The sequence below is a fragment of the uncultured Psychrosphaera sp. genome, from assembly GCF_947500655.1.
Classification (GTDB): domain Bacteria; phylum Pseudomonadota; class Gammaproteobacteria; order Enterobacterales; family Alteromonadaceae; genus Psychrosphaera.
In genome coordinates this window covers 1-57671 of record NZ_CANMSK010000007.1, presented here as the reverse complement: position 1 = coordinate 57671, position 57671 = coordinate 1, and the positions used below count along the sequence as shown (strand labels likewise).

General features: G+C 36.3%; 49 protein-coding genes and 1 tRNA gene (1 of these 50 running past the window's edge). 32 read left to right on the top strand and 18 right to left on the bottom strand.

Features of this window, described 5'->3' with window-relative positions:
• Window positions 1–62 (bottom strand) — tRNA-Ser (locus Q0940_RS07935) (it extends 30 nt beyond the left edge of the window).
• 317 nt (window positions 63–379) lie between these two features.
• Between Q0940_RS07935 and Q0940_RS07930 the strand changes: the two genes are divergently transcribed.
• The 8 genes from Q0940_RS07930 (at window position 380) to Q0940_RS07895 (ending at window position 4801) form a co-directional block, all read left to right on the top strand.
• The gene (locus Q0940_RS07930) at window positions 380–1045 is read left to right on the top strand and encodes a Bax inhibitor-1/YccA family protein (protein WP_299266712.1); all 666 of its coding nucleotides are present in this window, start codon (window positions 380–382) and stop codon (window positions 1043–1045) included.
• A 181-nt stretch (window positions 1046–1226) separates the two neighbouring features.
• Window positions 1227–1586, top strand: coding sequence for a sulfurtransferase complex subunit TusD (gene tusD, locus Q0940_RS07925; RefSeq protein WP_299266710.1), 360 nt, complete (start codon window positions 1227–1229; stop codon window positions 1584–1586).
• Between the two features lie 14 nt (window positions 1587–1600).
• On the top strand, window positions 1601–1957 hold the full coding sequence (gene tusC, locus Q0940_RS07920; RefSeq protein WP_299266707.1) for a sulfurtransferase complex subunit TusC: 357 nt from the start codon (window positions 1601–1603) through the stop codon (window positions 1955–1957).
• Window positions 1958–1967: 10 nt separating this feature from the next.
• On the top strand, window positions 1968–2234 hold the full coding sequence (locus Q0940_RS07915) for a DsrH/TusB family sulfur metabolism protein (protein WP_299266703.1): 267 nt from the start codon (window positions 1968–1970) through the stop codon (window positions 2232–2234).
• Window positions 2235–2275: 41 nt separating this feature from the next.
• Entirely contained in the window at window positions 2276–2605 is a 330-nt protein-coding gene (locus Q0940_RS07910; protein WP_299266699.1) for a TusE/DsrC/DsvC family sulfur relay protein, read from the top strand.
• A gap of 58 nt (window positions 2606–2663) precedes the next feature.
• Window positions 2664–3098 (top strand): thioredoxin TrxC, encoded by a 435-nt coding sequence (gene trxC, locus Q0940_RS07905; RefSeq protein ID WP_299266696.1) that lies wholly within the window; start codon window positions 2664–2666, stop codon window positions 3096–3098.
• Between the two features lie 99 nt (window positions 3099–3197).
• Window positions 3198–4196 carry an adenosine deaminase gene (gene add, locus Q0940_RS07900; protein ID WP_299266693.1) on the top strand — a complete coding sequence of 333 codons (999 nt, stop codon included), beginning with the start codon at window positions 3198–3200 and terminating at the stop codon, window positions 4194–4196.
• A gap of 116 nt (window positions 4197–4312) precedes the next feature.
• On the top strand, window positions 4313–4801 hold the full coding sequence (locus Q0940_RS07895) for a MarR family transcriptional regulator (protein WP_299266690.1): 489 nt from the start codon (window positions 4313–4315) through the stop codon (window positions 4799–4801).
• A 12-nt stretch (window positions 4802–4813) separates the two neighbouring features.
• Here Q0940_RS07895 and betT read toward each other — a convergent pair whose 3' ends face one another.
• Window positions 4814–6763, bottom strand: a complete 1950-nt coding sequence (betT, locus tag Q0940_RS07890) for a choline BCCT transporter BetT (RefSeq protein ID WP_299266687.1) — start codon at window positions 6761–6763, stop codon at window positions 4814–4816.
• Between the two features lie 215 nt (window positions 6764–6978).
• Between betT and Q0940_RS07885 the strand changes: the two genes are divergently transcribed.
• Both Q0940_RS07885 and Q0940_RS07880 read left to right on the top strand, forming a co-directional pair.
• Window positions 6979–9636 (top strand): TonB-dependent receptor, encoded by a 2658-nt coding sequence (locus Q0940_RS07885; RefSeq protein ID WP_299266684.1) that lies wholly within the window; start codon window positions 6979–6981, stop codon window positions 9634–9636.
• Between the two features lie 159 nt (window positions 9637–9795).
• Window positions 9796–11826 carry a tetratricopeptide repeat-containing sulfotransferase family protein gene (locus Q0940_RS07880; RefSeq protein WP_299266681.1) on the top strand — a complete coding sequence of 677 codons (2031 nt, stop codon included), beginning with the start codon at window positions 9796–9798 and terminating at the stop codon, window positions 11824–11826.
• 78 nt (window positions 11827–11904) lie between these two features.
• Here Q0940_RS07880 and Q0940_RS07875 read toward each other — a convergent pair whose 3' ends face one another.
• The 5 genes from Q0940_RS07875 to prmB all read right to left on the bottom strand — a co-directional run bounded on the left by Q0940_RS07875 (window position 11905) and on the right by prmB (window position 16382).
• A complete protein-coding gene (locus Q0940_RS07875) occupies window positions 11905–12189 on the bottom strand; it encodes a YfcL family protein (RefSeq protein WP_299266678.1) in 285 nt (94 codons plus the stop codon).
• 62 nt (window positions 12190–12251) lie between these two features.
• Window positions 12252–13445 (bottom strand): ATP-NAD kinase family protein, encoded by a 1194-nt coding sequence (locus tag Q0940_RS07870; RefSeq protein ID WP_299266675.1) that lies wholly within the window; start codon window positions 13443–13445, stop codon window positions 12252–12254.
• Window positions 13436–14047, bottom strand: coding sequence for an elongation factor P hydroxylase (locus Q0940_RS07865; protein ID WP_299266671.1), 612 nt, complete (start codon window positions 14045–14047; stop codon window positions 13436–13438). The genes Q0940_RS07870 and Q0940_RS07865 overlap by 10 nt, the downstream gene beginning before the upstream one ends.
• Before the next feature lie 225 nt (window positions 14048–14272).
• On the bottom strand, window positions 14273–15370 hold the full coding sequence (aroC, locus tag Q0940_RS07860) for a chorismate synthase (RefSeq protein ID WP_299266668.1): 1098 nt from the start codon (window positions 15368–15370) through the stop codon (window positions 14273–14275).
• A gap of 73 nt (window positions 15371–15443) precedes the next feature.
• Window positions 15444–16382, bottom strand: a complete 939-nt coding sequence (prmB, locus tag Q0940_RS07855) for a 50S ribosomal protein L3 N(5)-glutamine methyltransferase (protein WP_299266665.1) — start codon at window positions 16380–16382, stop codon at window positions 15444–15446.
• A gap of 192 nt (window positions 16383–16574) precedes the next feature.
• Between prmB and smrB the strand changes: the two genes are divergently transcribed.
• Entirely contained in the window at window positions 16575–17165 is a 591-nt protein-coding gene (gene smrB / locus Q0940_RS07850) for an endonuclease SmrB (RefSeq protein ID WP_299266663.1), read from the top strand.
• Between the two features lie 24 nt (window positions 17166–17189).
• Here the strand turns inward: smrB and sixA are convergent, their stop codons facing one another.
• On the bottom strand, window positions 17190–17672 hold the full coding sequence (gene sixA, locus Q0940_RS07845; RefSeq protein ID WP_299266660.1) for a phosphohistidine phosphatase SixA: 483 nt from the start codon (window positions 17670–17672) through the stop codon (window positions 17190–17192).
• Between the two features lie 253 nt (window positions 17673–17925).
• Between sixA and Q0940_RS07840 the strand changes: the two genes are divergently transcribed.
• Both Q0940_RS07840 and Q0940_RS07835 read left to right on the top strand, forming a co-directional pair.
• Complete coding sequence (locus tag Q0940_RS07840) at window positions 17926–20643, top strand: insulinase family protein (RefSeq protein WP_299266657.1); 2718 nt, start codon at window positions 17926–17928, stop codon at window positions 20641–20643.
• Window positions 20644–20841: 198 nt separating this feature from the next.
• Entirely contained in the window at window positions 20842–23064 is a 2223-nt protein-coding gene (locus Q0940_RS07835) for an EAL domain-containing protein (protein WP_299266654.1), read from the top strand.
• 16 nt (window positions 23065–23080) lie between these two features.
• Here Q0940_RS07835 and Q0940_RS07830 read toward each other — a convergent pair whose 3' ends face one another.
• Window positions 23081–23284 carry a hypothetical protein gene (locus Q0940_RS07830; RefSeq protein ID WP_299266651.1) on the bottom strand — a complete coding sequence of 68 codons (204 nt, stop codon included), beginning with the start codon at window positions 23282–23284 and terminating at the stop codon, window positions 23081–23083.
• A 199-nt stretch (window positions 23285–23483) separates the two neighbouring features.
• Window positions 23484–23813: a hypothetical protein gene (locus Q0940_RS07825; RefSeq protein ID WP_105053316.1), complete on the bottom strand. Its 330-nt coding sequence runs from the start codon at window positions 23811–23813 to the stop codon at window positions 23484–23486.
• 304 nt (window positions 23814–24117) lie between these two features.
• On the opposite strand from Q0940_RS07825, the gene msrA reads away from it, so the two are divergent.
• From msrA to Q0940_RS07810, 3 genes are all read left to right on the top strand, one after another.
• Window positions 24118–24660, top strand: coding sequence for a peptide-methionine (S)-S-oxide reductase MsrA (gene msrA / locus Q0940_RS07820; protein ID WP_299266642.1), 543 nt, complete (start codon window positions 24118–24120; stop codon window positions 24658–24660).
• A 61-nt stretch (window positions 24661–24721) separates the two neighbouring features.
• Window positions 24722–25102: a VanZ family protein gene (locus Q0940_RS07815; protein WP_299266639.1), complete on the top strand. Its 381-nt coding sequence runs from the start codon at window positions 24722–24724 to the stop codon at window positions 25100–25102.
• On the top strand, window positions 25099–26001 hold the full coding sequence (locus Q0940_RS07810; RefSeq protein WP_299266636.1) for a 2-dehydropantoate 2-reductase: 903 nt from the start codon (window positions 25099–25101) through the stop codon (window positions 25999–26001). The genes Q0940_RS07815 and Q0940_RS07810 overlap by 4 nt, the downstream gene beginning before the upstream one ends.
• Before the next feature lie 29 nt (window positions 26002–26030).
• Here the strand turns inward: Q0940_RS07810 and Q0940_RS07805 are convergent, their stop codons facing one another.
• Complete coding sequence (locus Q0940_RS07805; RefSeq protein ID WP_299266941.1) at window positions 26031–31016, bottom strand: PAS domain S-box protein; 4986 nt, start codon at window positions 31014–31016, stop codon at window positions 26031–26033.
• Window positions 31017–31201: 185 nt separating this feature from the next.
• On the opposite strand from Q0940_RS07805, the gene Q0940_RS07800 reads away from it, so the two are divergent.
• Entirely contained in the window at window positions 31202–31663 is a 462-nt protein-coding gene (locus Q0940_RS07800) for a Fur family transcriptional regulator (RefSeq protein WP_299266633.1), read from the top strand.
• A 94-nt stretch (window positions 31664–31757) separates the two neighbouring features.
• Here the strand turns inward: Q0940_RS07800 and fadJ are convergent, their stop codons facing one another.
• Both fadJ and fadI read right to left on the bottom strand, forming a co-directional pair.
• On the bottom strand, window positions 31758–33929 hold the full coding sequence (gene fadJ / locus Q0940_RS07795) for a fatty acid oxidation complex subunit alpha FadJ (protein ID WP_299266629.1): 2172 nt from the start codon (window positions 33927–33929) through the stop codon (window positions 31758–31760).
• Window positions 33930–33994: 65 nt separating this feature from the next.
• Window positions 33995–35305, bottom strand: coding sequence for an acetyl-CoA C-acyltransferase FadI (gene fadI, locus Q0940_RS07790; protein WP_299266626.1), 1311 nt, complete (start codon window positions 35303–35305; stop codon window positions 33995–33997).
• A 431-nt stretch (window positions 35306–35736) separates the two neighbouring features.
• Here fadI and Q0940_RS07785 point away from each other — a divergent pair, with 431 nt between their 5' ends.
• The 7 genes from Q0940_RS07785 to Q0940_RS07755 all read left to right on the top strand — a co-directional run bounded on the left by Q0940_RS07785 (window position 35737) and on the right by Q0940_RS07755 (window position 44603).
• On the top strand, window positions 35737–36693 hold the full coding sequence (locus Q0940_RS07785) for a MoxR family ATPase (RefSeq protein ID WP_299266623.1): 957 nt from the start codon (window positions 35737–35739) through the stop codon (window positions 36691–36693).
• Between the two features lie 30 nt (window positions 36694–36723).
• The gene (locus tag Q0940_RS07780; protein WP_299266620.1) at window positions 36724–37719 is read left to right on the top strand and encodes a DUF58 domain-containing protein; all 996 of its coding nucleotides are present in this window, start codon (window positions 36724–36726) and stop codon (window positions 37717–37719) included.
• A 2-nt stretch (window positions 37720–37721) separates the two neighbouring features.
• Window positions 37722–38234, top strand: coding sequence for a DUF4381 domain-containing protein (locus Q0940_RS07775; RefSeq protein WP_299266617.1), 513 nt, complete (start codon window positions 37722–37724; stop codon window positions 38232–38234).
• Window positions 38227–39249: a VWA domain-containing protein gene (locus Q0940_RS07770; protein WP_299266614.1), complete on the top strand. Its 1023-nt coding sequence runs from the start codon at window positions 38227–38229 to the stop codon at window positions 39247–39249. Before Q0940_RS07775 ends, Q0940_RS07770 begins: the two co-directional genes overlap by 8 nt.
• 6 nt (window positions 39250–39255) lie before the next feature.
• Window positions 39256–41241 carry a VWA domain-containing protein gene (locus Q0940_RS07765; RefSeq protein WP_299266611.1) on the top strand — a complete coding sequence of 662 codons (1986 nt, stop codon included), beginning with the start codon at window positions 39256–39258 and terminating at the stop codon, window positions 41239–41241.
• 92 nt (window positions 41242–41333) lie between these two features.
• Window positions 41334–43058, top strand: coding sequence for a BatD family protein (locus tag Q0940_RS07760; RefSeq protein WP_299266608.1), 1725 nt, complete (start codon window positions 41334–41336; stop codon window positions 43056–43058).
• 384 nt (window positions 43059–43442) lie between these two features.
• The gene (locus Q0940_RS07755; RefSeq protein ID WP_299266938.1) at window positions 43443–44603 is read left to right on the top strand and encodes a chorismate mutase; all 1161 of its coding nucleotides are present in this window, start codon (window positions 43443–43445) and stop codon (window positions 44601–44603) included.
• A gap of 115 nt (window positions 44604–44718) precedes the next feature.
• Here Q0940_RS07755 and Q0940_RS07750 read toward each other — a convergent pair whose 3' ends face one another.
• The gene (locus Q0940_RS07750) at window positions 44719–45444 is read right to left on the bottom strand and encodes a 1-acyl-sn-glycerol-3-phosphate acyltransferase (protein ID WP_299266605.1); all 726 of its coding nucleotides are present in this window, start codon (window positions 45442–45444) and stop codon (window positions 44719–44721) included.
• Between the two features lie 312 nt (window positions 45445–45756).
• Window positions 45757–47556, bottom strand: a complete 1800-nt coding sequence (locus Q0940_RS07745; protein ID WP_299266602.1) for a GNAT family N-acyltransferase — start codon at window positions 47554–47556, stop codon at window positions 45757–45759.
• A gap of 97 nt (window positions 47557–47653) precedes the next feature.
• Between Q0940_RS07745 and Q0940_RS07740 the strand changes: the two genes are divergently transcribed.
• From Q0940_RS07740 to Q0940_RS07725, 4 genes are all read left to right on the top strand, one after another.
• On the top strand, window positions 47654–48169 hold the full coding sequence (locus Q0940_RS07740) for a sigma-70 family RNA polymerase sigma factor (protein WP_299266600.1): 516 nt from the start codon (window positions 47654–47656) through the stop codon (window positions 48167–48169).
• The gene (locus tag Q0940_RS07735; protein WP_299266597.1) at window positions 48162–48872 is read left to right on the top strand and encodes a DUF3379 family protein; all 711 of its coding nucleotides are present in this window, start codon (window positions 48162–48164) and stop codon (window positions 48870–48872) included. Before Q0940_RS07740 ends, Q0940_RS07735 begins: the two co-directional genes overlap by 8 nt.
• 150 nt (window positions 48873–49022) lie before the next feature.
• Entirely contained in the window at window positions 49023–49481 is a 459-nt protein-coding gene (locus Q0940_RS07730; RefSeq protein ID WP_299266592.1) for an Lrp/AsnC family transcriptional regulator, read from the top strand.
• Between the two features lie 153 nt (window positions 49482–49634).
• Window positions 49635–51176, top strand: coding sequence for an aminotransferase class V-fold PLP-dependent enzyme (locus Q0940_RS07725; protein ID WP_299266589.1), 1542 nt, complete (start codon window positions 49635–49637; stop codon window positions 51174–51176).
• 110 nt (window positions 51177–51286) lie between these two features.
• On the opposite strand, the gene Q0940_RS07720 is transcribed toward Q0940_RS07725, so the two are convergent.
• From Q0940_RS07720 to Q0940_RS07710, 3 genes are all read right to left on the bottom strand, one after another.
• Window positions 51287–51901, bottom strand: coding sequence for an FKBP-type peptidyl-prolyl cis-trans isomerase (locus tag Q0940_RS07720; protein WP_299266586.1), 615 nt, complete (start codon window positions 51899–51901; stop codon window positions 51287–51289).
• 170 nt (window positions 51902–52071) lie between these two features.
• Window positions 52072–52875, bottom strand: a complete 804-nt coding sequence (locus tag Q0940_RS07715) for a response regulator (RefSeq protein ID WP_299266583.1) — start codon at window positions 52873–52875, stop codon at window positions 52072–52074.
• Window positions 52876–52902: 27 nt separating this feature from the next.
• Window positions 52903–53247, bottom strand: a complete 345-nt coding sequence (locus Q0940_RS07710; protein ID WP_299266580.1) for a stress response translation initiation inhibitor YciH — start codon at window positions 53245–53247, stop codon at window positions 52903–52905.
• Window positions 53248–53444: 197 nt separating this feature from the next.
• On the opposite strand from Q0940_RS07710, the gene Q0940_RS07705 reads away from it, so the two are divergent.
• From Q0940_RS07705 to Q0940_RS07690, 4 genes are all read left to right on the top strand, one after another.
• Window positions 53445–53750: an STAS domain-containing protein gene (locus Q0940_RS07705; RefSeq protein WP_299266577.1), complete on the top strand. Its 306-nt coding sequence runs from the start codon at window positions 53445–53447 to the stop codon at window positions 53748–53750.
• Window positions 53751–53752: 2 nt separating this feature from the next.
• The gene (locus Q0940_RS07700; RefSeq protein ID WP_299266574.1) at window positions 53753–55423 is read left to right on the top strand and encodes a fused response regulator/phosphatase; all 1671 of its coding nucleotides are present in this window, start codon (window positions 53753–53755) and stop codon (window positions 55421–55423) included.
• Between the two features lie 270 nt (window positions 55424–55693).
• Window positions 55694–56332 (top strand): GAF domain-containing protein, encoded by a 639-nt coding sequence (locus tag Q0940_RS07695; RefSeq protein ID WP_299266571.1) that lies wholly within the window; start codon window positions 55694–55696, stop codon window positions 56330–56332.
• Between the two features lie 17 nt (window positions 56333–56349).
• A complete protein-coding gene (locus Q0940_RS07690; protein ID WP_299266568.1) occupies window positions 56350–57543 on the top strand; it encodes an amino acid aminotransferase in 1194 nt (397 codons plus the stop codon).
• The last annotated feature ends 128 nt before the right edge of the window (window positions 57544–57671 follow it).

Below are 57671 nucleotides of genomic sequence, written 5' to 3'. Positions count from 1 at the left end.
AAGGTTTAACCCTTCGTCTGATTTCAAATCAGGTGCATTCGACCGAACTCTGCCAGCTCTCCACGTGGGGCGCATAATAATGACCTATTGCCCTCCTGTAAAGTCTAAATTGCATATTTTATGTTTTTTATTGTTTAAGCGACTATTTTTAAAACAATATGCTTTTTAGATAAACAAATAACCGTATAAGTATGAAACTAATTAAACCATTAGTTGTCTACACACCCAGTTCAAGATAGTTTAGATTAGTTGTTGCTTACATTTAAATAAAAAAATACACCTTGAAACAATTAAATTTGACTATATCTATTGACCAAGGGCAATGTTTAATGAAAACTAGCCTTAGATTAAAAAATGTTAAATTAACAGGAGTTCTTAAATGAACAACAGAACAGCATACCAAAGTGAATCTACTTCAGTACTGCAAACAAATAAAGTGCTTAGAAGTACTTATACTCTATTAGCAATGACATTAGCATTTGCAGCGGTAGTTGCTGGTGCAGCAATGGCATTAAACTTACCTCACCCAGGTTTAATCATAACCTTAGTTGTTTTTTACGCTTTACTTTTTCTAGTTCATAAAACAGCAAACAGCTCAGCTGGTCTACTTTCAGTTTTTGCTTTCACAGGTTTCCTTGGCTATACACTAGGACCTATATTAAATATGGTCATAGGTAATGGCGGTGGTGACATCGTTATGCTTGCACTTGGTGGCACCGCATTAACATTCTTTGGTGTTTCTGCTTATGCATTAACGACTAAGCGTGATTTATCATTCTTAAATGGCATGATGATGGCTGGCTTCGTTGTATTGGTTGTTGCAATGATTGCTAACATCTTTTTGCAACTTCCTGCTTTATCACTAGCAATTAGTTCAATATTCATTTTGTTCTCATCTGGCGCTATTTTGTTACAAACAAAATCAATAGTTGATGGTGGTGAAAGAAACTATATTTTAGCAACGGTTACTTTATTCGTTTCTATCTATAATATTTTCTTAAGCTTAATCCATATACTTACAGCTCTAGGTGGTAATGACGATTAATCGTCATTCGCTTAGAATAGAAAGAGGCTTAGTATTTACTAAGCCTTTTTTATTACCTCAAAATTCAATTCCCAAATTGCTCTCTCTCCACATATAAACCCAGTACAAATAAATAGATTCGCCAAAGCGTTAAAATCACATACAATAGTCACAATTTAATTGATTGAATAAACATCTCGTTATGGCAAATTATTTACTAATGCTGCATGGAACACCTTGGTCTAACCAATCAGTCTTGAGTGCCTGCCAGTTTGCTCGTGCTGCAATTAAATCTGGCAATACAGTATCCACTATATTTCTGTACCAAGATGCGGTGTTAAATGCCATCAATACCCTTGATATTCCGTCTGACGAACTTAACGGTCAATCGCATTTATTACAGCTCAAGAATGAACACGATATTAAACTTATGTTGTGCGTAACTGCAGCTGAAAAACGTGGGTTAACAGAGGCGAATATTCATTCTAACTTTACCATTTCAGGCCTTGCCGAATTTGCTGAGTTAACCACTCAAGCAGACAAAGTCATTCAATTTAAGTGAGGTTTGTTTTGCCAGTGAAAAACATTCTTATTATACATACACAGTCTAGTTTAAATGCCTTGCAGGGCAAAGAAGCACTTGATTTAAGTTTGATATTTGGATCTTATGAACAAGCCGTTTCTGTATTGTTTTATCAAGATGGCGTAACTCAGACCTTAGCTAAACAAACACCAGAATTAATTGCACAGAAAGACTACTTATCAACCATCAAAGCACTTGGTATTTACGACATTGATCACGTCTTTGCCTGTGATAACAGCTTAAATGCTCTCGGTTTGTCTAAAAATGAACTGATAGCTGGAATCGAAAAAGTATCACTGCCAGACATTAAGCAGTTAAAGTCTAACGCCGATCATATTTTTGTGATTTAAGGGCTATACAATGACAAAAAACACATTACATTTAATATTCTCCCTTGATGGTTGGCACAAAGCTAAGCCTTTGCTCGACAGTGACGATAAGGTGTTATTTTTACAAGATGCGGTTTATCAGTTACAAGCCAACTTAGCGATTGAGACAACGAGCCTATACGCACGCGAAATTGATGTTACTGCAAGAAATATTAAACCAACCGATAACATCACCATAATTGATGATGCAACATGGGTTGAATTAACAAACTCAACACACAATGTTATAAGCTGGTAATTAACAAAAACAGCCATCCTGTAAATAAACAGAGTAAGTAAATGATTGAATTTAACGGCCAACAATTTGAGACAGACAAACATGAATATTTAGTTAACTTGTCTGACTGGAATGAAGAACTGGCTTTGCATATTGCTGAATTAGAAAATATAACCATGACTGACAATCACTGGGAAGTTGTAAATTTTGTTCGTGATTTTTATAAAGAATTTAAAACCAGTCCAGCAATAAGAATGTTGGTAAAAGCCATGGCAAAACAACTTGGTGCAGATAAAGGTAATAGTATTTACTTATATAAATTATTTCCTAAAGGCCCAGCTAAACAGGCTACTCGAATTGCAGGTCTGCCAAAGCCGGCCAAATGTATTTAATCGAATTTAATTAAGCGGTTTATATTAAAATAAACAACATAAATAGAGAGCGAATAAAATGAGTGAACCTATCTATATTACCTGCAGTCATTGCATGGCAAAAAATCGTCTTCCAGCAGATAAAGTAAATCAAGATGCAAAATGTGGGAAATGTAAAAAATCTATTTTAGTTGACGATCCAATTGCATTGACGGATCAAAATTTTCAACGTTTTATTCAAAACAACGACCTACCAGTTATTGTTGATTTTTGGGCAACTTGGTGTGGACCTTGTCAAATGATGGCACCCGTGTATGCTCAAGTATCTAGCAATATGAAAAGCCAAGCACGTTTTGCTAAAGTCGATACTGAACAAGCACAACAAGTAGCTGCAAGCTTTAATATAAGAAGTATTCCTACTCTTATCGTTTATAAAGCAGGAAAAGAAGTTGCTCGACAAGCTGGCGCTATGGATAAAAGCTCATTAACTAATTGGATAAAGTCGCAGCTATAAACATTTTATTATGACCGTTAGTTTTAACGATCATATTTCACCACTTTTGATCATTACTCAAGTGCTCACATAAACAATAACAACACGGCTTAGAACTAAATGATAGATAACTCTTTACCTCTTGTAGATATACATCGCCACTTAGATGGCAATATCAACCCTGCGACTATTTGGGATTTAGCTCAACAGCATAATATTGAGTTACCAGGTAACAATGTTGACGAGTTTACCCCTCATGCTCAAATCCAAGATCAAACTTCCGATCTTCTGGCTTTTTTACAAAAGCTGGATTATGGGGTTTCTGTATTGGCTGATCTTGATGCCGTTTACCGTGTGGCTTATGAAAATGTAAAAGACGCTAAACAACAAGGCTTGGATTACACTGAGTTACGATTTTCCCCCTATTATATGGCTGAGGCGTTTAAACTAAACATAGCTGAAGTGGTTAATGTCGTTGCAGATGCAGTAGCAACTGCCAGTAAAGAGTTTAACGTTAAGACTAACTTAATTGGTATTTTAAGCCGTACTTATGGCGCTGAGATTTGTAAACAAGAACTAGAAGGGATCTTAGCTCACAAAGACAAAATTACTGCGCTTGATTTAGCAGGTGACGAATTACATTATCCTGCTGATATGTTTATTGAACATTTTAAACAAGCTCGTGATGCGGGTTTTAAAATTACGGTACATGCTGGTGAAGCAGCAGGTCCTGAAAGTATTTGGAATGCAATTAACTTGTTAGGCGCTACCCGAATTGGCCATGGCGTTGCAGCAACGCAAGATATAAAACTAATGGATTATTTACGTGATAATAAAATCGCGATTGAGTCCTGCCCTACTTCCAATTATCAAACCGCCACAGTGCAAGACTTAACAAAACATCCACTGAAAACCTTTTTAGATCATGGCGTAATAGCGTGTTTAAATACCGACGATCCTGCGGTATCAAACATCACACTTGAGCATGAATATAAAGTTGCGGCAAACACATTGGGGTTAACTAAGTCTGAATTAATACAAGTACAAAAAAATGGAGTAAAAGCTGCATTTTTAACTGAGCAAGAAAAGCAGGCTTTGATGGACATTAAGAAACGGTAAATTAAACAAACCAAATAACCACCACGATAAAAATAATGCTTGTTGCTTTAATATATCTAGGCAGTTCTTTTTATTTTGATTAGAATGCAAAAAATCAGAGATAAAAGAAATTGGATATGGAAAAGCATCAAGAATTATTAATTGCATTAAGAAAAGTCATAAGAGCAATTGATTTACACTCAAAACACCTGAGTAAGACTTCCGGCTTAACCAGTCCACAATTATTAATTATGTTAGAAATCGATAAGGTATCTGGCATCAATTCAAGTCAAGTTGCCAAAAATATTAACTTAAGTCCGGCGACCATCACCAATATTCTTGACCGATTAGAAAATAAAGAACTTGTTTTACGAATTCGCAATACTGAAGATAAACGTAAGGTCGGATTGTACTTAACTGAAAATGGTAAAGCTCTTCTGCTCAAAGCCCCACAAGCACTGCAAGAGCATTTTATTGATAACTATTCTAACCTTGCTCCATGGGAGCAGTCACAGATGTTGTCATCAATGGAGCGACTTGCAGAGATGATGAATGCGAATGAAATTGATGCTGCACCATTATTAGAATTAAGTGCAATGAGCGCCAGTACAGTCAATAAAGTCTGACGCTCTTAACCATTAACGTAATAAGTGTAAAAAATGTAAATGTTTGTGGTATTGGTCAATAATATTATTGATCACAGCCGTTTTTGACCACCCCATAATATCGTAATCTTGCCCGCCTTCACCTAAATGAACTTCAGCACGATAATAACTTTGTTCATCGTCATCGACTTCTGTCACAAAATCAGGTTGTGAATACTTTCTGGCAAGTACTTTATAAACAAAATCTTGTTGTTCGCCATGTTCAACAATTAAATGTAATCCATCATCTTCAGAGACTACAACATTAATTTGATTAGACTCTAGCTCTTTGGCAACAGAATCAAATGCAGGTTTAACGGTTTGACTGATGAATTTATTAACATTGCTTTTATTTGGAAAATCTACAATGTTTTTTAATCGTAACTGCCAGCTATCGTTACTCTCACTACTTGGATAAGGAACGGCGTCTATCAATTGACTCTCTTGTTTAAAGCCTTCTACTCTTAGCGCTTTAATTAAGCCAACAATTGCCAATAGCAATACAATAGCAAAAGGCAATGCACTGGCGATTGTCATGGTTTGTAAAGCACTTAAGCCACCAACCAGTAATAATATTGCAGCTACTAGACCAATAGCGACAGCCCAATAAACACGTTGCCACAACGGTGTTTGATTACTACCATGAGAGCAAAGCATATCAACAACCATAGCACCAGAGTCACATGATGTGACAAAAAATATCACTATCATTAATACACTAAATGATGAAAGAACCGCAGTAAAAGGAAAGTTTTCAAGGAAAACAAATAATGCGACTGAAGAGTCTTTACTGATCATATCTCCCAATGCGACGACGCCTTGGTTATAAACCAAATCTATTGCACTGTTACCAAAAATAGTCATCCATAATAAAGTGAACGCAGTTGGTATTAACATAACCCCAATTATAAATTCTCTAATAGTGCGACCGCGGGAAATTCTGGCAATGAACAAACCAACAAAAGGTGCCCACGCTAGCCACCATCCCCAATAAAATATTGTCCAACCACCAATCCAACTAGTCTTTTTATAAGCAAATAAATTAAATGTGTTATGTATGATATCCGCTAAGTAATCACCTATATTTTGTAAATAAGCCGTTAACAAAAATATTGTTGGACCAAGTATAAAAATAAGCACTAACAGTCCAATAGCTAAAATCATGTTAACTTCTGATAAGCGTTTCACACCTTTGTCTAAACCAGTTGCCACAGATGCAGCGGCTAGAGCTGTAATACAGCACATTATGATTATTTGATTAGTAGTGGATACATCAATACCGAACAAGTAGCCAAAACCAGAATTTACTTGCGAAGCACCTAAACCTAAAGACGTAGCAACACCGAATACGGTACTCACCACAGCAAATATATCGACTAGGTGCCCAGGCCATTTATAAATTTTCTCACCAATTAATGGATATAACGCAGAACGTAATGTCAGAGGTAAATTGTGACGATAACTAAAATAAGCTAATACTAGAGCAACAATTGCATAAATAGCCCAAGCGTGTAACCCCCAATGGAAGAAGGTCATTTTCATCGCTTCTTTAACAGCTTCTATCGTACCCGTCTCTGCGGTAGGTGGAGATAAATAGTGCATTAAAGGTTCTGCGACCCCAAAGAACATCAAACCAATTCCCATTCCAGCAGCAAACAGCATAGATAACCAAGATAGTAATGAATAATCAGGTGTCGCATGATCAGGGCCTAAACGTATTTCTCCGTATTTAGACAAACCCAAAAAAGTCACAAAAAAGAAGATGAAGGCAACAGTTAGTACATAAAACCAACTCCCATTTTCAATAATGCTTCCCTGAATAACGGTAAACAAATTTTTCGCCTGATTTGGCAACGCTGCAGCATAAAGTACAAGTGCAATAATAATTGATGATGCACTCACGAATACTTTTTTGTTTAATTTACTTTCAACTGATGATGGCAAGCCATTCCCCTAATATTAATTTGTATTGATACTATATCTACTTAAGCCAAGCTGCAAATAATCACAATTAAAACATTGCCGTTAAGTATACATCTTATAGATTAAGGTTATGAAAAAGCCCAATTTATTGCTAATCTATAAATAGGTAAAAATATACTTAGGGTACTAATAGTATCAACTCAAAAAAAACAGCAACAAAACAAGGGATCATCAATATGAAATTCACTAAGCTGCATTACGCTGTATTAACAGCTATCGCTGCATCGGGTTCCCTCTATGCAGAGGAAATAAAGAAGCAAGACAATGCATCAATAGAAATCTTAGAAGTAACTGCCACTAAACGCTCAGCTTCAATTCAAGAAGTGCCTATCAGCGTTAGTGCATTATCTGGAGATAGTCTAGAAAAACTTGGTGTATCTAATTTTGATGCCTACGTAGAATTTTTACCTAATGTTGTTTTTCAGGGTACAGGGCCGGGTCAAAACGAAATCTATATTCGAGGCGCCGCAACCACTCAGACCAATATTTCCGTTTCATCAGTACAAGCTTTGCAACCTTCAGTTGCTTTCTACTTGGACGAGCAACCTGTTTCAATGCAAGGTCGTAACTTAGATATTTACGCCACAGATGTAGAACGTGTAGAAGTATTACCAGGTCCTCAAGGTACATTATTTGGTGCAAGTTCTCAGTCAGGTACAGTGCGTTTAATCACTAAAAAGCCTAGTCATGATAGTTTTGCCGCTGGTTTTGATACCAGCACAAGTTTCACTAAAGGTGGCGATTTAAGTAATTCGGTTCAAGGATATTTCAATCTGCCAGTCAGTGACTCAGTTGCTATCCGAGTCGCCGCTTATAATGATCAACAAGGTGGTTGGATAGACAATATATTAAACGACCCTGAAAACGGTGGTTATATTGGTAGTGCTGAAGTTATTAGCCGTATATCTGGCGGAGCATTAACAACCCCTGAAAACGTACCTGTAGTGTCTCCTCAGAATACAGCGTTAGTTGAAGATAACTTTAATACAGCTAGTTATGCTGGAGCTCGTTTTGGTTTATCTTATCTTATTAATGACGATTGGAAGTTATTGGTACAACATACGCAACAAACGCTTGATACAGAGGGTGTCTTTGCTTATGACCCAAATCTTGAAGGCGAAACATCCACAAACCGTTTTGTACCAGAAAATAACAACGATGACTTTGGTTTAACAACATGGACATTAGAAGGTAGATTAAACCAGCTTGATGTTGTTTACACAGGTGGTTATTTAGACCGTGATATCAATTCAACAATTGATTATACCGGTTATACTAATGGCGGATCATTCTCCGCATATTATGTTTGTAATTATTCTGGAATTCCTGAAGCTGAACAAAATTGTGTAGATCCTACTAAATTTTATAAAGAAAAAACTAGCACCTCTCGAATTACTCATGAACTACGAATGAATACCTCAGCAGAAAATCGATGGCGTTTAACCAGTGGTGTATTCTATGATTCACAAGAATTATCAACGGTTGGTTTATTTAATATAGCGAGTACTGAACTGTTTCCTGATTTAGCGAGAGAGTTAGCTGGTAATGAAGGCGTTAATACACCTTTAAGTGAACAACCTTTCTCTCCTGAAATTAGCTTTGTTAATGATATTACCCACATAATAGATCAAATTGCTGTATTCGGGCAGTTGGAATATGACCTTACCGATACCGTTACCGCTACATTTGGTGCACGTTGGTATGAAATTGAAGACTCATATAAAGGTGCAACAACAGGTGTTGACGTAAGCGAAAGATTAAAAGCTTTTGGCGATGGAAGTGACGCTGCATTAACTGAATTCTTTGGTGCAGATGAAGCTGCAGCCATTCAAGCCGCTATTGCTAATGGTCAATTAGACACAAGTTTACTCGATAGTGACGGTAAGCTAACAGTGGATGACACCATCATTAAAGCATCGCTAGATTGGAAAGTAACCAAGGAGGTTATGGTATTTGCGTCTTATTCTGAAGGATTTAGACCGCCAGTAACTAACCGTGTTGGTGGAGGCTCAGCCAAAAAACAAGAAGGTGCATTTGACGGTTTCCGTATTCCAGTATATTCAACAACAGACAGCTTAGATAATTTTGAAGTTGGATTAAAATCAACATTATTTGATCAAACTGTACGCTTTAATGCTACAGCTTATCACTCAAAAATATCTGATTTACAAACATCTCGATACGACCCAACCAATATCAGCTTCTTAGTATTTACCGATAACGTAGGTGATGCTGAAATAACCGGTATTGACGCTGACTTTAGCTGGGCTGTGACTAATGACTTCATTATCTCTGGTGCATTCAGTATTCTTGATACTGAACTTACTTCGGTTAATGATGAACTTGCCGGTATTGCTCCTACAGTAGGAAGCCAATTACCTTACTCAGCCGAATTCTCTGGTAATTTACAAGCGCAATACTTCTATCAACTATCAGATGGGTTAACCGGTTATATTAATGGCTCTGTAAGTTATACAGGGGACAGACTTGCTGGTATGGCAATGGACGCTTATGTTATAGAAGATGCTACCAGACTGATTTATGGAACGGGATCTGGCCTGAGTATTCAAAAAGAAGCGGACGTATACTCTGGGGTAAACTATCAAGACAGTAATGGCCAAACCTTTGCAGGCGGTCGCTATATTCAAGATAGTTATTATCTAGCAAACCTAAGCTTTGGTGTAACAAATAGTGAGTGGAAAGCGGAAATATTCATTGATAACTTAACCAATGAAAGTGCAATCTTGTATATTGATACTCAACAATTTACGCCAAAAGTTGTTAGTAACAGACCACGTTCAGTTGGTTTTAGATTTTCTTATGATTTCTATTAAGTCGTTAACTTAAAATATTAACTGTTATTAAAAAAAGGCCGTTTGATGTTTTTATCAAGCGGCTTTTTATTGATACAGTATGCCTAAACCTAATCATATTTAAATTTTACACCTTATAAAAAATTAAACTCGCTAGTTAATCTCTGTGGAGCTAAATCATTGGAAACAACATCACTTCCTACAATTGAAAGTCAATTAAAATCAATTCAACAATTGATCCAAAAAGCTAATTTCAATGACTCGATTAATCAATGCGCTGAATTAATAAAGCTCAGTCATAACACAGCAGATAAAGTAGAAATCTATTACCTACAAGCTGTAGCTCATAGATATAACAAAGAACCGTCCAATGCGTTAACTAGTATTAAACAATTACTCATATTAGATGAAAGTCATAGCCGTGCACACCAAGAGTTAGGTCATATTTATTTAGCCTTACAACAGACAGAACAAGCACAACAAGCTTTTGAAAAAGCCGTTAATCTCAATCCTACTTTGGTGGGCAGCTGGCAAGAACTAATTGAAATTTATCGACAGTCAAAACCTAATAATGAACAACAAGAAAAGCTCCAACAAGCTGCCAATCAACTTGCTAAGTTAAAAACATTACCGCCTGCATTACTTGCTGTGACCGAATTAATCCATGAAGGTAAACTATTAAAAGCAGAGCAAATTTGTCGTCATTTTTTACAAAACAATAAAAGAAATGTTGATGGCATGTGTTTATTGGCAGAAATTGGCATTGAACTTAAAATTTATGACGATGCTGAGTTTTTACTTTCAAGTGCATTAGAATTAAATCCAACTCACATTCATGCGCGCTCTCAATACCTAAACCTGTTAATTAGATTAGGTAAATATAAAACAGCAGAACAACAAGTTGAAATACTACTTGAAAAACAACCTGACAACTTAAGTTTTAAAGTTGCCAAAGCCAACGTATTAAACGGTTTTGGAGATACTGACAAGGCAATTACCTTGTACCAACAAGCGATTACCGAAACAACCGAGCAAGGCCAACTAATAGCAGGGTTTCATTTGCAACTAGGCCACGCATTAAAAGCGAAAGGGAACATAGATGATGCTGTTTTAGCGTATAAAAAAGCATATCAATTAACCCCCAATTATGGCGATGCATTTTGGAGTTTGGCTAATACTAAAACCTATCGTTTTAGCGATGAAGAAATTGCGCAAATGCAATCACAGCAAAACAACGACCACTTAGCGTTAACTGATAAAATACAGTTATATTTTGCCACTGGTAAAGCCTTTGAAGACAGAAAAGATTACCACAAAGCATTTCAAGCATACCAGCAAGGTAATCAGTTACATCAAGCTAATAGTGGCTTCGATATCAGTAAAATTGAACAGCAAGTAGACGAGCAAATAAAATATTGTACACCTGAGTTATTTCAACAACGTGGAAACTTAGGTCTTGATTTGCCAGATCCTATTTTTATAGTTGGTTTACCTCGTGCTGGTTCGACTTTACTTGAACAAATCCTAGCATCACACAGCCAAGTTGACGGCACTATGGAGTTGCATAATATTTTAGGACTAGCTTCTCGATTACGTGGGCGTAATCCAAACTCTGATAATACAGAAAATCAATATCCTAAAAATTTGAGTGAAATAAACACAGATTATTTTAAACGATTTGGACAACAATTTATTGATGAAACCCAAGTGTATCGAGAACAGGCACCTATGTTTATTGATAAAATGCCAAATAACTTTTTACACATAGGTTTAATCAAATTAATTCTGCCAAACGCTAAAGTCATCGACGCTAGACGCTCACCAATGGCCTGTTGTTTTAGTGGTTTTAAACAACTGTTTGCTGAAGGGCAAGACTTTAGTTATAGCCTTGAAGATATCGGTCGTTATTACCGAGCTTACTTAAAATTAATGGAGCATTGGGATAAAGTATTGCCGGGTTTTGTATTAACAGTAAACCACGAAGATGTTGTGGATGACTTAGAAAAACAAGTAAGCCGCATGCTTAATTTTTGTGGGCTAGAGTTTGAGCAAGCCTGTATCGACTTTCATAAAACAAAACGGAATATTAAAACGCCAAGTTCAGAACAAGTTCGCCAACCAATTTATAAAAGTGCCACAGAGCAATGGCGACACTTTGAACCCTATTTAGAGCCGTTGAAAAAAGCACTAAAGCTAGTAGCTAGTAGCTAGTAGCTAGTAGCTAGAAAATTATCATTTTCCAATGTGCGGACACGGTCCGCTTTTCTAACATTACTATTATAACGATTTCTATTTCTCTAAATGCAGCAACAAAGAATTTAAAACGGTATTTACTGCTTTAATATCGTCTTGCTCTAACTCACCATTTCTTATTGCTTTATTAACACTGCTAGTAATGTTTTCAACCACTTCATCTAATGTTAATTCCGTATGTTCTAACATAGCAGTACCTACTACTAAATCTACATGGCCACGTAAGTAACCACTTGCAAATAATTCGTCATCTGTTCCACTTATCACAAACCCATCAAAGTACTCTTGAGCTTTATCACTCAGCTGTTCCAGATTTAACATTGTTTACCCTTTATTCTTTCTAGTTTATTTTCATTGCTAATTTTTATTGTTAAAAAAAATGCTTATAATTCTTCATATCCTACGGGATATAACACTTGGTCATGATAGCCCGTTATCACTTTTATATGCCCAGACAAAGATTTATCTAACGCTAAATCACCGGTATCCACTATCAATGGACGACCATTTAATGCTTTTAGTTTTGTTTTAGTGGCAATAACTAGAATATTTTCTTTGCCTATTTTTTTGAGAACATCTGCGCTTAGTTGCTGATTTCCCCGACCAAAAATATGGCCTTGCCCACCAATTAAGGTAATAACTAATTTTGTGTTCTCGTCAATCATGCTTAACAATTCACTGGCAATGACATCTTGTTTTAACAAGCTCTGATCTTGGATAACATCAACACCTAATAGAGTATTATCTAAGCCTAACTCTTCCATTACATAAGCGACAGTGCTGCCAGAGCCCATAATGTAAGTTTGCTCAGGCTCCATTAATTCTATAACGTGCGCGGCAATATCAGCTAATACTAACTCGTCACTTTCTTTGCCACCCATTTTTACATTTTGAATAAAACGTAACTCGCTTGGCACAGATAATTCACCATAACGGCGTGCTTTTACAATGCCTTGGCGGAATTTGTTTTCATCGATATCCATCACATCAGCATCTGACACAGTAACTAACTCACCACTGACTAGCATTTGTAATACACGCCCTGCCGCTTTTGGTGTAATTGCGTAAACACCAGAATGTATTTTACAACCTGCTGGAATACCTAATACCGTTGTATGTTCTTCAACACCTGACGCTTCAACCGCCGCACAAATATTACGAGCTGTACCATCACCACCGGCAAATAAAATCAGATCTAAATTCAGTTCAGCCATAGCTTTAGCTGCACGTTCGGTGTCCTCAAAAGTGGTTACTTTTGAGCTTGGTGTATAAACAATAGAATGAGCAAAACCTAACTGCTGACAAAGCGTTTCTCCCATATCGCCAGCAACGGTAAATATATCAACTGAGTCACGTTCCTCAAACAACATAGACAATGCAATAGACGCTCGCTCATTGGCTTTTTGCTCTGCCCCTAACGACGCTGCCAATTCTGCCGTATTTTCACCGTCAGAGCCTTTTAAGCCAACGCTGCCACCAACACCGGCAATTGGATTAATGATTAAACCCAGTTTGAATTTAACTCGACCTTTCTGAGCTGTAGGCGTTTCTATTTGTTTATCTGAGATTATTGACATGACACTTCCCTTTCAAAGGACGGAATAAATTGAGAAATAGATGTAGGGATGGCTTGTTGATAATGAGCCGCCAGCTTTGTCATTAGTAACTGCGCTCTACTTGGAAAGCCATGTTCAATATAGTGGCTAATTTGCTGTAATATTTGTTGTTCAAACGCTTGGCTGTCTGGCTGGTTGCCAAACTCATCACCGGTTAAATTATCGCAGCTAACATTAAATTTAAAGCCTGCGGCTAAACACAAGGCCCATTCAATTGACTGAGGCTTTATTTCCACTTGTTGAAACTTAGCTTGTTGCTCTGCGGTTCTGCCATCTGGGCAATACCAATAGCCAAAATCTATTTTAGTTCGCCTATCTTCACCCGCCAAACACCAGTGCGATATTTCGTGTAACGCACTGGCATAATAACCATGCGCGAATACCACTTGAGCATAATCTTGTTCAGGAATGTTTATATCGGTTTTACCAGCAGGGAGATAAATAGGTTCGTCGTTACCTTTTACTAAGCGAGTATTGTAGGTGTCAAAAAAACACTCATCAAACAAGTCAATGATATCTTGAATATGATGTCCTTGAGTATGTTCATCTTGAGTTAAAGCCATTTGATTAAGAGACCTTTGAGATGCATTTTGCTCAGTTAAAAACACAGTACAGCAATCGTAGTAAGTAAAATTGTGTGAGTATTATACCAGTGCAAAAGCATGTGAATACTGAAATATTTTATTTGTTGGCATAAGGCAAACTAATTTAATTTTAAATTCAAGCAGATAGTAACTCGCTTATCATTTATTTAAATAAAGTGATAAACGAGTTATTTTGATTTTAGCTTATTTGCTAGCAGGTATAACGGGAGTATCTACAACCACATCTGCATTTTGTGCACGGTTGCGTAAGAAATGATCCATTAATGTAATGGCAAGCATTGCTTCAGCAATAGGAACCGCTCTGATACCCACACATGGATCATGACGACCTTTGGTTACTAGAGTTTGGCTTTGACCATTAACATCAATTGTCTCCCCTTCCACATTAATGCTTGAAGTTGGTTTTAATGCAATATGAGCAATGATGTCTTGCCCACTTGAAATCCCACCTAAAATGCCACCAGCATGATTTGACTTAAAGCCCTCTGGCGTTAATTCATCTCTGTGCTCTGAGCCTTTTTGTGCAACCACCTCAAAACCATCACCAATTTCTACGCCTTTTACTGCGTTTATTCCCATTAATGCTTTTGCGATGTCAGCATCAAGCCTGTCAAAAACAGGCTCACCTAAACCAACAGGTACATTTTTAGCGACCACTGTGATTTTAGCACCTACTGAGTTGCCCTGCTTTTTAAGGTCTCGCATGTACTCGTCCCACTTTTCTATCGCATTAGCATCTGGGCAAAAAAATGGGTTAGTTTCAATTATTGATGTATCAACCGTTTCAATCGCTATTGGGCCTAGTTGGCTCATATAGCCAAATATCTCTAAACCTAACTTTTGCTTTAACCAAGCTTTGGCAAACGAACCCGCAGCTACTCGCATTGCTGTTTCACGAGCTGAAGAACGACCGCCGCCGCGATAATCGCGGTTACCGTATTTATGATGGTACGTATAATCGGCATGACCAGGACGAAACTTATCTTTAATGTCTGAATAATCTTTTGAGCGCTGGTCGCTATTTTCAATGACTAAACCGATAGAAGTACCTGTGGTTTTACCTTCAAATACACCGCTTAATATTTTAACTTCATCCGCTTCTCTACGTTGAGTAGTAAAACGTGAAGTACCGGGCTTACGTCTATCTAAGTCTACTTGAATGATAGCTTCATCGATTTCTAATCCCGGAGGGCAGCCATCGATAATACAACCTAAACCTAATCCATGACTTTCGCCAAATGTAGTTACTTTAAATACTTCACCAATGGTATTTCCAGCCATTTTCAGCCCTTTTAATCTATTCGATTCTGATTTTTATTCTGTGTTTAATTCTTTACTTAACTTATTTGTTTAACTATTTATTTTGAACAAACAGTGAGTTATGTTCAACAAGCTGTGCTTTGGTTAATGAAAACACACCTAAACCACCATGTTCAAATTCAATCCAGTTAAATGCAACCTGTGGGAATTCAGCTTGTAGGTGGATCATTGAATTGCCCACTTCCACGATTAATACACCATCATCTGTTAAATGATCTGCAGCCTGTGCCAATATAGTTCTCGTAATATCCAATCCATCATTGCCACTGGCTAAACCAATTTCCGGCTCATGATGAAACTCTTCTGGCATATCGTCAATATCTTCAGCATCCACATACGGAGGATTTGAAACGATTAAGTCATACTGCTGACCACTTACGCCTGAAAATACATCGGACATTATTGGAACAACTCGATCCGCTACATCTAATCTATGAATGTTTTCATCGGCAATCGACAGTGCTTCTGGACTAATATCTAGCGCATCTACTTGAGCTTCTGGGAATGCATAAGCACAAGCTATGGCGATACAAGCAGAGCCAGTACATAAATCCATAATACGTTGTGGCTCATGATTTATTAAACCATCGAATTGATTTCTAATTAATTCACCAATTGGTGAACGAGGCACTAATACACTTTCGTTCACATAAAATGGCAAATCAACAAAGTAGGCAATATTAGTTAAATATGCAGCTGGCTTTTTGGTGCTAATACGTTGGCAAATTAAATCGACAATAGAACCGCGCTCTGACAAGGTTAAGTTAGATGACAATATTTCAGCATTTAACTGCGGTGGCATATTCAGCGCAAAGCTCACTAAAGACAAACACTCATCCCAAGGATTATCGGTACCGTGACCATAATATATATCTGAGGCATTAAAACGGCTTACACCCCAACGTAAAAAGTCGTGTACTGTTTTTAACTCTTCAATTGCTTCTTGTGCCAAAGTTTCTAAATTTGATTCCATTTTTTACCTAACTGATTTTACCTAACTGGCTGGTTTATTTACTATATTTTACTAATTTTATGATACTTATACCGGTACAATAAATACGTTTACAACAAACAAGCGTATTTTATATTGGCTGATGCCTCACCTTAACTTACAATAACAAACCTATCAGCCTCATATCGTTAATAAACTCACTAAGGTGTTTGCATGTCTAAATTTGAAGATGAACCTCATCATCAACTTGATGAAGATGATTTCACAAATGCCATGCAAGGGATTAAGCCTCTTAAGCAAGACAAAATACACTTTGGCAAAGACAACAGCAAGCAAAACAAAGCGCTACAAGCAAACAAATATGAAGATGATAGAACCAGCGATAATAAGCCTAACCTTAAAAATCCAGCGGTCTTCCACTTTTCTGATGAATATGAGCCGTTGATCACATCAAATCAGACCCTGAGTTATGTAGAAGATGGCTTTCCAGCCTATTACACTAAACTATTAAGACGCGGTGATGTTCGCCCTGAAGTTATTTTAGATTTACATGGTTATAACAAAGAACAGACTAAGTTCGATCTGGCAGCCATGATCAAAGACTGTAAAATTAAACATATACCTTGTGCTTGTGTAGTTCACGGAGTTGGCGGTGGAATTCTTAAGGCGAAGCTGCCTCATTATTTAATACAACACCCAGATGTTATAGCCTTGCATCAAGCGCCACTTGAATGGGGTGGACAAGGCGCTATTGTGTTTATTATTAATATTGGGGAAGAATTGGAATACATTCTAAATAGATAAATGCTAACTATGCAAAATAGCAAATCACAGCATTTGATCTGGTGATAATAAAGTTTGTAGTAAACCGGACCATTTATCTATATCAATTTTGATTTTTGCCACGCCAGCTGTCGCCATAATTGGTGTATATCCAGTCAGCTCACCAATAAAATAACTCACTAATGGCATATGAGAAACGCAAATAATATTAGTATCTTTATCTTCGCTTACTTCTATATTAGCGAGTACATAGTCAGTAACACGTTTAGCGTCCCCCTCTGGTGTCAACTCATTAACAACTTCTTGATTATAGGAATGTATACCTTGTGACAAAATAATATCTTTAGTCTGCTGGGCTCTAATATATGGACTTGCATAGACACAGTCGAAATTAGCAACCTGTGTTTTCAACCATAAAGCCGTACGTTTTGCTTCCCATTTACCATGTTCTGTTAACTCACGTAACTCATCGGCTTTGGTCATAGGTTCTGCTTCGCCATGCCTTACAATATAAAGATAAACAGCCATAAATATTCCGACAAATATAGTTAAAAGTTATTAATAAAAAGACGATGTACATATCAGGCTGCAATATAGTCAATTCAGCTTTAATACGCTACCGTTATATTACATATAGCGTATATTTTTATACATTTTATTAGACGCTGTGCCCTTTAGACTTTAAGTTAACGCAAAGGTAAATAGCCTCTAGTATTTTTCAAAAAATACGCTAGGATATTTTAACTCTATAATTCATTTCATCATCTCCTAAGGCAAGGCATTGAGAATAAGTCCAAACGACAATAAAACCTATCACAGCTTTACCATGTTAAATGGTATTAAAGTGTTAATTATACATTCTCCAGATGCCCATAAAAGTGCTTGTTCATTAGTTGTAAACACTGGTAGTTTTGATGATCCTACAGACCGTCCTGGCTTTGCTCATTTTGTTGAACATTTATTATTTAATGGCAATAAAAAGTATTCACAACCCGCTCAGCTAAACGATTTTGTTACCAAACATGGCGGTCATTGTAATGCTTGGACGGCGACTGAGCACAGTAGTTTTCACTTTGATGTACACACAGATATGTTTGGACAGTCGTTAGATTATTTTGCCAATATGTTTATCGAGCCTTCGTTTACAGATGAAGCGATTAAAAAAGAACAAAACGCTATTCATGAAGAATATAAACTGAAATTAAAAGATGATAGTCGCCGAATTCAACAAGTACACAAGGAAACCTGTAACCCGCAACATCCATTTCATAAATTTACCGTTGGTAACAAACACACATTAGCTGATTTACCACAACGTCCGGTAAAAGATGAATTACTGCAATTTTGGCAAACTCATTATCAAAGCCAATTTATGACCTTGTGCCTTATTAGCTCATTACCTGTTACAGAATTAGAAAACAAAGTATCTGAATTATTCTCTAATATCAAAACAATTGATGCGACACAAACTAAACCGCCATTAAATCGTGATTTATATCGCCAACAAGATGTCGCCCTATTTATCGCAATAGAGCCAGTAAAAGAATTACATAAACTTAATATTACTTTTCCATTACCAGGGATAGATCAATTTTATAAAAGTAAAATTGTCAGTTTTATAGCCCACTTAATTGGTGATGAAGGTGAAGGCTCTTTATTTGAACGATTAAAAGATCTAGGGCTTATCAATGCGCTGGCCGCAGGTAATGGTATTTCAGGCAGTAATTTCAAAGATTTTAATATTTCGTTGGAGCTGACACACAAAGGCGAAGATGATTTAGAAGTGGTATTAAACGAAGTTTTTGCTTATCTCAATTGGATTGCAAAACAAACCGCTCCAAGTTACCTATATGATGAACAAAGAAAACTCACCGAAATCAGCTTCCAATACAAAGAAGATATAAAACCATTAGCTTTGGCAAATAATATTGCCATGAACATGCAGCATTATGAGGAAGATAATTACATCTACGGTGATTATTGCATGGACGGATATTCAGCAACGCAATGGCACGAGTTTTTTGCTTACATAAATGCTAACAATATGCGATTAACCTTAGTTAGCCAAAATATTCAAACGGATAAACAAGCAAAGTGGTATCACACACCGTATTATGTTGAAGCTTTATCAAATGAACAGATTGCACAACTGAATTCTCAACAGTGTTCTAAAAATCAATATCACCTTCCACTTGAAAACCCTTATTTAGCTAAAAGCATAAAATTAGAATTACCAGACTTTGATAGTCAAACACCTTTGAGTATTGATACTGAACTGGGCTGGCAAGCTTGGTTTAAACAAGATGTTAGTTTCCGTGTACCAAAAGGCACAATCTATCTCGGCTTAGACTTACCATTTGGCACTCAGTCAAAGTCCAATCAAGCTATGATGCGCTTTTATTGTGATTTATTTATGGATACTGTTTCAGAGCAACATTATCAAGCTGAAATGGCCGGATTACATTACAATTTATATGCCCACAATGCAGGTATGACTTTATATACATCTGGATTAAGCAGTAATCAAGATAGCTTAATACTAACCTTGCTAGATAACATGCTAACGATTAAATTTACCACGATGCGCTTTGACGAAGTTAAACGACAGCTTATTAAACATTGGCGAAATGCAGAAACTAATAAGCCGATAAGCCAATTATTTTCATTGTTAAATTCTACATTGATGCCCAGTACAGCCTCATCAAGTGAATTGGCTGTTGAATTAACTAAAGTCACATTTGAGCAATTTGAAAGTTTCTGTACTGAATTATTTTCTAAAATGTTTACTGAAATACTATTATATGGCAATTGGACAACGGCCCAAGCGAGTAATATCAATAAGAAGCTTAAATCACGTCTTCAGTCGTATGAAAAAGTAACTGAGTTACCTCGCTCAATAACATCACTAACACAAAAAAAACCACTTTATTTGGATAAACTCATTGAGCATAACGACAATGCAGCATTATTGTATATTCAAGGAGTAAATAAACTAGATAATAGAAAATTTGATTATATGGAAAAAGCTATTTTTATATTAATTAGTCAAATCCTATCGCCTTTTTCGTTTAATTATCTACGCACTGAAAAGCAACTGGGTTATCTGGCAGGTAGTGGTTATATGCCACTTTGCAATACGCCAGGGCTAGTTATCTATATTCAATCTCACGATTATACTAGTGATACTTTAAATACCAGTATCACGGATTGTTTGACTTCCTTTATTGCTGAAGTTGAAATGATGGATATTGATGAATTAGAACAACATAAACAAGCGGTGATCCATCAGTACAATGAACAAGCAACCAACTTAAATCAAAAGTCGCAACAGTTGTGGGTTTCCATTGGCAATCAAGATTACAGTTTTATACAAAAAGAAATAATAGCAATGGAAATATCCACAATAACTAAACAGCAATTAACCAATTGGTGTAATAAAAAATTAAACAAAGAAAACTTACGAGGCATTCAGATTGGTTCAATCAACGCTACTCGTTAGCTAGTAGCTTATATAAAACTCAGATTTTAGTTAAAATTCAACCAATTAATATCGCATTCAAGAGAGTTTCTCATCTGTTACTTTATTGTTTTGACATTCAGCACAGTTATAAGTTAGATTCTTCTGCAGTATTAATTTTTTGTTGTAATAATATTGATATTCCCACTTAAAAAAAATAATAAATGGGTAGCTACATTATTGGCGTTTAGCTTTAATTTTCATGCTCAAGCTGAGGAGCAAGCTATAACTCAAGAAGAAGCTATTCCTGTTCTTTTATCTAATTTTCTCGACATCCCAGCTTTGTCAATCTTCGTTGTATCGGCAATAGTTATTGTTATTTTTTTACTTTATAACTTAATGCACTTCAGGCGCTATCAATCAAATATTACGGCAAGTGAAGAAAGGTTAAAGCTTTCTTTGTGGGCCAGTGGTGATGAGATGTGGGATTGGAATATCACAGATGGCACCTTATACAGAACCAATGCAAACGGTGTTTATACTTTACCATCTGTTGACTTAGATACATTCCCCCCCAATCAAGACCTTATTCACCCAGCTGACTTATCCCGAGTTGTCAAAACATTACAACAGCATTTGGCCGGTGAAACTGAATCGTTTGAATGCGCATATCGATTAAAATCTGATAATAATTCATGGAACTGGGTATTGGATAAAGGCAAAGTTGTTAGTTTTGATGATGACCGCCCTAGCCGAATGACGGGAACGTTTAAAGATATTCACCAACTTAAAAAAATTGAAAACGATCTTAAAATCTTTGCTCAAAGTATCGAAAGTATTGCCGAAGGCGTGATTATTTTTGATGCTCAGTTAACTGTTATTCATATAAATCCCGGCTATGAAAATATTACAGGCCAACTAGCTAGTAAAATCGAAGGTTCAAAATTAAAATTTAATAAAGTGACAATGTCTTTAGCCCATGAAATAAAGGCTGAAGTTGACAGATGCGGTAATTGGCAAGGTGATATATCTGGCCAAGCTAAATCTGGCGGATTTTATATGGCTTATATCACAGCCAACTGTATTAAAGATGAAGAAGGTAAAATAACTAATTACGTTGCTATAGTTTCAGATACAACGAAAAGAAAACGCACAGAAGCTAAACTGGTAAAAATGGCAAAAACTGATTCGTTAACGGGTTTGCCTAATAGAAATGCTTTTTTTAATAATCTACAAAAACAAGTATCTAAAAATACACCTACCGCCGTTTTAGTTTTTGATTTAGATAACTTCAAAAAAATTAATGACTCGGTTGGTCATCAACTCGGCGATGAGTTGCTTAAAAAAATTGGCAATAGGATAAAACCACTTTCAGGCGATAATAATACTTTATACCGTTTAGGGGGTGATGAATTTGCGCTTGTTATGGAAGGCACAAACGATATCCATAAGGTCACTATAGTCGCAAAACAAATATTAACTTTGCTATCCACGGCCTACAGGATCAGTCAGCATGAGTTTGTTATTACTGGTAGCATAGGTATCGTTTTATACCCTGATGATGGATTAAAACCTGAAACATTGCTTAGGAATGCAGATACGGCCATGTATCACGCCAAAGCTGATGGTAACAAATACTTATTTTTTAATAATGAAATGAACAAACAAGCGGTTAAACGCCTACAAATAGAAAACTTAATTCGCCATGGTTTAAAAGAAGATTATTTTGAAGTTTATTACCAACCTAAAACCAGCTTAAAATCAAATAAGCTTATTGGTATGGAAGCTTTAGTTCGTTTTATTACACCGAAAAAGGGATTAATAAGTCCAAATATTTTTATTCCTATTGCAGAAGAAACAGGGCAAATAATTGATATAGGCGATGTGGTATTACGAAAAGCTTGTATTGATATGAAAAAATGGATTGATAAAGGTGTGATCACTGGACGTGTTGCTGTTAACTTATCAGCCCGTCAGTTCACATTACCAGACTTAACCGAGAGAATTGATAACATCCTCCTAGAGACAGGTTTATCACCACATAACTTAGAATTAGAGATAACAGAAGGCACGGTTATGGATAACCCAAAACATGCCATAACCATAATGCACCAATTAAGAGAACGCGGTATTCATTTAGCCTTGGATGATTTTGGTACTGGCTATTCTTCTTTGTCGTATCTACGAAAATTCCCGCTAAATACGTTGAAGATTGATAAAGCATTTGTTGACGACTGTGGAACCAATATAGGCAGAGCGATGATAGATACCATAGTAACTATCGCGCGAAATTTAAGTTTATCGACAGTTGCAGAGGGAGTCGAAACTAAAGAGCAGAAGGAACTAATGACATCAATGAAATGTGACTCTATTCAAGGCTATTTATATTCTAAACCTTTATCAGCAAAAGAGTTTTCTCGTTTTGCTAATAAACAAAATAAATTATATAAACTGATAAACTAACTACCGTTAACTCTAGTTAAGCATTAAACTTTACTGAATCGATATCAGTATATTTTAACAATGCCATTTTACGTTTAACGTTAAACATAGGCCAAATAATTGGGCCAAAACACATACCAGCGATAAACCAGTTTTTTTCAGACATACCATTTTTCATAGCTTCTATCGCAACATAAACCGCAAAACCAAAAACAGTTAACATAATTAATAAGACTAACATTCATACCCCACCACAAATTATACCAATTGCATATTAGCCAAGCAGTATAAACCTTATCATGAAAGATCAAATCGGGGATGCCCCTATAATAAAATCAAATTGATATAAACTTTTCGACTCCACTAGCGCTCTGAATTTTAGGTATAAAAAAAGCCAGTAAACCGGCTTTTCTTTGTAACAACTATGTTTATATTTAGTATTAAATATAACTTTGTTGATGAACTCGAATAAACAATGGGCTATCGGGTTTTGAATAATCTACTTTATATTCTTTACCATTTAGACATTGTACAAACAATAACGTTTTTGGTTCACCAAAAGAATCAGGAGACGAAATATTAACAACTTCACAATACGCATCTTTTGCTTCACGTCTGTTTCTAGGAACAATACCATCGTAAATGGCTAAACCGTTTTGAGTCACTTTTACTACAGGTAAGCCAACTTCACTGACCAGTAATAAATCTAATTTTCTTATTTTGTGAATGACGGTATTACGTCCACTTATGATATAGGCAACTTCAGACATACTATTTTCTCTACGGTTTCTACTTTTTGATAAATAATCTTCACCAACTCTAGTCTTATAAACTAGATTGATCAAGCCTACGATTTAATTTCTCGTTTACTTTCTCTATAGTTTAGAGGGTTTTACTAAATAGTTATCGATTAAAATGGCTTAAATACAAAATAAATCGATACACAAATAACACACCAGACTATTATAGCTCGAAATCGGTTACAAATAGGACAACTAGTTTTAAATAATTTCATTTATCTACTTTGATTTATACATTAAAGTGGTAACGTCTCAGTAATTACAGGTACGATATATGGCTAACATTAAATTAGCAACTCTAGGTGGCGGATGTTTTTGGTGCATTGAAGCCGCTCTTAATTCAGTTGAAGGTGTGCTTAAAGCAATTTCTGGCTACTCAGGTGGAGTAATCGAAAATCCGACATACCAACAGATATGCCAAGGTGACTCAGGCCATGCAGAAGTCATACAAGTTGAATTTGACCAAGACATAATTAGTTTTGAACAATTACTAATGTTTTTTTTCCAATTGCATGACCCAACTCAGTTAAACCGACAAGGCAACGATATTGGTACCCAGTACCGTTCGGTCATTTATTATCACGATAATGCACAAAGATTGGAAGCGATGAAACAAATTTCAGAGCTAAACAATCTAAAAATTTGGCCAAGCCCTATCGTGACTGAAATATCGCCAGTTTCGACCTTTTATCCAGCTGAGGACTATCACCAAAACTACGCCAATGAAAATACCGAGCAACCTTATTGTACTTTTATCGTAACGCCTAAATTAGAAAAGTTTAAATATAAATTTAAAAGTTACCTGAAAAACATATAACTTTGCTAGAATTAAAACAATTCAAGTATATTACTCAAACTGATGGTTCACCATTTTAATAATGATAAAAAACAATTCTAAAAAAACGACTTTATTGAAGATAATATTTATCCTCTCTGTTATTTTTGCCTCGTTTTTATTTTTAAAACAAAGTGGTCACTCAGCACTCTCTTTTCAACATGCCGATAAAATCGCTCATTTTTTGATATTTTTCTCTTTAACCTTATTACTCGACTTATCATTTAAGCTATCCGTTACTAAAAGCTTATTAATACTATCAACTTATGGCGTGACCATTGAAGTACTACAAAGCTTTTTACCTTACAGATCTGCATCATTAGGTGATATTTTGGCTGATATATTCGGTGTAGCTGTTTATATATTTGTATGTCGTAAATTCTTTCGTAAATATCTTGAATCCATCACTACAGAACCTTCATGATTAACAGAGTGACAAGTAAACATTGGTTTATTGCAGGACAAGGATCTATTGGGAGTTTTGTCGCTTATAACGCGTTATTATCTGACATAAAGTGCGATCAAATAGTGCGTGATGCTAATAACTCAAAAGCAGCTTTGTTCCATCCTATTGGCAAGCAACCGACTGCATTGCCAACACCAATAACATCCGTTGACTTAACACTTAACTCAATACATTGCTTGATAGTGCCATTAAAGGCCTATGACATAGTGCCATTTTTACAGCAAATTATGCCTTATTTAGCCGATGATGCCGCCATTATTCTATGTCACAATGGACTTGGTACCATAGAGCCAGTTACGGATTTACTAACAAAAAATATGAATTTATTTTTTTGCACAACCAGTAATGGTTTATACAAAAACAAAGATGGCATATTTCAAGCCGGGTTAGGAGAATCACAGTGGAGTCATGTCGCTGGAAATAACCCAGAGAAATTGAGTAATGACGACTTAGTACCTTTGTTTGTTCGTATAACTCAAGTCGATAATCTACAAAAAATTCTGTGGCAAAAGTTAATTGTAAACTGCGTTATCAATCCATTAACTGCATTACATAATATTAAAAATGGAAAATTGGCACAGCCAAAGTTTGTAGAAAACATTGAGTGTATTATTAAGGAAACGTTACTTGTAGCTAATAAACTTGGGATTTCTTTAGAGTTTCAAACCATGTTAAACACAGTAAACCAAGTTATTGCTAATACAGCCGAAAATTACTCTTCAATGAATCAAGATGTCAAATCCCATAAACAAACTGAAATTGATTTCATTAGTGGCTATGTCATAAAAGAAGGGTTGAAACTGAATATCCCAACCCCCGTCTGCCAATCCTTATACGACCAAATTAAAGCGCTATAAACATAAAGCGTTAATAGTTTCCTATTTACCTAAAACAAATACTCTTCTAATACATTTTTTAATTTCGCTAATTGAATCGGTTTGCTCAGGTAACCATCCATACCTGCAGCAAGACACTTTTCTTTATCCCCCTCCATCGCATTTGCGGTTAAGGCTATGATAGGTATAGTTTGATTCAGTTTCCCTGCATCACCCTCTCTTACCTGCCTAGAGGCTTCATAACCATCCATTTCAGGCATTTGGCAGTCCATTAATATCAAATCAAAATAATCTTGTTTGTTACTCAGAATATTAACCGCTTCTAAACCGTTTTCAGCTACCTCAAATTCATAGCCAAGTTTAGTTAACATAAACTCAGCCACTTGTTGGTTAACCTTATTATCTTCAACCAACAAAATTTTATAGTTATTAACACTTTTAATTTTATCGCTTTCAGTGTCTTCAAGCTTTGATAAGTTCGACTCCAGTGACATGCTTGCCTTAGTCGTTTTAATATCGGATTTAATATTACTCAATCTGGTTGCTTGGTTTAGTGTTGGTGTCGCTAAATCACCACATTGCAGTATAAAAGATAAAGTCGTGATGAGATCATCTGCAATAATTGGCTTAGTGAAATAGCCACTAAATCCTAAAGAGGAAACATAATTAGCATCATCTTTAGTACCTAAGTTTGTCATAATAGCTAAGGGTATATTTTTGCTATTTTGTTTCGAGCGTAATAACTCACCTAATTCGACGCCATTAATATCGGGCAGTTGTTTATTGATCAAAGCAATGTCAAAAGCTTCACCTTGCTTTTTAGCATGTTTCTCATCACATAAGATCAATGCCTGTTCGGATGATAAGGCGGTATATACAATAGCGCCCCACTTCTCTAATTGTCGTTGTAGTACAGAACAACTACTCTTATTATTTTCAACAATTAGTACTTCCACTCCAGACATATCTAACGCAGGTAAAGGTTGATCTACCATTTCACTTTGAACGAGTTGTAAATTAATTGAGAAGGTACTTCCTTGCTTGTCAACGCTGCTAACGGTTATCGTCCCCTCCATCAAGGTGATGATTTTGTGGCAAATTGCTAGGCCTAATCCTGAACCACCAAAACGTCGGGTGGTAGAAGCATCAACCTGAGTAAAAGGGTCAAATAACTGCTGTTGTTTTTCTTGGGGAATTCCTATGCCAGTATCGCTTACGTCAATATCGATTGACGTCATCATATTTCCACTTCTACTACGAACTTGAGTTGTACTGACAATTACCTTTATTTCACCCGATTCAGTAAACTTAATCGCATTGCCCAATAAGTTAGTCAGTATTTGGCGTAATTTGGCTGGATCGCCCTTGACCATATGGTGACTAATTTGAGTTAAATCTAATACCAGTTCCAGTCCTTTCTCTTGTGCCATAAAAGCAACAGCCAAAGAAGTATCACCAACCAATTCATTTAAATCAAAATCAATTGATTCTAGTTCCATTTTCCCAGCATCTAGCCTAGAGAAGTCTAAAATTTCATTAATAAGACCTAAAAGAGACTGTGCTGATGATTTAGCCACTTGTGCTTTTCGCAACTGATCTTTACTTAAACCGTCATCTTCCAGAAGTTCTAACATCCCCAAAACACCATTCATTGGTGTGCGAATTTCATGACTCATAGTGGCTAAAAATTCAGATTTTGCCACAACCGCAGCTTCAGCTTCTTCTTTAGCAATAAGTAATCGGTTTTCCGCTATTCGTCTATGCTCTGAAGAGAATATACTGCTCGTTAAAGTTGATATCGACATGACAAATCTTTGCTCATGTTCATTCCAATGCCTAACATCACCAACGTGTTCAACCGATAAAACACCAAACTCACCATCACCAATTGAAAAGACCCCATCTATTAAAGAACTAATATTTAATGGCGTTAAGTAAGTATCTGAGTAATCTCTGGTGGCTGGGTGTGTATGAGCATCATCTATCGAGATTAATACTTCACTAGATATCGCTGAAAAATACTTAGGAAAGTCTTTCTTAGTCAGTAACGCTCCTTCACTAAATACAGCTTTTGATTTTTCGTATAAAGATAAACACTTAAGAGCTTCTAGTTCTGGCTTATATATCCATAAAGACACACGTTCTGCATTTAATACATTAGCTACTGATTGTATTATTGTATTTTTGGAGAGTGCAACATCTCCCCGCAAAACGGCATCATCAATATTTAACTGGGCTAATACTTTATTTTGATTGGCTTCTTCTAAAGCGATGATCTCAGCAAGTTTACGGTCGTTAATATCTTGAAATGAGCCAAATAACCGAACACATACCCCATCTACAATACTGGATTCACCGTGAGCTAATACCCAAACTTCTCGGCCTTTAGCTGTAATTATTTGTAACTCTTCACGCCAAACCATTTCAGCAACCATGCTCTGTTCCACGACTTTTGAAATTCTATCTCGGCTATCACCTTCTTTATAAAAATTAATCGCACCACTAAGTTCTGGTACATAATCATGATCGACTTCGTGGATCATTTTCGTCATAGGTGACCAGTATATTGACCCTTCTATTAGATTGGCTTCCCAAGCTCCAATTTTGGCTTGTTCACTCATATTTTCTAATAAGCGTTTTTGTAACCGTACCCTATCTTCAATTTCTTTTTTGGCTGTAACGTCAACTTCCAATGCCATAAAACCGGTTACTTCATTACGGTCATCAATAATGGGTTTGCAGCTAATAGAGATCCAATACAGACTGCCATTTTTGTGATAATTAATTAAGGTTTCTTCAAATGGCTGTTGTAACTCAAGAGCTAAACGCATGCGTTCTATCGTCGCCTTATCGGACAACTCACCTTGCAAAATATGACCTGGCGATTGTCCAATCACATCGGATAAGCTATAACCTGTGATTATGGTAAAGGCATCATTAACCCATTCTACCTTGCCTGCTAAGTCAGTAAGTACTACCGCGTTATCAGTCTGGGCGGCTATTTGGGATAACTTAGCCATTTCTTTTTGAGATTCTTTTCTTTGCGTTATATCAACTATAAAACCTTCAAGGTATAAAATATTACCTTCAGGATCATAAACTGCATTACCTTTTTCCGACAACCAACGTAACTCTTTGAGACGAGTTTCAATTTTATATTCTACAGTCCATGGCAATCCGGCTTTAATCGCATTAAGAATAATATCCTCAACATGTTTTTGATCATCTGGAGCAATGAGCTCCGCAAATGCTAACTCGTTATTATTAAGCAGTTGCTCCACTGTGTAACCTGTAATCGCCACACACTGTTCACTCATAAATAACATTGTCCAATCAGTATCGTATAAGCAACGGTAGGTTATTCCAGGCATATTTTTGATCAGAGATTCATGCTGTTCTTTACTTTGAGTTAATGCATTTTGATTTGATTTATTTTCAGTTACATCGGTTCGAATCGCGATATAGCGGGTCACCAAACTTTGATCATTCAAAAAAGGCACTATGGTGGTATTAACCCAATAAAAACTTCCGTCTTTAGCTTTATTTCGTATCTCGCCGTGCCAAATCTCTCCAGCGGTAATAACCTTATACATATCGACAAAAAAAGATTTACCGTGGTAGCCAGAATTCAAAATCTTATGGGTATTCCCCAGTAATTCTGCGGAAGAATAACCACTAATTTCCGTAAACTTATCGTTTACATATTCAATAACACCCGCATGATTTGTGATGGTAACAATACAATGTTGATCAATAGCGAACTGTTGATGCTCAAAAATTTTAAGCGTGTTAAGGGTTTCTGCTTGGCTTTTAATTAACAAAGACTCATGCTTTCTCTGAGCAATTAACATGTCATTGAAAGAATTGGCTAATAAGCTAATTTCATATTTAGCATCAATATTTACCTCAGTAACATTTTCCCCTTTTGCTATTAATTTAGAATATTCCACTAACTGTAAGATGGGCTTAATAAAAGCACTGGATTTTTTGTTAGCTAAATAAGTTACTAAGAACACACCAATAATCAATAATATAAGACTGTAATACAACAATTGACTTGCGTTATCTAACGCATCTGCACGTTTTATTTCTGTTATATATAGCCAAGTTACATTTGCAATATTAAGTGGTGTTATATAACCAATAACAGGCTCACCTAAGTTATTAAGATAATATTTGTTAGTTTGTGCGCTAAGAGTTGGATTATTGTTAAATTGAGTGAATAAATCAGTTGTGGGTAATTTTGTTAAAATATCGTCATCAAGGCTCTGAGTTAAAGGACTTCTTAACTTACCATCAGTACCTATAATGTATTGCTGAAGTGAGAGTTTCTTTCTATTAAATTCTTTTATCTTTAAATACAGAGTATCAAGTTTAATTTGAGCCGCTAATACTCCTTGCAGTTCACCTTTATTAAAAATAGGAGTGGCGATAAAAGCAGTTAACCTATCTCCTGATGGTGTATAACGCTCAATATCTGAAAATACGATATCGCCAGTTTCTAAAGTCAGTTTCACCGCATTAGCAAGCAAACTGTCTTTGTACTTTCCAGTCACTAAGTTGGTCGCTAAGTCATCTTCATTTGCCATGCTAAATAAAACATTGCCTTTTTTATCAATAATATATGTGTCATTAATATAATCATGATTTAAATTGGCTAATGCTAATTCATTGGCAGTATGGGTACTGGTCTGCTGCCATAAACTTGATTTGACAAACTTTTCAATATTTCCATCAAATTCTTGTAATTGTCGTTCTAGAGTTGTTAATAAACGTGAGGTAACAGGTGTGTTGGAAAGTTGATTTAAATTATCAATCCGAGATTGAAACCAATTATTGAGATAGTTTTTTCTGCTTTCACCAGCGATAGAAGCTTCTTCAACCGTAAATTGTTCAAGGTTAGACTTTACTTCATAGTAGTTAACCGCTGTTATGATCAGCAAAGGTAAAACAGATAAAATCAAAAACCATTTTAACAAGTTACGATAAAGAGGTGATTGGTAAATTGATGTTAACTTAGGCTCTTTTTGAACCATCACGATTTTCCACAATTCATAAATATTAACAGCCTTGTCTAAATTCTTGATAAGTGTAGCTTATATTTTGGGTTAATAACTAATCAACTGAAAACTTATTGTTATAATCAAACTTGTTATTTTAACATTTACCTAGCCCACACTATTCACTACAATGAGGATCTCATAAATTTATTGGAATGTTTGTGGTTAAAGACATAATGCTCGACGATATAATTAAACACGCTCATCAAATTTGTAGCGACAGTGGCGTTAAATTCACCACAAAACGTGAACATGTTTTATCGGCGTTAATTCAAGCTAGCGAAGCGATGTCAGCATATGAACTTGCTGAGAAATACAGAGAACTATTTGAACAAAGCATTCCTGCTATGTCGGTTTACCGTATTTTAGATTTCTTAGCCGAACATTCATTGGTGCATAAGTTAACGTCTGCCAACAAATATATAGCATGCTCACATATTACCTGCTCACATACTCACAATGTGCCGCAGTTCTTAATTTGTGAAATATGTAATTCTGTATCAGAGATCAGTGTTAAAAAGTCAGTAATGAGTGAGTTAACAACCAGTGTTGAAAAAACAGGGTTTAAGTTAAGTACAACTCAGTTAGAGCTCAAAGGTATTTGCCAAAGCTGCCAAGAATAGTGACTTATCATTAATTTCAGACATAAAAAAACGCACTAATTATTAGTGCGTTTTTGTTTATATCTTAATCGTTATTAGATTATATTGATAACTACTAATAAAACGTTTTACCGTCTTTAGCCATTTTCACTAATATTTCTGCTGGTTCAAAACGATCGCCGTGGATAGCTTTATAACCATTTAAGATCTCAACTAAGTTGTCGATACCTAAACTATCCATATAACGGAACGGGCCGCCTTGGAACGGAGGATAACCAGTACCAAAGATCATACCGATATCACCATCTCTTGCACTACGAACAATACCAGCATCTAAACAACGAGCCGCTTCATTAAGTAACTGCACAACACAACGTTCTGATATTTGTTCAGGTTTTAATTTACTCTTAGGTGATACACCTAAAATAGAATAAACCGACTCATCAACTTGTTTGCCTTTACCAGATAACGTTAATTTATCTACAAAGCTACGTTTTGCCGCTTTGCCATATTTGTAAAAACCTTTTTGATTTTTCTTACCTTTACGGCCGTCAGCAATTAACTTTTCCATTGCAGAAGGAACCGTAAAACGTTCACCAAAGGCATCAAACAAAATCGCTGATACTTTTGAACCAACATCAATACCAACTTCATCTAACAAGGTCATAGGGCCAACTGGGAAACCAAATTTAGTTAAGGCTTTATCTATCTTATCTACTGGCTCACCTTCCATTGCAATTTGAGCGGCTTCATTCATATACAAACCTAAAATACGGTTTACAAAGAAGCCAGCTTCATCTTTAACAACAATTGGAGTTTTACCTTGGCGACGAGCAAATTCAACCGTCGTTGAAATGGTTTCATCAGATGTTTTATCTGTTGCTATTACTTCAACTAATGGCATTTTATCCACTGGTGAAAAGTAATGTAAACCAATTACATTTTCTGGACGCGCTGCTTTAGCCGCAATATCACGGATTGGTAAAGAAGAGGTATTAGAAGCAAACACTGTTTTTTCATTACAATTTGCTTCTATATCTGCAACCATGTTTTGCTTTAATGTTAAATCTTCAAATACCGCTTCAACAATAATGTCCATATCTTTAAAACCAACAAAGTCAGTTCCAGCCGATAACATAGACAATTGTTTTTGCATTTGTGAATGCTTCATAAAACGACGTTTTACTTTCTTATTTAAAATGTCAAAGCTGTATTTAAATGCGTTACGAATACCTTCATGGGCAATATCTTTAATACGTGCTGGTACACCTGCTTTTGTTGTAGTAACAAATGCGATTCCGCCACCCATTAAACCACCGCCTAAAATGCCGGCTTTTTTAACTTTAATAGGTTCAACACCGGCAACGCCATTTTCTTTTTTCATTGCTGTGGTCGCAAAAAACAGGCCACGTAATGCTTTAGATTCTGGAGTCATACAAAGTTCTGAGAAACGTTGAGCTTCAATTTCAAGCCCTTTTTTGGTTCCTTTTTCTACGCCCGTACGAATACACTCAATAATTTTAAATGGTGCTGGGTAATTACCTTTTGTTAAGCGCATAACTTGTTTGCCAGCTTGGTCAAATAATACTTTACGACCAAACGGATTATTTTCTAACAAGCGAGTCATTAATGGCTGTTTTTTCTTTTTAACAACAGGCTTGCCTTTAAGCGCCATTTCTATTGCTGTTTTTAACAAAATACTATTTGGCACTATGTCATTTGCTAAGCCAGCTTTAATCGCTTGCTTACCACGTAGTTGTTTACCAGCAAGCATCATGTCTAATGCTTTTTGTAAACCAACTAATTTAGGTAAACGTTGTGTGCCACCAGAACCTGGCAACAAACCAAGTTGTACTTCTGGTAAACCTAAAACTGTTTTCTCGCTGTCAGATACAACACGACCATGACACGCCATAGCCAATTCAAGTCCGCCGCCTAATGCAGGGCCATTGATTGCAGCAATCACAGGAATAGTCATGGCTTCAATTCGGTTAAATAAGTTTTGACCTAGTTGTGCAATTTCTTTGACTTGCTCTGCCGTTTCACAGCTATCTAACATGGCAACATCAGCACCAGCAACAAACGAATTGTCTTTTCCTGATACGAGTACCAAGCCAACAATATCTTTATTAGCTTCTACTTGATCTAAAACTTCAGTTACTTGCTCTGCAAATTCTGCTTTTAAAACATTCATTGATTCATCAGCCACATCTATGCTGATCACGCCAATGCCATTTTCTTGTATTTCTAAACTAAACGCCGATGCGTTTTTAGTATTTTTAGCCATTTGAGTTTCCTTGCGGGTCTCTTAAAATTAGACTGAATAATTGATTTTTTTGTACCAGTTATAAGTTAGCCATCAACTTCTACAATCATTGACGCACCTAAACCACCAGCAGCACAAGCGGTTGTTAAACCAACACCACCACCACGACGACGTAATTCATTAATTGTTTGTGTAATTAAACGTGTTCCTGTCGCTGCAAATGGGTGACCATAAGCTAGTGAACCACCATTAACGTTAAATTTAGCCATATCAATTTCGCCAATCGCTTTATCTTGACCTAACTGCTCTTGGGCAAACTTTTTACTCGCGAACATTTTCATGTTTGCTAATGTTTGAGCGGCAAATGCTTCGTGCATTTCAATTAAGTCTAAATCTCCTAAATCCATACCAGCACGTTTTAATGCAATTGGAGTCGCGTACGACGGTCCCATCAACATGTCTTCCCAAACATCAATAGCAGCAAAACCAAAGCTACGAATGTAACCTAAAGGTTCATAACCTAATGCTTTAGCTTTGCTCTCACTCATTAACAATATGGCTGAAGCACCATCTGTTAATGCTGTAGAGTTAGCGGCGGTAACTGAGCCGTGTTTTTTATCAAATACTGGACGTAATTTACTGTAACCATCGGCAGTTGAATTAGTACGAACTGTGTTATCCATAGAAATAAAGTCTTTAAACGGTTCAGGATGAGCCGTCATTACTTCATCTTTAAAGATGCCACTTTCCCATGCTTTAGTCGCCAATGTATGAGAACGATGCGCTAATGCATCTTGATCTGCTCGGCTAATATTATGGGTTTTCGCCATTTGCTCTGCTGTCTGACCCATGCTTAAGTTAGTTGAGTATTCAGCAACTGCAGGAGGAACTGGCATTAAGTCTCTTAAACCTAATTTTCTAAGAATTTGAAAACGTTGACCTAATGTTCTAGCTTTATTTAAATCAACTAACGCTCGACCTAATTTTTTACTTACGCCAATTGGTAATACTGAAGAAGAGTCGGCTCCACCTGACACACCAACAGAAATGTGGCCAGCCATAATAGATTCACAAATATTAACGGTAGATTGGAAACTTGTTGCACAAGCTCTTGATACGGAATAGGCATCGGTGCGTACATTCATACCAGTACCTAATACGATTTCACGTGCAATATTTGGCGCAGCAGGAGATTGTACAACTTGACCATAAACTAATTGTTCAATTTCTAACGGGTCTAATTCTGAACGCTGTAACATTTCAGAAACAACCATTTTACCTAGATCAAGAGCTGGAACTCCGTGATAGGCCGTTGCTTGTTTGGCAAAAGGAGTACGCAATCCGGCAACAACCGCGATACGATCTCCATTTTTTGTTTGAAGTTTATTAGTAGTCATTATTTCACCCTGTTTGAATTTATTTTTGTCAAAGTGTAGTTGCATCAAAACAGATGTTACCACCTAAGCTGACAAATTATCACAGACACTTCTGGTCTGACCTGATATTAACTTACCAATAATAACCATATCTATATAGAATTAAAACCAATAATTTAATATAAGGTAGTGGAAAGATTTAATATTTTTATTTTCTACATAATAAGTAGATACTAGCGCCATTGATTTAGATTAGTAACAGATATATTGTCATAGCTAAACTTTAGCTTAATTATTGTTGCATCAGAGACAATTGTTTAAATTGTAAACGATTGATTTTTAATCACTTGTTTTTTCTATTGGGAACCTTATATAAGTTTAATTATCATAGGTACCGATTCAGTGACAATTTATAGTATTAGTCACAAACATATAGCTCAGGAATGTAAAACATGTCAGTAACTCGTTTTAACCAATTAAAACAATATTTAGACTCACAAGTTATAGGTCAACCAGATTTTACTAAAGGTATTTTAGTCGCCCTACTCGCAGATGGGCATTTATTAGTTGAAGGTCCTCCTGGTTTAGCTAAGACTCGTGCCATAAATGCACTAGCTAATGGTTTGGAAGGCGACTTCCATCGAGTTCAGTTTACACCTGATTTACTCCCTGCTGATTTAACAGGTACCGATATATACCGTCCAGAGACGGGTGAGTTTAAATTTGAAAGCGGCCCGTTATTTCATAACTTAGTATTAGCAGATGAAATAAACCGTGCCCCAGCAAAAGTACAATCGGCATTACTAGAAGCAATGGCCGAAAGACAAGTTACCGTTGGTAAAACCACTTACCAGTTACCTGAATTATTTTTAGTAATGGCCACACAGAACCCGCTTGAACAAGAAGGTACGTATCCATTACCTGAAGCCCAGCTTGACCGCTTCTTAATGCATTTAAATGTCGACTACCCAGGTGCAGAAACAGAAATTGAAATATTGCGTTTAACCCGAGGAGAGGCATTACAACAACCGGTTGCACAGCCAGAGCCATTGTCGCAAGAAGATATATTTAAAGCTCGTAAAGATATTCTTTCAATTCATCTATCATTAGAATTAGAACAATATTTAGTGCAGTTGATCATAGCCACTCGTCAGCCTGAACTGTATGACGCCGATCTTAAAAAGCACATATCTTTTGGTGCCTCACCTCGTGCCACTATCGCACTAGATAAATGTGCAAGAGCAACCGCATGGCTAGATGGACGTGATTTTGTTACACCAGATGATATTCAAACTGTTTATTTTAACTGCTTACGCCATCGTATTTTATTAAGTTACGAAGCTGAAGCTGCAGGCATCACTGCCGACCAAATACTTAGCCGTATTTTAGAATTAGTTGCCGTACCTTAATAAGCAGTAAAACAGGATATTAAAGACGTTATGACTGACTCTGCTGCATTAAAACCACAAAAGCAATTACAAGATGAGCTAAAAACTGGAATTGAGTGGCTTAACCGTCACGAAATTTCAGGTATTTCGATTAGCTTTGATGAATTACTAATGTATAGAAACTTTACTCATTTGTTATCAAACAAACCAAACAGTAAAGTCAAACATCAGATGTCTGGGCAATATCTGGCCAAAACTAAAGGCCGAGGTATGGAGTTTGATGAAGCTCGCCATTACCAACCGGGTGATGATGTACGCACAATCGACTGGCGTGTAACGGCACGTACAGGTAAAACCCATACAAAAATATTTAGAGAAGAAAAAGACCGACCGGTTTTTGTCTTTTGTGACTTATTACCGTCAATGCGATTTGGCAGTCAGTTGTTATTTAAATCCGTACAAGCTTGTCACTTAAGCGCATTAATCGCTTGGACCGCTAAAAAACGCGGCGACAAAATTGGTGGATTAATTTTATCCGAACAAGATTTATATGAAGTGAAACCAAGAAGCAGCCAACAAGCTGTTTTACATTGGTTAACCGCGCTTAAAAACAATAATAATGCATTGCCTATGCAGCAAAACATATCCGTTAATAGCGTTGATAAACAAACCCAAGAACAAAAATTCATTGAAGCGTGTGCTCATTTAAGACGAGTAGCGCATCCGGGTAGTTTGGTTTACATCATTAGTGATTTACAGCATTTAACCAATGACGCTTTACAGCATTTGTATCAACTGCAAAAACATTGTGAGGTTGTGGCTTGTTGGATTAACGATCCTATAGAAAAAACATTACCAAAATCAATGTCTGGTTTAATGCCTGTCACTAACGGTAACCAAACAAAAATAGTGAATAATACTGCCCAATTAGCTGATTACAAACTAAAAGCTCAACAGCACTTTTTATCCAAAAAAGATACCCTACAGGATCACAATATTAAGTGGCTATCAATCTCAGCGGGTCAGCCTTTAAGTGAGCAACTTTAACTATGCAACCTGATTTACTTTCACAATTAAAAGATATTCAAACACCTGAAAATATTGGCAACTGGCCTTTAGCGTGGGGATGGTGGGTTATTATTGCAGTTTGTTGCGTATTGATAACGATAGCGCTAATTGCAACTTACCTTTTTCTAAAAAAACGTAAAGCAAAAAATCAAGCGCTCAAATTATTAAGGCAGTTAGAGCCAGAACAAAACCCAATTCAAACAGTACAAACCATTAACAATGTACTTAAACGTGTAATGTTGGCGTATTGCCCACGTGATGAAGTTGCTAATTTAACAGGCGAAAAATGGTCATTCTGGCTTAATAGTATTGGCAATGAAAATACCCACATCAATCAAGAATTTATGCAGCTCGCTTATAAATCTGACTGTAGCCCTGAACAAGCCTCAGAGTATTTAACTCAAGTCCAAAATTGGATTAACAAAAATTTGCCTTTATCTTCACAGCAGTACTCGACATCTATAAGTAATGGTAAAGGAGAGCAACATGTTTAGTTTCGCTTGGCCTTGGTTGCTACCTCTGTTAATTGTGCCCTTTTTAATTTATTTATTACCGGCGGTAAAAAAGCAAGAATCTACAGCTCTGTTCTTACCTACTTTTGATTTTATTGGCACACCAACTGAGTCTAAAATACAACAAGGTTTTCCTTGGTTTGCTTTTCTTATTTGGACTTGTCTAGTTGTTGCAGTTGCAAGACCACAGTGGCTAGGTCAGCCAGTGACTATTCCACAAGAAGGCCGCGAAATTATGCTAGCGGTAGATTTATCTGGTTCAATGCAATATGAAGACATGATGATTGGCACTCACAAAGTAAATCGTCTAGTTATGCTTAAATATGTATTAGATGATTTTATCGATCGCCGTGTTGGTGACCGCTTAGGACTAATCTTATTTGCCGATACCGCTTATGTGCAAACGCCACTAACCTATGACAGAAAAACAGTACGTCAAATGTTAGATGAAGCTACATTAGGCTTAGTTGGTGAAAAAACAGCAATCGGTGATGCACTTGGTTTAGCCGCAAAACGTTTTAATGATAAAGAAGACTCGAACCGAATTCTTATTTTACTTACCGATGGTCAAAATACAGCTGGAAATATCCAACCTAAAGAAGCATTGGAAATTGCGGTAGCAGCTGGCGTTAAAGTTTATACCATAGGGGTTGGTGCCGATGAAATGTTTGTACGTAGCTTTTTTGGTAATAAAAAAGTAAATCCATCAGCCGACTTAGACGAATCTTTGTTAACTAACATTGCTACGCAAACCGGAGGTAAGTACTTTAGAGCTAGAGACACGCAAAGTTTGCAGCAAATCTATGAAATATTAGACGAGCTTGAACCAATTGAAGACGATCCTATTCAACTACGACCTTTGCAATCGTTATTCTTTTGGCCATTGAGCTTCGCGTTATTACTTTCGGTATTAGCTGTTTTACTTCCGCTTATTCAACGTTCTTTTGAGTCAAGTAAGTTATACAAAAACCTAAATTCATCAAGACCAAGGAGTTAATTGATCATGACTAATTTTTTAGCTCAGTTTTCACAATTTCATTTTTTAAGACCCGATTGGTTTTGGGTCATCATTCCTTTGACTTTATTTTGGTTACTAAAACTCAAATCCGTAAAAACCACACAATGGCACCAAGTTATTCCAGCACATTTAGCTAATGCGATGTTAGGCAGTAATAAAACAAATACAGTGAAACAAAAGATCTTACTTGTACCTTTAATTTGGCTATTAACTATTTTCACACTAGCAGGCCCTACTTGGCAAAAAATAGAAAAACCAGTATTTCAAGTAAAACGGGCTAGTGTCATTTTATTAGATATGTCTATGTCTATGCGTGCTACGGATATCAAGCCTAATCGGTTATCAAAAGCCCGATATAAAGCGATAGATTTAGCCAATGCCATTACCGACGGTGAAGTGGCACTGGTAGCTTATGCTGGTGATGCATTTACTATTTCACCATTAACACCTGACTCTCGCAATATTATTGCGTTAATCCCAAGTTTAAAACCAGAGTTCATGCCTGTCCAAGGTAGTTATCCTCTGGGAGGTTTAAACAATGCAAGTAAATTACTAAAGCAAGCTGGCTATCTAACTGGTGATATATATTGGATCACCGACGGTGTGGAAAAATCTGATATTGCAGATTTGAGAGAATTTGCACAGAAAACGCCTTATCGAATCAATATAATGACCGTTGGTACTCCAGAGGGAGCGCCAATAAAAATGCTAGATAATAGTTTATTAAAAGATCATTTAGGCAGCATAGTGATCCCAAAATTGAATAACCGTGATTTAATGAATTTTAGTAATATTAGTAATGGCGTTTTTGTTAACACCACAGCAACGGATGCCGACATAAAAACTTTATTAGCCGCTAGTGCTAATCGCCCAACAGAACAAGCCGATACAGAAAGTGAGGAAAGCCAAGACAACAACTCATTAACTGGTGATGATTGGCAAGAGTTTGGACCTTATATCTTATTATTTATTTTGCCATTGGTTTTAGTATTTTTTCGTAAAGGTGCAACCATCTTAATGCTGTTAATTTTACCACTTAGTTTTACACCTAAAAAGGCATTAGCGGCAGATGAACAAACAACTGAGCAGTCTCAAAAACAGAATACCTCATCTCCTTCTTGGACAGATTATGCCTTAAAAACAAAAGACCAAGTGGGTGCCGAGCATTTTAATAATGAAGAATATGAACAAGCATTAACGTCTTTTGAAAACACACAATGGAAAGGTTCCTCTGCTTACAAGTCAGGGGATTTTGAAACTGCACTGAGTAACTTTCAACAAGATAATTCAGCACAAGGTTTATATAACCAAGGAAATGCATTAGCTCATTTAGGCAAGTTAGATGAAGCTATTAAAGCGTATGACGAGTCTCTCAAAATTGATCCAAATAATGAAAACGCTATTGCTAACAAAGCCCTTTTAGAGCAAGTGAAACAGCAACAAGAACAGCAAAAACAAGATGGTGATCAGCAAGATCAGGATAGTGAGCAAGACAAAAGTAAAGAAGATAACGAGCAACAAGGCGATCAAGATTCAGAACAAGAGCAAAAAGAAAGTTCAGAGCAGGATAGCTCGAATAAAGATAGCTCAGATCAAAAAAACTCAGACCAAGAAAGTTCAGACTCCGAAAGTTCTCAATCAGAGGAGCAATCAGAACCAAGTGACTCAGAAAATCAAGAAACACCAGAGCAACAATCAGAGCAGCAAGGTGAAACTGAACAAGAAAACAGCGAAGCTTCAAATGAAGGCGAAGGTGAAGAAAGCCAAGATAAAAAGCCAGAAGAACAGATGACATCTGCACAGTTAAAGCAACAAGAAATTGACGAGCAAGAGCAGCAGCAAAAAATTGAGCAATTATTGCGAAAAGTGTCTGATGATCCAGCAATATTATTAAGAAATAAAATGATCTTAGAAAGTAGAAAACGCCAACAAAATTCACGTTTACCAGCAGGAGCAACTAAATCATGGTAGTTCCTTTTCAATCAAAAATAACAAACAAGCTAATGACTATGCTGCAATTAATCAGAGTGCAACTAACAAAAATACAATTAACTAGGACAAAAATGTTCATCCGTTTTTCAGCCATTATCCTACTATTGATATCTTCTGTGGCACAAGCAACAACAGAAGTCACGGTAAGCCTTGATAGGAATCCAGTTCTAGTTAACGAATCATTTGTACTAGAAATAGTGGCTAACGATTCTTTAGATGCTAACGCGTTTGATTTGACACAACTTAGTCAATCAGGATTCGTTGTTGGCCGAACGGCTACAAGTTCACAAACACGAATCATCAACGGCAGTATTTCAAAAACAACTCGTTGGAATGTAGTGTTATTAGCCAGAAAAATAGGCACATTCAATATTCCAGCATTGAGAATAGACAGTGTTTATAGTAAACCTTTGACGGTGTCTGTAGTAAAATCTAATTACTCCACAGCACAAAGTACCCAAACGATATTCGTTAAAAATAGTATTGAACAAGCTGATTTATATTTACAGCAAACCGTTAAATTAGTCACCCGATTATACTTTGCTCCCAATGTAGATTTACAAAGTGGAACCTTGAGTGATCCAATGTTAGATGGTGCGTCTATCAAACAAAATGGTAAGGACAAAGACGCCAGTGAAATAATAATGGGTGTACGTTACCGTGTTATTGAACGTATTTATATGGTTACTCCACAATCTAGCGGTACGTTCACTATAAAATCACCTGCGTTTAATGGTGAGATAGGGACAGGGCAACGTCGCTCTAACTTCAGCAATTTTGGTGGCACTAAACCAGTAACTAGCGTAGGTAATGACATTGAAATCAAAGTGTCATCAATTCCTAAAAAATATTCAGGTTCTTGGTTACCAAGTGATCTTGTGATGCTTAACGAAGAATGGCAACCAAACCAAGATACTTATGAAGTTGGGGAACCAATAACTAGAACATTTACCTTACTAGCTCTAAATGTTAATGAAGAACAGTTACCAGAAATAGTAGGTAAATACCCAGATTCATTTAAAACCTACCCTGATCAATCAGAGTCACATTCTGAAGTACGCCAAAATGCGATTGTATCTCAACGAGTTAGCACTGAAGCGATCGTTGCAACAAAAGCAGGTAAGTTCACTCTACCAGCCGTTTCTATCAATTGGTTTAATACCAAAACAAAACGCCAAGATGTTGCGACTATCCCAGCGAAAAATATCACTATAGTGCCATCAAGTAACCAACAATCGTCAGCACCAATGACAAATTTACAAACGCCAATTTTTGAATCTTCAAACGTTAGTAACGAAACCTGTGAAGCCGCAACTGGGCAAGATAATACTGATGGCACAACACAAAGCACTAGCAATACTCTTCTATCGCCATTGATGTGGATTGGTTGGGTTTTATGGGTATTAACATGTGTAGCTTGGTTTATTACTAATAAACGTTCAGGTAAATCAACAAACCAGATCACTAAACAAAACAAGTCAAATAAAAATTACGACCTAGCTGCATTTAATCAATCAATATTAAAACAAGCTTGTATGAACAGCGAAGCTCACCTTGTACGTGATGAGTTACTTAAATGGGCTAAAGTGGAATTTACCCAACCAGTATTAACCTTAACTGCATTAATTCCATTGGTTAACCCTGAGTTACAGCAACAAATATCTATATTAAATAGCAGTCAATACTCACAACAAAGTACATCATGGTCTGGTAAAGAATTATGGAATGCATTTAAGCTTTTCAATTCTAACTCTAAAACAGTAACACCTGATGACTTACCACCATTGAATGGATAACTTAGCTTCTGTGAATGTAGCTATTGTTAAGATAGCTACTCTGAATTAGCTATCTGTAATAAATCAAGCTGACTGATTAACACACGTTAATCAGTCGGCTTTCTTGCTTAGTCTTTTTGTAAAACTGTATTATTCCTTTTAACTTGGCTTTATAGCGTAATATTAGAGCTTTTACCCAAATAACCATTGACTTTAAATCCAAACAAAAATAAATTGGATTGCATGAAACCTATTAAATTTTTTTTAACATTTACATTAATACACTTTACTCTATTTATGCCATGTGAATAGGAAGGTGGATTTGGTGTGTTAAAAAAACAATTCTAAAGACCTTCCACACGGAAGGTTTTTTTATGCAAGTTAAATGACTAAGGCTAACAAGTGATTGAATTATCCGAATTAAGACAAGACATAAATGAAATAGACAGCGAGTTAATAAACTTATTAGCCAAACGTCGCCGTATTTCTCACTTAGTAGCAGAAACAAAAATAAATCAGAATAAACCCGTTAGAGATATAAAACGAGAAGAACAAATGTTGATTGAATTAATCAACAAAGGTAAATCACTGAGTTTAGATGGCTATTATGTAAAACAAGTATTCCAAACCATTATTGAAGACTCAGTTTTACATCAGCAAGCTCTATTGCAAAAACACGCCAATGCGGCCTCCAGCCAATTACCAATTAACCGTGTGGCTTATTTAGGTAGTCAAGGTTCGTATAGCGACTTGGCAACGCAAAAATACTTCTCTAGACACCAGTCTGAATTAAAGCAACTTGGTTGCACTAGCTTTAATGAAATAATTGATACTGTCGAGCAAGGTAAAGCCGACCACGGTATTTTACCAATAGAGAATACATCATCAGGCAGTATCAATGAAGTTTACGACCTGCTGCAGCATACGAGCTTGTCCATAGTCGGAGAACTGACACATCCGGTAAATCATTGCATGGTAGCGGCGGTTGATACAAAACCAGAAAAAATCAAAAAGTTATTTGCGCATCCACAAGTTTATGCACAATGCAGCAACTACTTAAATCAATTCCATGACGTAGAAATTGAATATTGTGAAGCCTCTTCTGCGGCATTTGAACAAGTTAAAAATGATACAACGGGCGAGCTAGCAGCTTTAGGAAGTGGCGAAGGCGCGAGGCTTTATGGTTTACATGTTATTGCTGAAGCCCTTGCTAATCAAAAAGAAAACTACAGTCGTTTTATTGTATTAGCGCCAAAAGAAGTGTCGGTTTCTACTCAAATTCCAGCAAAAACAACTTGGATAATGTCCACAGAACAAAAACCTGGTGCATTGGTTGATGCTTTAATTGTATTAAAACAACATGATGTAAATATGTGTAAATTGGAGTCTCGTCCAATTACAGGTAATCCTTGGGAAGAAATGTTTTATGTCGATGTACATGCTAACTTACAAGATGAAAATCTTACCAATGCTATCGATGACTTAAGAGAGTTAACGCCTTACTTGAAGGTATTAGGTTGTTACCCTAGTGAAGATGTTCAGGCAGCAAGAGTAAAGATTGATTAAAACTCAGCATTATAAATGCTGTAAAAAAACGAATAAAAAGCAAAAAGGCTTATTATTTAATAAGCCTTTTTAACATCAATTAGCTACATTTAACCATTCATTACCAAAAGTTAGCTTACTTTTCTTTATTATAAGGCTGGCTTTCACAGTAAGGTGTTAATTCATCTAATCGGCTTTGGATATCTCGGACAAATGCCACTTTTCTGTTTCTAACCTCTGGGTGATATAAAGCATCTTTATAATCGTCAACACTGACAATTTCCATATGAGTTTTTATTTTTTTAAATAATTTTGGAAATCGTTGTCCTGGCACTTGGACATGATGTAAACCACCGCTGTAAACAAATAAAATATCACCGGTTTTTATCTGTTCAATAATATCGGCAACGCCTGCTCTGACCGACATAGGCTTACCGTGTTTATCAAAACCGTCATGTCTACGCATTCGCCCTTCTGGCAAAATAGCCACAATTGATTCTTCATTTATTTGTTCTAAAAAGTTATTCCATGATGCATCACGCTTACGACTAATTGGTACAACACCAGGCACTAGAGCATGAAAAAACATACCGACCAATGGTCTTTTTGTTGTAACGTCGGCAACGGGAACCATCATGTTGCGCGCAATACGCCATAAAAAAGAAAATGGGGCTAAGCGAACAAACAAAGCTTCATACAAACTAGTATGATTTAACAATACAACTAATTTCACGTCATCTAATTGTTTTATGTTTTTGTCACTTAACCACTTAACTTCAAATCGATAAAAGATAACGGTTAGTACTTTAATAATACACATAACAAGAAAACTGAATATTTGGGCAAAACGATTAGCTCGCATTAACCTACCTTTAAATTTTATTGTGAAATTTGAGCGGCGTATTTAAACTTACTCAGCTTTTTTTTGCAAATGGAGAATGGGGCCTTTTGAATTTTTGAGTTTATTTTTGCAGCGAATTGTTTGGTATTTAGACAAGTCAGTACATGTGAAGTGTAGTTGTTCTACATAAATCATGTGATGACGCAGTATTAATTCCAAACAAACGCTGTCCGAAGGATTCAATCAACCATTTTACTTTTTGTTACCTACACGCCTGTGGGTAAGGTACATAAGCAGTACGCCTTAAATTGAACAAAATTCATACTTAAAAGTTCAACAGGCCCTATCTAAATATGCATCTTTACCTTCTGCTAAATATTGTTTCAATGCTTTTTCTGGAGCCTTAGGCAAGTCGACACTTAACAATAAACCGGGGGTATCGTTAAAGCTTTTATCTATACCAACGCAATAAAAACGTGCCCCCATCCTTTGATAATGCTTCATTAAAACGGGCACATCTTTACCATCTGGTTCAATTCCCATAATTAGTGAAGATAAGCTCGACGATGAAGAAACGCTTTTATTTCCATGTTCAGACTGAATAAAGTCAATCAACTCTGGATTGTCTTTATGTTCAAAAGCTACCTTTGCCACTACTTTTTCACTTGGTGTCGTTGCCAGTTTATTTATGCAATGAACACTCAATGGTGTGTATAACTTACTCAATGACACAGTGCCATATAATGTTCGATACTGTGGGTTTCTGACTACAAATTCACCTATTCCTCGCCATAATAAAAATAAACCGTAAAAGGTTTTTTGATGTTCTGGCACTAAAAACGAACGTCCCATTTCTAAACACGGCTGCTGCTGATTAATAAACTCCGGCGCGAAATCAAACATCTTAGCTAAATACAGTTTGTTGATATCGCCATCTTTTAATAACACGTCTGATTGCCCCATACGGTAAGCACCAATGATTTCACCGTCAGTTTGGTTATAAATAAACAGGTGTAAATAGGTATCATCAAATTCATCGGTATCGCACTCTTCACCAGAGCCTTCGTCGTATTGACGAAATACTATTTCGCGTAATCGAGTGATCTCTTTTACAACTAAAGGCATTTGCTCTCGTTTACCGTAATAGACAGAAAACGTTTTATAATCCACTAAATGCTGAGCTTCAGGTAACAAGTCTATTTCTAATTTAAGTTTGGTTTTATCTACCTGGGGCATTATTTCAGCCATTACTGTTTCTGCTATCGGTGATATTACTTTGTCTAGATTCACCTCGTTATTATCATGCCAAGATTGCTTGTAGTTTGGATCTAACAAGTAAGTCTGTACTCGTAAGTATTCATTCAAATGTGAAACATGTTCGAACTTAGTCAGTAATTTACTGGGTAATACATTACCCACATGTAAGTTTATCGGCTTACCTTTATGTTTAAGCATTTCTCTAAATAACATAATGAGTTTAAAACGATAATAAATACGCCCTAAGGTAATAAATAACTGGCTATTATGGCCTTCAATAAAAATAGGTAATACTGGAGATTTTGTCGATTTTGCTAAATTAGCAGGAAGTCTATTCCAAACATCATCGCAAATACGTTGTTTTTCAGGTCGGTAGTAACTGACTTTTCCTGCTGGGAAAATAAGTAAAACACCACCTGAATTTAAGTGTTGTTTACATTCTCTTAGTGCTTTACCGTTTCTGGGATCATTTGATGACAACGGATTGATAAATATAAAATATTCACTGATTTCAGTGAACATAGACAAAGCATTATTGGCTAACACTTTTACATCCGGCCTTACTTCTTTTAATTTTTGAGCAAGTCCGACCCCTTCCACGCAACCAAAAGGATGATTTGCCACCACAATTAAACTTCCTTGATTGGGTACTTTTTCAGCTAAATTATCGGAAACAGAAATATTTATTTCCAAAGTATCAAAAAATCGTTGAGAAAATTCAGCGGTAGATGTTCCAGATAATTGTCCATCATCATAAAATTTGTTTACTTTATGTACCCCCATAACTCTATCAATTATAGGCACAAGTCTTTTAAACAAAGGGCTCTTAGGTTTTAAAATACTGCCTAAGCTAATGTGAGATTTTATTTTTGTCATTTTACCTTGGGTATAAGCTATTCTAGATATCTGTCTAATTTAACGTTTGAATTAACTTATGGGAAATTTTTTTCGACCTACTCGGGTCTCTTTAAGCATGAAAACAAAACAAATGAAATATGAAGCATTGGTTAGAGCATATAGCGATGACTTATATCGCTATGGTGTTTGGCTGTGCCGGGATCCGCACGTTGCTGAGGATTTAGTACAAGAAACATTTTTGCGCGCTTGGCGTTCTTTAGAGTCTTTAAAGGATCAAGGTGCTGCAAAAGCGTGGTTAATAACTATTTTGCGCAGAGAGAATGCTCGTCGGTTTGAACGAAAGCAATTTGATCTTGTTGATATTGAAGATACTTTTGTACCAGATACCATTTCAGTTGGATCTGAGCAAGAAGTTGAAAATCATTTATTACGACGCAAGATCACCGAACTTGAGCCTGAATATAGAGAACCTCTGATGTTACAAGTAATTGGTGGTTTTTCAGGTGAAGAGATATCGGGCATTCTTGAATTAAATAAAAATACGGTTATGACTCGACTATTCAGAGCAAGAAATCAATTGAAAGAAGCACTAGAAGCAAAAGAACAATACAGGGGGATCGAAAATGGATGATTTAACTTTTCGAAAACGCATTTATGCCAATCCACATGATAACGCTCAAGATATTATTGATGCCTGTAATGATGATAAGGCAAAAGCAAAATTCAAATGTGAAATGAAGAAATTTGATGCAAAACTAAATAGTGCTTTGAATATAAAAGTGCCTGATAACTTAGCTGAACGAATTCTATTATCACAATCAATGGACACTCAAAAAAGTCCAAAAAAACATACTAAAGTCTATTTAGCGCTTGCGGCCTCTATCCTATTTTGTGTTGGAATCGTCTCGACGAGAATGGGCTTAGGAAATAGCTTTGACACGGTTGGTGAATATGCTCTAGCTCATAACGCTGCAGAAATAGTCCATTCACACGATGATAATCATTATAGCCTCCAACAACTTAATACTAAGTTGTCTGGTTATGGTGCCCAATTCATAAACGCATTTCCAAAAGTATCGTTTGCAGGCACTTGTTATTTTGGCCGGATAAAAAGCTTACATATGGTCATACAAGGTGACAAATACCCAGTGACTATTTTTCTTATCCCTAAAGAATCAGGATTAGAGCAAACGCCATACTTCTCTGATCAAAATTATAATGGTGAATCCATTGAAGTGAATGATAATCAACTATTAATTATTACTCACAAAGATGATCCAAATAAAAGTTGGGCAAAAGAATTAAGCCAATCGTTTCAATGGACAACGTTTTAATTCCTACTGTTAGTTAATTTTTAACACACCCTAATGTATTGATTAACATTAGGGTGTATTATTTTACAACAAAACAATTTTTTAGAAATCACCATCGATTTTAACCCTCCTATTAGATATATATTTTAATATGGGAGTGAGGAATACTATATGGATAGTTTTGATAAACATATTTTATCGCTATTACAACAAAACAGCTCTCTTTCGTTAGCTGAGATTTCTGAGCATGTTGGTTTAAGCCAAACCCCTTGCTGGCGACGTATTCAACATTTAGAAAAAACTGGCGTTATTCGTAAACGTGTTGCTTTACTCGACTCTAAGCAACTAAATGTCGGTTTAACTGTCTTTGTTAATTTAAAAACCAATCAGCATAATCCTGAATGGGTAGATTCTGTTAATCATTTTGCCAGCGGCTCACCTGAAGTAACTGAGTTTTATCGTATGAGTGGTGATACGGACTATTTGTTAAAAGTGCTAGTGCCTGACATGGCAGCTTACGATCAGTTTTACAAAAAACTAATCAGCCAAGCTGGTTTCTCTGATGTAAGCTCAAGCTTTGCAATGGAACAAATGAAATATTCGACAGAAATTCCATTAACTCATTGTTAAATCTACTTGAATATAAAAACACGAAAAATTTAACCACTTAATTAATAATATGTAGTTAAATTTTTCACCCACATCAATTCTAATTTATATTACGCAAAATAATTCCCTAAAAAATCAACATAATCTCTCTATCGAATTCTTTAGGTAATAAACATGTTAGAACGCTATTTTTCAACTTTCCGTAAACACATTATCGGCCAAGATTTATCACATAATATTAATGGCATTGCACAAAAAATAATTTATGCCGATTGGACTGCCAGTGGTCGTTTATACCAGCCTATTGAAGATTTTTTAACAAATCAGTTAGGTCCTTATGTCGCTAACACTCATACCGAAACAAATTTAACCGGTAGTACCATGACACAGGCCTATCATGATGCTCAACAGATCATTAAGAAACACGTCAATGCAGATAATAATGACGCTTTGATCTGTTCAGGTTCAGGTATGACAACCGTTATTAACAAGTTACAACGGATGTTGGGGTTACGAGTACCAGAACAATTTCATAAGCAATGTGACCTATCAGAAGAACTTAAACCTGTCGTTTTTATCACTCACATGGAACACCACTCAAACCAAACAACTTGGAATGCCTGTAATGTTACTGTTGTAGTTATAAAAAAAGGCCCCAACGGCAAACCTTGCGAAGATGATTTAAAACAACGCTTAGCCGAATATGCAACTAGACCAATGAAAATTGGCTCTTTTACAGCTTGCAGTAATGTGACAGGTATAAAAACAGACTATCACGCGTTAGCCAAAATAATGCATCAGCATGGTGGTATTTGTTTTGTCGATTTTGCTTGCTCAGCACCTTATGTCGACATTGATATGCATCCGGAAGATCCTGAAAAAAAATTAGATGCCATCTTCTTTTCTCCGCATAAATTTTTAGGCGGTCCTGGTAGCTCTGGTGTCTTGATTTTTGATAAAACCTTATATGTGAATAAAGTGCCCGATCAACCCGGAGGCGGTACAGTAAGTTGGACTAACCCTTGGGGTGAACAAGGCTTCTTTGATGATATAGAAACTCGTGAAGATGGTGGTACACCAGGTTTTCTACAAACCATTAAAGTTGGCTTAGCGATAAAACTAAAAGAAAAAATGGGCACCGAGAATATCCAAGGCAGAGAAAGTGAACTGACTAATATATTGATGTCAGGGATAAATAGAATTCCTGGTGTTGAGATCCTAGAAAAAGATATTAAAGAACGTTTATGCATAGTGTCTTTTTATGCCCCAAGCTTACATTACAATTTGATAGTCCGATTGCTCAACGATAAATTCGGCATTCAATCACGTGGGGGCTGTAGCTGCGCTGGAACATATGGGCATATATTGCTTAATGTCAGCAAAGGTATGTCAGGTTCAATTACTAATAAAATTGATAATGGTGACTTAACGGATAAACCGGGTTGGGTAAGATTGTCTTTGCACCCAACAACAACAAACGCCGAAGCACAGTACGTTGTGGACTCACTGAAACAAGTTATCGACAATGCGCAACAGTGGGCGAGCGAGTATCAATTTGATTTACTGTCAGGCGATTACAAGCCAAACTCACAAACCACACGTTTTGTTACCTTGGCTGACTTTGACCCTATGCAAGAAAGTAATGTAGGAAATTTAGGATCTGAGTTATCTGTAGTTGGAACAGCAAGTACTTGGTGGAAAAGATTAATTAGCTAGTTATTTATTGAAGTAAAAAACTTATCTTTAGTGTGTAAGAGAGTTAACTATTGTGCCAATTAACAACAAAAAAAGGAGCCTAAGCTCCTTTTTTATTATCAGTTAATAAATTAAAGAATTTCTAATAATTCAACATCAAATACTAATGTTTGGAATGGACCGATTGCACCACCAGCACCCTGCTCACCATAAGCTAATTCATATGGAATAGCTAAACGCCATTTTGAACCAACAGGCATAAGTTGTAATGCTTCAGTCCAACCAGCGATAACGCCACTAATTGGGAATTCAGCAGGTTGACCACGTTCATATGAACTATCAAAAACAGTGCCGTCGATTAATGTACCGTGGTAATGCGTTTTTACAGTACTAGCTGCAGTTGGTTTTTCGCCTTCACCAGCTGTTAATATTTCGTACTGTAAACCAGATTCAGTTACCGTTACTTCAGCACGTTTCGCATTTTCATCTAAGAATTTTTGACCTTCTGCAGATGCTAATTTTGCTTTTTCAGCACCTTCAGCTTGCATTCTTTCATTGATAACACCAAATGCTGCACGTAGATCTTCAACGTCTACTGCATACTCAGTTCCGTTTAGCGCATCCGTTACACCTTGTGCAACTGCGTTTGCGTCTAAACCTTCGAAAGGGTTGCTGGCGACTTGGTCACCGATTTGACGGCCAATACCGTAACTAGCTTGTTGTTCAACAGTAGTAAACTGAGACATAAATACTCACTCTTCATTTTGATGGGATAATAAAATAAGGCAGCGATATTAACATAGATAAAATTAGATTTGGCGGCTTTTATTAGGCTCTGTTAACGTTTCTAGTATTCAGAAACAAAAAACAGGAGCAAAAGCTCCTGTTGTTATAATTGGCTTAACAATAGCTAAAACTAACTTTCGCCTTCAAACAGATTATATAAAATACGTTTTACATTTTCAGTTTCGAATGGTTTATCACACATAGCATTAACACCTGACTGCTCGATATTGGATAAATGCGCTTCATTAGACTCTGAACTTACCATTAATACTGGAATGTGAGATTGCTCACTTTTATTACGAATATATTCAGTCAATTCTTTACCGTTAACTTCTGGCATATTGTAGTCTGTCACCACAAGATCGAATGTATTCTCTTTAATGATCTCTATCGCCTCAGAACCATCCGTTGCTTCGGTTATGCGCTCAATGCCTAAGCTACGTAAAACACGAGATACAAAGTTACGTGCCATTTTACTGTCATCTACAACGAGCACTCTAATTTCATGCACATCAAAACTTTCTAAATCGAGTTCACTTTCACTTAATAAGTCTAATGTGGAGTGAATAGCTTTAGCTAAATGATCATGAGTAAAAGGCTTAGGTAGTATAGCTACAACACCTGATTGTCTAAACTCTTCCAATTGCTCTTTTCTATGCTCACTAGAAACTAACATAAAAGGAACATCTTCAGTCATAGGATCATTTTTTAACGATTTAACTAGGTCTAATGCCGTTCCATCAGTGAAGTGCATTGCACTTGCTACTAAATCTGGTGCGGACAACTTAATAGATGCAATAGCACTTTCAACACTATCTGCTATTTTAATGTGGGTAACATTTTCACTGTTAAGTAGATTTATTATAATTTTTTGTTGCGTGGTAGAAGGTTCTACTAACAAGATGGCTAAATCTGCCGGCGTCAATTCTGACATATAGATATTCTCTTTTTTATAAACTGACTAACCGCCAGCTAATTTACAAACGTATCCTAATGATTCAAGCACACTTTTCACTTTTTCGCGATCATCACCTTGAATTTCTATGGTATTTTCTTTTACAGCACCACCAGTTCCACATTTCTTTTTAATCTTTTGAGCCATTTGTTTAAATTCATTTGTCGGTAAAACTATTCCTTCAATAACAATCACGCCCTTTCCTTTACGACCTTTAGTCTGACGTGTGAGTTTGATAACTCCGTCTTTAAATCCCTCGCCTAATGTAGTTGGAGCCTCAGGTTTGTTATCAATCTTACCGCCATCGGTAGAGTAAACTAAGGTACTCAATTTATCTTGCCAATTAGACATAACTTAATTCTTATTTTCTATCAATAATGCCCAAACTTACCAAACAGTAAAACATTTTTCTAGAATATCTGTTAAATAACTATAATTAAACTGGATTTTTTATCGATCGGGCATTAATCTTTGATTGGATTAATAAATCCAATATGAAATATTTTGTATTGAACATTTTATTTTTCAATAAACCTAGGAGATATTTAATGAGCTTAAAAACCTCTACGTCTGCGGACGGACAAACAGTGACAATAGAAGTTAAAGGTAAATTCGACTTTAATTTTGTACAAGACTTCAGAAGTGCTTATTCCGCGATAGAAGGAAGTATAGACACTATTATTGTTGACCTACGTGAAACTGAATATATGGATAGTTCTGCATTAGGTATGTTACTTAACATGCAAAAAACATTATCTGGCCGAGTAAACAATATTAAAATATCAAACTGTAAACCTCAGATTAAAAAAATTCTGCAGATATCACGTTTTGATAAAAAGTTTGATATCGATTAATCTTGAACCCTGCATTCAAAGTTCTAATTGTTGACGACTTAGAACTAAACCGGCACTTACTACAGCATATGTTAAAGCATGATGGCTTTGACGTTGTGCTTGCCAACAATGGCCTAGAAGCCCTTGATGTTTATAAAAAAGAGAAACCCGATCTGGTTCTTCTAGACGTTGTTATGCCTTATTTAGATGGCTATGAAACAGCGCCTCTGCTAAAAGAGCTCGCTGGTGAAGTCTATTTACCAGTTATATTTATTACCGCTTTAGAAGATCAAGATAGCTTAACACGCTGTCTAGATGTTGGCGGTGATGACTTTCTTAGCAAACCCTTTGAACGTGTGATCCTGCATGCAAAAATCAAAGCTCATGCTCGAATTAGAGATTTAAGCCAAAAAGCTTTCGAACAAAAAAAACAACTCGACTTTTATCGCCTTAAAACTGAACGCGAACATGAAATAGTTGAGCATATTTTTCAACGAGCATTTGAAGGTAATTACAAAGCGCCTCACTTGTTAGATTTCCACCTTTCTCCTGCATCTATGTTTAACGGTGACATTATGTTGGTCGAGTTAGGGCCGACAGGAAATCTTTACATAATGATGGGCGATTTCACCGGTCATGGTCTTGCTGCTGCAGTTGGTACTCTACCGGTTTCAAGTAGTTTTTACTCCATGGTGCAAAAGGGATTATCGGTTGGTGATATAGCAATACAAATTAATGATATTTTATTAAAGCTACTTCCTGACGATATGTTTTGCGCCGCCAGCATTATTGAGCTAAATAACATGGGTAAAAGCCTGTCAGTATGGACAGGTGGTACGCCTGACATGTACCTAATTGACAATCAAAATGATCAATTTACAACTATTGAATCTCAACATATGGCACTTGGTATATTAGAGCAAGATGAATTTGATGCAGCATCGATGAACTACTCAGTAGCTAAACAAGAGCAACTCATTGTATTTACTGATGGCTTAGTAGAAATAATGGATGAAAATGGTGAAATGTTTGGCTATGAGCGTTTAACTGAATTGTTAAAACAGCCTCATTACCAAGAAATCCCCAACATCATTGATGAATTAAACTACTTCTCGGGTGGCGTTGAGCAAGATGATGATATTTCAATATTGTCTTTACGTTGTGATGAAGTTAACTCTAATTTAGATCAAAACCAGTATAGTTACTCGAAATTGCCCCACTCATTTTCATTAACTGTCGATGCCGAAGCGATTAGAACATCCGATCCTGTATTAGAGGTCATTGATATGGTCACATTGATGAAAGGTGCGGAAGAACACAGATCCACGTTATATTTATTGTTATCTGAAGCTTACAACAATGCACTTGAACATGGTTTATTAGAGTTATCCTCGAGCATTAAAGACTCCGACGATGGTTTTATTGATTATTATGCACAAAGAGATGATTTATTAAATAAGTTAACCTCTGGTCATATAACCATTGAAGTTAATTATGTTCCTGAACAAACTTCACTTTATTTTACTGTAACTGACAGTGGCGCAGGCTTTAATGTCGATGCAAAAAAATCAGAGCTAGATAATGAAGATGCCCATGGTAGAGGCTTTATTTTACTGCAAGAGATTGCATCTTCTGTTGAATATAATGCGATTGGTAATCAAGTAAAAGTAGGTTATCAATTAAACGTGAGTTAAACACAAGTATACTTTTCTAAAGTACACACTCTATTGAAGATACTAAAATCCACTACAATAATTAGACAACAATACAATCAATGGCAATTCGATTTAATATCGTATATCCCTCCATTCCCCCCCTTCCTGATGCCTTTTCTTTATAAAAAGCCAATATTATCTAGCTTTTAGTCAATTGTATTTTTATTTTAGTAAAATCAAAATAAAGTATTTACATCTGTATTTAATAACAATAGCATTAGGGACGTTTAGATGGCTAAAGGTGTTAAATTGAAATTATCCGAATCACTTTATAATGAATTAACCGATTGGTGCTTACAAAAGCAACCTGAACTTAGGTTAGAGTTCTCTGTTCCTGTATTAGGCGAAGGTGGGACTTGTTCTCTATTTGGTGAACTAGACCCAGTTCCGTTTAATTTATCACAAACGTTATCACAGGCCCAATTAGCTTTGTTACCTATGTTGCAGAATGTAACCGATTGGGTATTACACAATACTAATGTTGACTGGTTTGGTATTTACTTAAAAAGAACCAATAATGAAGGTGACACCGTACTCACTAAAATGAGTTATTTTGGTGTTCCAAGTCGTGCTGAATTTCCTTTATCAGAAGAATTTTCCACCCTAAGTAACAATTCTTATGTTGGACTTTATGGCGAAAAGCGCACAATAAATAATGTGGAACAATATCGCCAAGCTGGCGGAGAATATTATACCTGTGATCCAAAAGTAAAAAGTGAATTATGCTGGCCTATTATTTCTAATAAAAATAATACAAGCTCTGATCCACAAGAGAAAATACTTGGTATCATAGACGCAGAATGTTTTGAGAATGACCGTTTTGATGAAAAAACGCAGGCAATATTTGAAGCCGCCTGCCAATTTCTATCTGAAAAATTAACCCACTAATAGTGAAGAGACAACTCATGTTTAATCAATTACAGCCAGTACCTACCGATCCGATCTTAGGCCTAATGACGGAATATAAAGCCGATACAAATCCTAAAAAAGTCGATTTAAGTGTTGGCGTTTATAAAAATGAAGTAGGTAATACTCCAGTTTTAGCGGCAGTAAAAAAAGCGGAAGAGTACAGATTTAACAACGAACAATCTAAAGCTTATTTAGGTATGGCTGGTGATGTTAAATTTAATGAGTTGATGACTAACTTACTATTTGGTGAAAGTGACGCGGTAAATTCAGGTCGAGTAAAGACGGCTCAAACGCCTGGTGGTACTGGCGCATTACGAGTTGCAGCTGAGTTTATAGCTCGTTGTAACCCAAGTGCTAAAATCTGGGTAACAGATCCTACATGGGCAAATCACATCAGTATTTTTAACGCTGCCGGTTTGCAAGTTGAAAAATTCCCATATTTTGATTTTGAAACTATGGGCCTTAAATTTGACCAAACCATTGAAGTGTTAAATAAAGTACCAAGTGGCGATATCGTATTACTGCACGCTTGTTGTCATAACCCAAGTGGTATGGACTTAAATATACAACAATGGCAAACCGTTGCTGATATTGCTAAGAAACAAGGTTTCACTATTTTAGTTGACTCTGCGTACCAAGGTTTTGGTCATGGTCTTAACGAAGATGCTGCAGGTTTACGTTTGTTAGCTTCTCAAGTTGACGAAATGATAGTTTGTTCTTCTTGTTCAAAAAACTTTGGTTTATACCGTGACCGTGTTGGTGCTATCAGCATACTTGGAACAAGTTCTGCAAAAACGGAAGTTGCCTTTAGTGTGATTTTAAATGTTGTTCGTGCTATCTACTCTATGCCGCCGGCACATGGGGCTGACATAGTTGCAACTATTCTAAGCAGCCAAGAGTTAACATCTTTATGGCACACAGAATTAGATGAAATGCGTACTCGTATTAATGGTCTGCGTAGCTTTGTTGTGAATAAATTTAAAGAAAAGAACGTACCTGGAAATTTCGATTTTATTGCCAATCAAAATGGCATGTTCTCATTTTTAGGAATAGATAAAGAATCTATCACAACTCTAAAAACCGATTACAGCATCTATATTGTAGGCTCTAGTCGTGTGAGTATTGCGGGTGTAAATGACAGTAACGCAGATTATCTTGCAGAGTCATTAGCTAAAGTACTTACTAAATAAGTGCTTAAGTAACAGCTATAGTTAATCGCCATAAACAAAGAAGCCGCTAATTAGCTGTCTCTTGATCACAAGTCAGATTCAAGAGACTTTGCTAATTCATAGCCTTCAAGGATGGTTTGTAACTTAAG

What these genes read in the sequence shown, in the direction of transcription:
- trxC (WP_299266696.1), top strand. Translation starts at nt 2,664, where the DNA reads ATGAGTGAACCTATCTATATTACCTGCAGTCATTGCATGGCAAAAAAT.
- Q0940_RS07910 (WP_299266699.1), top strand. Translation starts at nt 2,276, where the DNA reads ATGATTGAATTTAACGGCCAACAATTTGAGACAGACAAACATGAATAT.
- Q0940_RS07875 (WP_299266678.1), bottom strand. Translation starts at nt 12,189, where the DNA reads ATGTTAAATCTGGAACAGCTGAGTGATAAAGCTCAAGAGTACTTTGAT.
- Q0940_RS07775 (WP_299266617.1), top strand. Translation starts at nt 37,722, where the DNA reads ATGCAACCTGATTTACTTTCACAATTAAAAGATATTCAAACACCTGAA.
- msrA (WP_299266642.1), top strand. Translation starts at nt 24,118, where the DNA reads ATGGCTAACATTAAATTAGCAACTCTAGGTGGCGGATGTTTTTGGTGC.
- Q0940_RS07825 (WP_105053316.1), bottom strand. Translation starts at nt 23,813, where the DNA reads ATGTCTGAAGTTGCCTATATCATAAGTGGACGTAATACCGTCATTCAC.
- Q0940_RS07720 (WP_299266586.1), bottom strand. Translation starts at nt 51,901, where the DNA reads ATGTCTCAGTTTACTACTGTTGAACAACAAGCTAGTTACGGTATTGGC.
- smrB (WP_299266663.1), top strand. Translation starts at nt 16,575, where the DNA reads ATGTCTAAATTTGAAGATGAACCTCATCATCAACTTGATGAAGATGAT.
- Q0940_RS07915 (WP_299266703.1), top strand. Translation starts at nt 1,968, where the DNA reads ATGACAAAAAACACATTACATTTAATATTCTCCCTTGATGGTTGGCAC.
- fadI (WP_299266626.1), bottom strand. Translation starts at nt 35,305, where the DNA reads ATGACTACTAATAAACTTCAAACAAAAAATGGAGATCGTATCGCGGTT.
- Q0940_RS07895 (WP_299266690.1), top strand. Translation starts at nt 4,313, where the DNA reads ATGGAAAAGCATCAAGAATTATTAATTGCATTAAGAAAAGTCATAAGA.
- Q0940_RS07725 (WP_299266589.1), top strand. Translation starts at nt 49,635, where the DNA reads ATGTTAGAACGCTATTTTTCAACTTTCCGTAAACACATTATCGGCCAA.
- Q0940_RS07870 (WP_299266675.1), bottom strand. Translation starts at nt 13,445, where the DNA reads ATGTCAATAATCTCAGATAAACAAATAGAAACGCCTACAGCTCAGAAA.
- Q0940_RS07930 (WP_299266712.1), top strand. Translation starts at nt 380, where the DNA reads ATGAACAACAGAACAGCATACCAAAGTGAATCTACTTCAGTACTGCAA.
- Q0940_RS07885 (WP_299266684.1), top strand. Translation starts at nt 6,979, where the DNA reads ATGAAATTCACTAAGCTGCATTACGCTGTATTAACAGCTATCGCTGCA.
- Q0940_RS07730 (WP_299266592.1), top strand. Translation starts at nt 49,023, where the DNA reads ATGGATAGTTTTGATAAACATATTTTATCGCTATTACAACAAAACAGC.
- Q0940_RS07865 (WP_299266671.1), bottom strand. Translation starts at nt 14,047, where the DNA reads ATGGCTTTAACTCAAGATGAACATACTCAAGGACATCATATTCAAGAT.
- Q0940_RS07710 (WP_299266580.1), bottom strand. Translation starts at nt 53,247, where the DNA reads ATGTCTAATTGGCAAGATAAATTGAGTACCTTAGTTTACTCTACCGAT.
- Q0940_RS07810 (WP_299266636.1), top strand. Translation starts at nt 25,099, where the DNA reads ATGATTAACAGAGTGACAAGTAAACATTGGTTTATTGCAGGACAAGGA.
- Q0940_RS07705 (WP_299266577.1), top strand. Translation starts at nt 53,445, where the DNA reads ATGAGCTTAAAAACCTCTACGTCTGCGGACGGACAAACAGTGACAATA.
- add (WP_299266693.1), top strand. Translation starts at nt 3,198, where the DNA reads ATGATAGATAACTCTTTACCTCTTGTAGATATACATCGCCACTTAGAT.
- Q0940_RS07830 (WP_299266651.1), bottom strand. Translation starts at nt 23,284, where the DNA reads ATGTTAGTCTTATTAATTATGTTAACTGTTTTTGGTTTTGCGGTTTAT.
- Q0940_RS07740 (WP_299266600.1), top strand. Translation starts at nt 47,654, where the DNA reads ATGAAAACAAAACAAATGAAATATGAAGCATTGGTTAGAGCATATAGC.
- Q0940_RS07785 (WP_299266623.1), top strand. Translation starts at nt 35,737, where the DNA reads ATGTCAGTAACTCGTTTTAACCAATTAAAACAATATTTAGACTCACAA.
- Q0940_RS07805 (WP_299266941.1), bottom strand. Translation starts at nt 31,016, where the DNA reads ATGGTTCAAAAAGAGCCTAAGTTAACATCAATTTACCAATCACCTCTT.
- fadJ (WP_299266629.1), bottom strand. Translation starts at nt 33,929, where the DNA reads ATGGCTAAAAATACTAAAAACGCATCGGCGTTTAGTTTAGAAATACAA.
- Q0940_RS07750 (WP_299266605.1), bottom strand. Translation starts at nt 45,444, where the DNA reads ATGCGAGCTAATCGTTTTGCCCAAATATTCAGTTTTCTTGTTATGTGT.
- Q0940_RS07815 (WP_299266639.1), top strand. Translation starts at nt 24,722, where the DNA reads ATGATAAAAAACAATTCTAAAAAAACGACTTTATTGAAGATAATATTT.
- Q0940_RS07735 (WP_299266597.1), top strand. Translation starts at nt 48,162, where the DNA reads ATGGATGATTTAACTTTTCGAAAACGCATTTATGCCAATCCACATGAT.
- prmB (WP_299266665.1), bottom strand. Translation starts at nt 16,382, where the DNA reads ATGGAATCAAATTTAGAAACTTTGGCACAAGAAGCAATTGAAGAGTTA.
- Q0940_RS07770 (WP_299266614.1), top strand. Translation starts at nt 38,227, where the DNA reads ATGTTTAGTTTCGCTTGGCCTTGGTTGCTACCTCTGTTAATTGTGCCC.
- Q0940_RS07780 (WP_299266620.1), top strand. Translation starts at nt 36,724, where the DNA reads ATGACTGACTCTGCTGCATTAAAACCACAAAAGCAATTACAAGATGAG.
- Q0940_RS07715 (WP_299266583.1), bottom strand. Translation starts at nt 52,875, where the DNA reads ATGTCAGAATTGACGCCGGCAGATTTAGCCATCTTGTTAGTAGAACCT.
- Q0940_RS07760 (WP_299266608.1), top strand. Translation starts at nt 41,334, where the DNA reads ATGTTCATCCGTTTTTCAGCCATTATCCTACTATTGATATCTTCTGTG.
- Q0940_RS07690 (WP_299266568.1), top strand. Translation starts at nt 56,350, where the DNA reads ATGTTTAATCAATTACAGCCAGTACCTACCGATCCGATCTTAGGCCTA.
- Q0940_RS07765 (WP_299266611.1), top strand. Translation starts at nt 39,256, where the DNA reads ATGACTAATTTTTTAGCTCAGTTTTCACAATTTCATTTTTTAAGACCC.
- Q0940_RS07745 (WP_299266602.1), bottom strand. Translation starts at nt 47,556, where the DNA reads ATGACAAAAATAAAATCTCACATTAGCTTAGGCAGTATTTTAAAACCT.
- tusD (WP_299266710.1), top strand. Translation starts at nt 1,227, where the DNA reads ATGGCAAATTATTTACTAATGCTGCATGGAACACCTTGGTCTAACCAA.
- aroC (WP_299266668.1), bottom strand. Translation starts at nt 15,370, where the DNA reads ATGGCTGGAAATACCATTGGTGAAGTATTTAAAGTAACTACATTTGGC.
- sixA (WP_299266660.1), bottom strand. Translation starts at nt 17,672, where the DNA reads ATGGCTGTTTATCTTTATATTGTAAGGCATGGCGAAGCAGAACCTATG.